The following is a 57,671-nucleotide window of genomic DNA, read 5'->3' on the forward strand; positions in this document are numbered from 1 at the left end:
GTGCCGCGCGAGTCGTTCTTGGCCCGCGACAGCGCCATGTCGGCGTTCTTGAGCAACCGCTCGGATTCATCACCATCGCTCGGCGCCATCGCGATGCCGATCGAGGCACCGATGACCACCGAATGACCGTCGAGCAGATAGGTCTCACCGACAGCGTCGAGCAGCCGGCGCGCCAGCAGCACCACATCCTCGGGACGATTAATACCGGTCTGGATGATGGCGAATTCGTCGGAATTCAGCCGCGCCAGCGCGTCTTCCTCACGCAATGACGACCGCAGCCGCCGCGCCACGCCGCGCAGCAACTTGTCGCCGATACCATGGCCGAGCGTGTCGTTGACGCCCTTGAAGTTGTCGAGGCCGAGAAACAGCACCGCGACCTTCTCGCCGGTGCGCCGCGTATGTGCGAGGACCTCGTCGAGACGCTGGCGCAGCAGGTTGCGATTCGGCAGGCCGGTGAGGCCATCATGATGCGACATGAAAGCCAGCCGCATCTCGGCACGCTTGCGCTCCGTGATATCCATCAGCGCCAGCATCACGGCTGGCTCCTCGTTGTAGACGAGGTGCCGCGAATAGATCGCCAGATCGATCAGCGAGCCGTCGGCCTTGACGTGTTTCCAGGTCCGCGCGGCCTGCTCGTCATTGGCATGATCGCCGACCCAGGGCGGGGCGGCCTCAAAGGCCTGCAACTGGCGGATGGTGAGCTTCTCGAATTCCGGACGCGTGTAGCCGTAATGTTCGATCGCGGCGTCGTTGACGCTGAGGATGCGTTCGTCATCGAGCGCACAGACAATCATCGGCACCGGATTGCTCTCGAACAGCAGGCGGAACGATGCCTCGCGCTGTTTCAGCTCGGTGATGTCGACGCGCAGACCGACGACACCGCCGTCTTCGGTGAGCCGCTCTTCGATCAGGACGACGCGGCCGTCGGCCAGAACCTGTTCGTGACGTTCGCCTGGATGGAACAGTTTGGCGACACGTTCCGCGATCCATTCGTCCTCGCGACCGATGGCTTCAGGATAGTCGCCGCGCTCGACACCGACGCGGATTGTGTCCTGTAGACGCGCACCCGGCACGAACTGATCCGAGCTGCGGTTGTAGATTTCCGCGTACTTCTTGTTCCAGAGGATGTAGCGCCCATCGGAATCGAGAAACACGATGCCTTGCGGCAGGATGTCGATCGCCTCGCGCAGACGCTCATGAGATTTGCGGGCTTCCGCGATCGCCGCCTCGGCCTGGGCACGCTGGCGCACGATCTCGCGGATGGGACCGCTGACAAGCCCCTTTTTGGGCGCCAATTTCGGCTCAGCCGCCATCGCCCGGCTCGGCCGGGTGATCCGAGACGCCAGTCCGGCTTTCGCTTTCTTTTTCGCTTCGGGCCGGAACTTCGGCATCAATGATCCACTCGCAACGCGCGTGTGACAATCTGTGCAAGAAGTGTCTGAAAAAACGGTATCAATGCCCGTTCATAGCAACCGATTACCGTCAGAATTGCGCGCCTGTACACATCCCGTGCCTTCACAACAGGCAAAAGCCGTGGACCTATGGTTACTCATGTCTGGACAGCAGCGGGTCACGCGCGATCATCCCCGCCAAGTGAGAGCCGCAAGCGGCTCGAAACGCTGATAAAACGACTGAACTGGTGGCAACAGTAGGACTGGCAAACCCAGACGCAAAAAAAAGCGCCAGCGTCAGACATGGTTATCCGCGCGTTAAAATCACGCGTCCCGCAGGTCACTCACCTCATCGACAGCTTCAGCTATAGTCGCAAGATGAGCCTTCGTCTGATTCTCAGCCTCATATCCCTGCCGGCCGTCATTGCTTCAACGTCGCTGGCGTTGGCGCAAACCATAGGCAGCGTCGATCCAAAACCGCTGCCGCCGCTAACCAATCCGAACGACCCGACCATCGGCGCCAAGGAATTGTTTGGCCGCAAGGTACTGCCAACGAAATCGCCGGTGCGCGTGGTCGGCTTCTACGCCAAGGGCTGCATCGCAGGCGCCGAAGCCCTGCCGATCAACGGACCGACCTGGCAGGTGATGCGGCTGTCGCGCAATCGCAACTGGGCGCATCCCCAACTGGTCGAGCTGCTGGAGCGGCTGTCGGCTAAGGCCAACAAGAATGCGGGCTGGCCAGGCATCCTCGTCGGCGACATGTCTCAGCCCCGCGGCGGGCCGATGATCACAGGTCATGCCAGTCATCAGGTCGGGCTTGATGCCGATATCTGGCTGACGCCAATGCCGAACCGCCAACTCTCACGTAACGAGCGCGAGGAGATGTCGGCGGTGATGATGGTGCGGCACGACCGGCTCGACATCGATCCGACCACCTGGACACCGACCCATCTGCCGGTGATCCGCGCCGCGGCGATGGAGCCCAGCGTGGAGCGCATCTTCGTCAACGCCGCCATCAAGAAGGCGCTGTGCCGTGAAGCCAAGGGCGACCGCAGCTGGCTGTCGAAGGTGCGGCCGATGTACGGCCACGATTATCATTTCCATGTCCGCATCAAATGCCCGGTGGGCAGTACCGAATGCGAAGCCCAGCCACCGCCGAACGAAAGCGAAGGCTGCAGCGCCGGTGACCTCGCTTACTGGTTCAGCGATGCCGTGCTGCACCCCAAACCGCCGCCGGTTCCGCCCAAGCCGAAGCCACCCATGACGCTGGCAGAAATGCCGGCCGCGTGCCGACAGGTTCTGACGGCACCGTGATCGGCCGACTGGCTATCGCATTGTCGTGAAACCGGGTTAGAACACGCCATCGTTGTGCCGTAAGCCGACGATCAACAACGGGCGCCCCTCCCGAACTCCCTGTCGTATCAGCCGTGGCTGTAGCTGCCCGGCACAATCCTGCGAGATCCAACATGCGCATCAGTGCACGCAACCAGATCAAAGGTACTGTCCTCGAAGTCACCAAGGGCGCGACCACATCCCATGTCCGCGTTGACATCGGCGGCGGCCAGGTCGTGACCTCGTCGATCACCAACGAAGCCGTGGACGATCTGGCGCTCAAGGCCGGCGGCAAATGCATCGTCGTGGTGAAAGCCTCCGACGTCATGATCGCGGTGGATTGATCATGGTTGCGCGTCTGATTGTCGCGCTCGCGCTGCTTGGTTCGGCGCCCGCGCTATTTGGCTCGGCGCCGGCCTCGGCGGCCGAACCGAGCGGCTGTGACAAGTTCAAGTGGCCGATCGACAAGGAGCGCGCCGCACTCACGGCACAGGATCGCCCCAAGATTGTCTCAGGTGCCGAACTCGCAATTCCCGCTGCAGCGACACTCGATCTGAAGACACCCGCCGAGGCGAAGCTGCCGTCGTCACCGGAGCGAAAGCCGAAAGACGGCACATTTGCAGGCTTTGCGCGCTTTCAGAAGGCGCCGAAGGCCGGCACATACACCGTCAGCCTGTCGTCGGCGGCGTGGGTCGACGTGGTCCAGGATGGCGAGATCCTGAAGCCGATGGAATTCAGCGGCGCAACCGACTGCGCCGGCATCCGGAAGACCATCAAGTACGATCTCGCGGCAGGTTCGTTCGTGATCCAGGTCAGCGGCGTGACCGAGAACAGCATCAGCATGGCCGTGCTACCCTCGGAGTGACGATCGGGGGTCTTTACCCCCTTGGCCAGCCTGATATTATTCCCCAGCGATATCCCGGACGATCGTAAGTCCCCGGGATTGCCGGAACGGCGCTTCCGCCTGTCGCATGTCCCACCCAACCAACGCCTGAGTTGCGCGCGCCTTGCGCTGCCCTCACGCATGGAGCGCCACATGAATCGATTTGCCGGACTTTTCGCTGCGTTCTCGATCCTGCTCGGATCGACGTTCACGCCTGCCCAGGCGCAGGACAAAGCCCTGACCGTGTTCGCCGCAGCGTCGATGAAGAACGCGCTGGACGAGCTTGATGCCGCCTACACTGCCAAGACTGGCGTGAAGATCACCGCCAGCTATGCTGCAAGCTCCGCGCTCGCCAAACAGATCGAACAAGGCGCACCGGCCGATGTCTTCGTGTCCGCCGACACCGACTGGATGGACTACGCCATCGGCAAAAAGAACATTAACGTCGCCACGCGCACCGACCTGCTCGGCAACAGCATCGTGCTGATCGCCGCCAAGGACGCCAAGCTCGACAACGTCACCATCGGTCAAGGCTTCGATCTCGCCAAGCTCGCCGGCGACGGCAAGATCGCCACCGGCGATGTGAAGTCGGTCCCGGTCGGCAAATACGCAAAGGCCGCGCTTGAGAAGCTGGGCAGCTGGACCGCCGCCGAGTCGAAATTCGCCATGGCCGAGAGCGTCCGCGCTGCGTTGACATTGGTGTCGCGCGGCGAAGCTCCGCTCGGCATCGTCTATGCGACCGATGCCAAGATCGATCCGGGCGTGAAGATCATCGGCACCTTCCCGTCGGACTCGCATCCGGCAATCATCTATCCGATCGCTGCGACCACAACCGCCAAGAGCGAAGCGGCCGACTATCTGGCCTTTCTGAGGTCGTCGGCCGCAAAGACGGTTCTTGAGAAGTACGGCTTCACGTTCATGGTCAAGCCGACGTCCTGACACGTGTCCGACATCTCCCCTGAAGAATGGACGGCGATCCTGCTTTCAGTCAGGGTCGCCGTGATCGCGACATTGATCTCGACGCCGATTGGAATCGGCGTCGCGTGGCTGCTCGCGCGGCGTGACTTCTGGGGCAAGCCGATCATTGACGCCATAATCTATCTGCCGCTGGTGCTGCCGCCCGTCGTCACCGGCTATTTGCTGCTGCTGCTGCTCGGCAAACGCGGCCTTCTCGGCGCCTGGCTCGCCGAACATCTCGGCATCGTCTTCGCCTTTCGCTGGACGGGTGCCGCGCTCGCATGCGGCGTGATGTCGTTCCCTCTGCTGGTGCGGCCGATCCGGCTCTCGATTGAAGCGGTTGACCGGCGGCTCGAACAGGCGTCGAGCACGCTCGGCGCATCGCCCTGGAAGGTGTTTGCGACCGTGACCCTGCCGCTGGCGCTGCCCGGCGTCCTGGCCGGCATGGTCCTCGGCTTTGCCAAGGCCATCGGCGAATTCGGCGCCACCATTACTTTCGTCTCCAACATTCCCGGCGAGACCCAGACGATTTCCTCCGCTATCTACTCGTTGATCCAGACGCCCGACGGTGACGCAGCAGCCTCACGTCTGGTGATGATCTCCATCGGCATCGCCGTACTGGCGCTTATCGCTTCGGAATGGTTCGCGCGCCGCGCGACGCAACGGCTGCACGGAAACTGATCGTGCTTCGCGTTGACGTCTTCAAACAACTCGGCGAATTTTCAGTCGACGTCGCCTTCACCAGCGAAGGCCGCGTGACGGGCCTGTTCGGCTCCTCGGGTGCGGGCAAGACCTCGCTGGTCAGCATGATCGCGGGCCTTGTACAGCCGGATCGCGGAATCATCGCCGTGGATAGTGACGTGCTCTATGACGGCAGCGCGCGCATCCACGTCCCGCCGCATCGCCGCCGCATCGGTTACGTGTTTCAGGATGCGCGACTGTTTCCGCATCTGAGCGTCGCGCAGAACCTCGACTACGGACGCCGGATGAACCGCCTGACACGCGATCCCGCTGAGGAAACGCGCATTACGGAGATGCTCGATATCGGACACCTGCTCGATCGTCGCCCCGGCGGCCTCTCGGGCGGTGAACGCCAGCGCGTCGCGCTGGGACGTGCGCTGCTATCGCAACCGCGGCTGCTACTGCTCGACGAACCGATGGGTGCGCTCGACGAGGAGCGGAAGGCAGAGATCTTGCCCTATCTCAAGCGGCTGCGCGATGCAGGCGATGTGCCTATGGTCTTCGTCAGTCACGATGCCGACGAGATGCGGCAACTGGCGACGCAGGTCGTGATGCTGAAGCGTGGCCGTGTCGCGGCCTTCGGTGGCACCGAGATCCTGCCGCGTATCATCCCGGCAGCCTGAGCCAATCAGGCGCCGGACAGCGCGGTCCACCCTCGCTTCAGTTTCGCCTTGAGGGCTTGCCCGCGTGTCAGCTTGGGCGGCGCGGGGTCTTCATCTTCGGGCAAACGCAGACCGACCACGTTGACGCGTCCGCCGCCGAGGCTGCGCGCGACGAGATCGATGCTGTCGATCGGCAAGGCGGCACCAACAGTCGGCGCATGATCGAGGTGGATGTCGAAATAATCGGCCAGCGTCAGCGATGCCTGGGCGGGATCGACGGCGATGCCGTAGATCGCTGCAAGATCACCGAGAGTGATTTCACCAGACACCATGAAGTCACCGAGCAGATGCGGGTCCGGCGCTGTACTCGGCGGCATGTCGACAAAGAAGCGATCCAGCGCCTCGGCCTTTTCCGGCGGCGCCAGCAGATAGATGTAATCGCCGGCCGTAACAGGCTCGGCCTCCGCCGGCGTCAGGATGCGCTCATCGCGGATGACCAGCGTCGGCTTCGACCACGACGGAATGAGGTTGCGCTTCAGGTAGAGGCTCTTTGGGCGCACGGCATAACCGACCAGTTGCTGTTCGAGCTGACCTGGCAAATCGAGTTCGATACGGCGCGGCCCCCTGTCGGTGCGCGGCAGAGCGACATGCAGCTTCCGGGCGGCAAAAGCTAGCGTCCATCCCTGGAACAGCAGCGAGATGATCACGACCACGAAAGCGACGTCGAAATACAGCGACGCCTTGGGCAGACCAACCAGCATCGGAATAGAGGCAAGAAAGATGGCGACGGCACCGCGCAGGCCAACCCACGAAACGAACATCTTTTCGCGCCAGTTGAAGCGGAAGGGCTGCAAACACAGGAAGACCGCGACCGGGCGCGCCACGAACATCAGAACCAATGCAACGCCGACCGCCGGAATGATGCTGCGCACCAGCCGCTCCGGCGACACCAGAAGACCGAGCATGACGAACATCACGATCTGCGCCAGCCACGTCGCAGCGTCGAGGAACGTCACCACGGAATTGTGCGCGCGCGTCGGGCGATTGCCGATGATGATGCCGGCAAGATAGACCGCCAGAAAGCCCGAGGCGTGAGCGATCTGAGCCAGCCCGAAGATCACCAAAGCCGCGGTGCAGACGAAGGGCGCATGCAGACCCTGCGGCAGCGCCACGCGATTCATGGCCAGGACAACCAACCGGCCACCGACGACGCCGATCAGGGTGCCCAGCACGGCTTCCTGAACAAATTCCATTGCCACGTGACCGGCAGAGGCGTCCCCCAGCGACAGAAGCTTGACCAGCGTCAGGGTCAAAAAGACGGCGAACGGATCGTTCGTTCCGGACTCAACTTCGAGTGTCGCGCCAACCCTCGGTCTGAGGCGTAGGCCTTGCGCGTGGACCAGCAGAAAAACAGCCGCCGCGTCGGTGGAAGCCACCACTGCGCCGGTCAGCAGCGCCTGGGTCCAGTTCAGGTCGAGGGCATATTTGGCGACCGGCGCAGTGATCAACGCCGTCAACAATACACCAATCGTCGCCAGCACCATCGACGGGGCCAGGACCGCGCGAATAGCCTGAAATCGTGTCTTCAACCCACCGTCGAACAGGATCAGCGCGAGTGCAACCGAGCCGACCACATAGGTTGTATGGACGTCGTCAAACCGCAGCCCGCCGGGGCCCGCTTCGCCGGCCACCATGCCGATAAACAGGAAGAACAGCAGCAAGGGCGCGCCGAAGCGAAGCGCGAGCAGGCTGGACAGGATGCCGGCCATGACCAGAACTGCGCCGAGAAGGATGGCAATGCTGACGGAATCAAGTGACGCCATGAGGCTCCGAGGCCGGAAATACTTGTAAATCCATGCTTATCGTCGTCATCCCGAGACGCCAAACGTTTTCTGCGTGATATCTATTTGCAGGTATATTTCTCGGGAATTGCCCAAGGCAGAAGCTCCACTCAATGGCGCCGACGTGGTGCTTGTGTGAATCTCTGCCCATCCGAATCAAATACGCCGTCCAGCGATGATTCCACACCACACGATACATTCACGAAGACGAGAGCTGCGCGATGCTTGACCTGACCGACACCCACGAATTCGTGCTGGCAACCGCACGATCGTTCGGCGCCGAGGTGACCTCGCCGTGGTTCTATCTGCAGCTCGGACTGATGATGGCCGGCGGCGGCATTGCCTTCGCCATCGGGGCCGCAATCCGCTCGCGGGTCGATATGACCTCGCTGGCGATGGGCTGGCCGGCGCCGCTGCGCATGTTCATGCGTATTCTCGTCGGCAGCGCGGCTACCGCGGCCTTTGCGATCCTGATGACCCTTGACCGTGTGATCATGCTGAGCGTGACATGGCCGAGCCGCAGCTATTTGCTGTCGGTGGCCGCGAAGCTTGCACTCGCGTGGCTGGTGATCCGGCTTGTCACCAGCGTGATCCGTAACGAATTCCTGGTCCGACTGGTGTCGATCTCGGCCTGGCTCGTGGCAGCCCTCAGCATTGTCGGCCAGTTGCAGCCGACCATCACCATGCTGGATGCGAACGGGATCGATCTCGGCGGCCTCCGGCTGACGCCGCTGCTCTTGATCAAGCTCGGCGTCTTGCTCGCGGTAGCGCTGTGGCTGTCCAACATCGCCAGCAATTTTCTCGAAGGCCGCATCAGGCAGTCCCACGATCTGACCCCCTCGATCCAGGTCCTACTGATCAAGCTGGTGCGCCTGCTCTTGATGGTGTTTGCCGTCGCTCTCGTCATGGGTGCGGTCGGTATCAACCTCTCGGCGCTCGCCGTGTTCTCCGGCGCGGTCGGTGTCGGTATCGGTTTCGGCCTGCAGAAGATCGTCGCCAATTTCATCAGCGGCGTGATCCTGCTGGCGGACAAATCGGTGAAGCCCGGCGATCTCGTCACTATCGGCGATAGTTCCGGCCGCATCAGCGCGATGAATACGCGCTACATCTCGGTCGCCGCGGGCGACGGCCGCGAGTTCCTGATCCCCAACGAGGACCTCATTACCCAGAAGGTGGTGAACTGGACCTATACGGACAAGGACACGCTGGTGAAGGTCAATTTCAGCGCCAATTACGATGCGGACCCACGCGTCGTCTGCAAGCTGGCTATCGACGTCGCAACTGCATCGCCACGCGCCAACACGGCCAAGACGCCGAACTGCATCCTCACTGAATTCGCCGAAGCCGGCATGAAATTCTCACTGACCTTCTGGATCGACTCGCCCGATGGCATGGATGCTGTGAAGAGCGAGGTGATGCTGGGCCTGTGGGATGCCTTCAAGCGCGAGGGCATCCGCGTGCCCTATCCGGTCCGCGAGCTGAAGATCCGTGGCGGTGCACTGCCGGTCGAAACGATCGTCGAAGTCGCCTCCGGTCCGGAATAGGGCCCGATGAAGCTTCCGGCCGACCTCGTTCCGGCGACGCTGCTGCGACGCTACAAGCGCTTCCTTGCCGATGTCGAACTCGCCGATGGCAGCGTGATCACCGCCCATGTCGCCAACCCCGGCGCGATGATCGGCCTGCAGGCGGCTGGCGCGCGGGTCTGGCTGTCGAAGTCGCCGAGCAAGACCCGCAAGCTGCCTTTTTCGTGGGAGCTGATCGAAGCCGATTTCGGCAATGGCCCGGAGCTGGTCGGCGTCAACACGATGCACCCCAATGCCATTGTCGCCGAGGCATTGGCCGCCAACGCGATCCCCGAACTCAACGGCTACGACATCATCCGCCGTGAGGTAAAATATGGCGCGGCATCACGGGTGGATTTCCTGCTGGAACACCCACCGCGGCCGCCCTGCTATGTCGAGGTCAAGAACGTCCACATGATGCGCCAGCCCGGACTGGCCGAATTCCCGGATTCCGTCACCGCACGCGGTGCCCGCCATCTCGACGAATTGGCCACTGTGGTCGCTGCAGGTGCACGGGCCATGATGCTGTTCGTGGTCCAGATCGGCTCATCCACGGCTTTTGCGCTGGCGCGGGATATCGACCCGGCCTATGGCCGCGCCTTCGACAAGGCTTGTGCCGCAGGCGTCGAAGCCATCGCCTATACCTGCCAGATCGACCACGGCAGCATCGTTTTGGCCGGCCGAGTGCCGATTCAGCCATGAATATGGCCGGCGTGGGGACCGAGCAATGAGGTCCTGGAGGGGCGGCTTTGGCTTGCGCTGACCGCCCCAGCCATTAAATTGGGGCCTCAAATCATACATTCCCGTCGCATCCTGCCTGGCAAGATCACCTGATGAGCTACGTCGAAGCCTCCGAAACCTCCCAGCGCAAAACCGGCCAGATCAAGCTGCATGGTCCCGCCGCCTTTGCTGGCATGCGCAAGGCCGGCGCTCTGGTGTCGCTCTGCCTCGACGAGCTGACCGATCTGGTGAAGCCGGGTGTGCTGACTTCGGCGATCGACGACTTCGTGCGGGAATTCGCCTTCAGCCATGGCGCCTTTCCGGCCACGCTGATGTATCGCGGCTATCGCTATTCGACCTGCACATCGATCAATCACGTGGTCTGCCACGGTATGCCCGGCGACCGCGCGCTGAAGGAAGGCGACATCGTCAATGTCGACGTCACCTTCATCGTCGAGGGCTGGTATGGCGATTCCAGCCGCATGTATGGCGTCGGCGAACTCGCCCGCAAGGCGGAGCGTCTGGTCGAGGTCACCTATGAATCGCTGATGCGCGGCATCGCCGTGGTCAAGCCCGGCAATACCACCGGCGACATCGGCCATGCGATCCAGAGTTTCGTCGAACCGCAGCAGATGAGCGTGGTGCGCGACTTCTGCGGCCATGGCCTCGGCCGCATGTTCCATGACGAGCCGAACATCATCCATGTCGGCCGGCCCGGCGAAGGCGTGACCTTGCGCCCCGGCATGCTCTTCACGATCGAGCCGATGATCAATCTCGGCAAGCCGCATGTGAAGGTTCTGTCCGACGGTTGGACCGCCGTGACCCGCGACCGATCGCTATCGGCGCAGTTCGAGCACACCGTCGGCGTAACGGCGACCGGCGTCGAGATTTTCACGCTGTCCAAGCGGCATAACGAACAGCCGCCGGCGCCCGCCGCCTAAACTTCAAATCGCCACAGCGTTACAGACACTTTCTGGTTGCAAATGCAGCCGGGCACGGCATGCTCGCGTATAATGTCCATGCGAGCGTTTGCGCCACATGCCCGTCAGCCCCATCGATCCGACTGCGCCGCCGGGTCTTGCCGAAGCGCCGCATTATCATGGCCACCGGGAGCGACTGCGAGAGCGCTTTCGCAGCGTCGGCGCTGATGCACTGAGCGATTACGAATTGCTGGAAATGGTGCTGTTCCGCGCGCTGCCGCGCCGGGATGTGAAGCCGCTGGCGAAATCGCTCATCACCAAATTTGGTTCCTTCGCCGAGACGGTGCATGCGCCGGATACGCGGCTGCGCGAAATCGGCGGCCTCGGCGAAGCCGCGATCACCGAGATCAAGCTGGTCGCTGCCGCCGCCAGCCGCGTCGCCAAAGGTCAGCTGAAGCAGCGCACCGTGCTGTCGTCATGGGCCACGGTGATCGACTATTGCCGCTCGGCCATGGCCTTTGCGGACAAGGAGCAGTTTCGCATCCTCTTCCTCGACAAGCGCAACCAGCTCATTGCTGACGAAGTGCAGCAGGTCGGCACCGTCGATCACACACCGGTCTATCCACGCGAGGTGGTGAAGCGCGCCCTCGAACTATCCGCGACGGCCATCATCATGGTGCATAATCATCCATCCGGCGATCCCACCCCCTCGCAGGCCGATGTGCAGATGACCAAGGCGGTAATCGATGTTGCCGGCCCACTCGGCATCGCAGTGCATGATCACATCATCGTCGGCAAGCACGGCCATGCAAGCTTGAAGGGGCTGAAGTTGATCTAAGGCAACTGGCGCCACCTAGTTCTTGGCGGTTTTCAGGTGTTCTTCTGCTGCGCGAATGCCACCCTTCGCCTTCAGCGTCAACGCAGTTACCTGTGGCTTCCATTCGGAAACCATCTTCTCTGCATTCTTGAGCTCTGGCTCGGACAATGTGGAAGCCATCTCATTCACGTTTTTCTTGGGTGGTATCTGAGAAAGCTTGAAATACGCATACGCCAAGGATGCGTCCCTTGGTGTGCCCTTTCCTGCAAAATACGAACGAGACAAACTAAAGAGGGCGCCCGGATACCCCTGATCGCCTGCCCGCTTCCACCATTTCAACGCTTCTGCCGGATTTTCGCGTCGATCATACAGGTTGGCAACGTCGTGCTGGGCGAGCGAATAACCGGCTTCGGCCGCAACAAGCTTGTACTTCAAAGCTTGATCGGCGTCGGATTCCACGACGCCCGCGCCCTGCCCGTCATAATAACAACCAAGCTTGTAGGCCCCCAGCGGGTCGTTCGACGCAGCCGATTTCTGAAACCACTCGAATGCCTGCCTGCGATCCTGTTGTGTGCCGATGCCATTATTGTACATCATGCCAAGATGGTATTGCGCCTCTGCATCTCCCTTGTTCGCCAATGCGACCATTGCCTTAAAGGTGTCTGCGTCATTTGCGTTGGCAGGCATTGAGAAAAATAAAAGGCACGAAAAAGCCAAGGCGAAAAATTTCATCTCACCCTCCAACCGGGTTTGAACCATTTCATCTTGGTCACGCGCAGCGGAAATAGGTTCGAAGAAGCTGATTCGAACCGGACGGATTGATGCGTAGAGCGCAATCCGGGTAACGACCTCTCCTCGTCGTCCCCGCAAGAGCGGGCGCGGAGCGACCTTCTACTGCCGCAGCAGGATGAGCGGGTCGGCACTATCCGGCACACGGCGCCATTGCGCGTTGTCGTCGGCTTCGAAATGCCAGGTCTCGCCCGATGCCGACATCATCAGCAATTCGCCCCGTTCGAGACGCCACTGCTTGGGATTGAAATTCGCCACCAGGGGGTCGCAGCGCGGCTTCAGGAACACGGCGAAGTTATCCTGGGTCGTCTCTGTATTGGTCAGCGTCAGACCGCAGACCACGCGGCCGCTCCCCCGCACCATCGACCAGTCGCCAATCATCTGGTCCATCGACTTGGTCAGCGAGCGGGCGGCCGCCAGGTTCTGCAGGATATAGACGCCTTCGCCGGTACGAATGCCTTCGAAGATGCCGCTTTCGACTTCGGTGAAATCGATCACCGCTTCGCCCGTCGGATTCTGCAGCCGGACGATATCGAGCCCCTTGATGTTCCAGGCCGTGATGTCCTTGGTGAAGGGCAGCGCCTTCGCGCAATCCGGCTCGAGTTCGAGCTTCAGCCCCTGTGGTGACGTGTCGTTCTTCAGCGTCACCACGCAGGTCTTGCTGCGTTCGGTGGTGGAGAGCTCCCACTGCCCGATCATGTTTTTCCGAAGGGAGGCAGCATCCTGAGCTCGCGCCGGTGCGCCGACGAGCATCGCGCTGGCCACTGCCAGCGCAAAATATCGACGACGACCCGACGCGAGTCTCACGATCAGAGTCCCTTTATCGGTGTTTCCGCAATCGGCGTCGTCGGCGCCTTGCCGGCGAACCAGAGTTTGAGGTTGTCGACCACAAGCTGATCCATCGCGTTGCGCGTCACCACCGACGCCGAGCCGACATGCGGCAGCAGCACGACGTTCTGCATCGACTTCAGCTCGTCCGGTACCTTGGGCTCCTGCGCAAACACGTCGAGACCCGCAGCCAGAATAGTGCCCGACTTGAGCGCCGCAATCAGTGCCGGTTCATCGATCACCGAACCGCGTGCGATATTGATGATGATGCCGCGTGGACCGAGCGCCTGCATGACTTCCGCATTGACGAGATTGGCCGTCGAGGCTCCGCCCGGCGTGATGACGATCAGCGTATCCACCGCCTTCGCCATCTCGATCAGGTTCGGATAGTGCTTGTGCGAGACGCCTGCGGCCGGATTGCGCGAGTGATAGACCACGGGCACCAGCGAGGCGTCGAGACGACGCGCGATGGCCTGACCGATGCGGCCCATACCCACCATACCGACCTTGCGGTCGCGCAGCGAGCCGACCGTGAGCGGATAAGGCTGTGTCAGCCACAGACCCGAACGGACATATTTATCCGCCTTGATGAATTCACGAGCAGTCGCGATGAACAGGCCGAGCGCGGTATCGGCGACTTCCTCGGTCAGCACATCCGGCGTGTTGGTGACGAGGATATTATTCTCGGCGGCATATTTAGCGTCGACGTGATCGTAGCCCACGCCGAACGAGGAGATTATCTCGACCTTGGGATATTTCGCCAGCACGGCGCTGTTGGTCGGCACCAGACCGGTCACGGCAATGCCGCGGATCTTCTCGGCGACACCCGCCGGCAACCGTTCGAGATCGTGCTGGGTTTCATACTTATGCAATACGAACTGATCCGAGAAACCGTTATTGATCAGCGGCTTCGTTGGCCCGTAGATCAGCAGGTCGATTTTATCCGAAGAGATTCCCGTCCCCATTATTTTTCCTTTCGCAGTGCACTCTCATGCCAGCGCCGCAACAATCCGTGGGATACCAGCGCGAGCAGCATATAAATCACAATCCCCGCAACGGACAGCAACAATAACGCGGCGAACATTCGGGGAATATTGAGGCGATAGCTGGATTCCGAAATGCGATAGGCGAGGCCCGAACCCGCGCCGGCCGCCCCCGCCGCGATTTCCGCCGCCACCGCGCCGATCAGCGACAATCCGCCGGCAATGCGCAATCCGCCAAGTATGAATGGCAGCGCCGCCGGAAGCTTCAGATAACGCAGCACCTGCCAGCGCGATGCGCGATAGAGCTGAAACAGCCCCGCCAGATTGCGATCCACCGAATTGAGGCCCAGCGTCGTATTGGCCAGCACCGGGAAGAACGCCACGATCCAGGCGCAGACAACGACGGCCGTCTGCTGCGGCAGATAGATCAGCATCAAGGGCGCGATGGCGATGACGGGTGTCACCTGCAGCACGATGGCATAGGGCAGCAGGGAATATTCCAGCCATTTGGACTGGTTGAACAGTAGCGCCAATGCGATGCCGCCGACGGCCGCGGCGATGAAGCCCTCCAGCGCTGTCAGCAATGTCACGCCAAGTGATTCCGACAGGATCGACCAGTCGGCGACCAGTGTCTGAAAGACGAGCACGGGACCGGGCAACAGATAGGGCGGGATTTCGCCGATCCGGACGACGAGATCCCACAAAACGATTCCTGCGACGAACACGACCACCGGCCAGACGATGCGCTGCCATTGCATATCGCTGCCCGGCACGACCGAGCCGCGATCAACTGCGGGCAATGGCTCCAGCCCTTTCATGCCCGCGCCTTTGAGCCGTTGAATGCCGGATCACTGGCCGCCATCAGCGCTTGCGAAACATCGCGGCAATAGCCGGCATAGGCCACCGATGTGCGGAACGCATCGTCCCGCGGTTCGGTGGATTCGATACGGCATTCGGCGCTGACGCGACCGGGCCGCGAGGTCATCACCACAACGCGCTGCGACAGATAAACCGACTCGAACACCGAATGGGTGACGAAGATGACGGTCTTGCCGAGTTCGCGCCACAACGTCAGCAAGTCGTTGTTGAGCCGGAAGCGCGTGATCTCGTCGAGCGCCGCAAACGGCTCGTCCATCAACAGGATATCCGGCTCGGTCACCAGCGCGCGGGCCAGCGATGCCCGCATCTTCATGCCGCCCGACAATTCACGCGGATAGGCTCCAGCAAAGTCCGCGAGACCGACCTGTGCGAGCACCTCGTTCACGCGCGCGCTCGATTGAGCATCCGGCATATGCGCCAGCTTCAGCGGCAGTCGCACATTCTCGCGGATGGTGCTCCACGGCATCAGCGTCGGCTCCTGGAACACGAAACCGATAGCCTGCCCGCTGCTGTGCGCGGCGACATCCACAGTGCCGGCAGACGGCGCGATCAGGCCTGCGATCAGGCGCAGCGCCGTGGACTTCCCGCAGCCCGATGAGCCCAGAAGCGAGACGAACTCGCCCTTGCGGATATCGAGATCGAGTGGCCCGAGTGCGACGGTGCCGTTGTCATAGACCTTCGTGACACCGCGCAGGCACACGGCGACAGGGGTATCGTTCAAAGGCAAAGCAGGATCGGCCATCTGCCGGCTTACTTCTTCGGCCGCAGGTTGACGCCGACGCCCTTGTTGACGAATTGCAGCGTGTAGCCCTTGCGGTAATCGATATCGCGTTTGACCACGCCTGCACGCGACATCTTGTCAAAGAAGCTGCCGACGCGTGCATCGCTCATCGCACCGATCCCGTCCTTCAGCGTATCGCCGGAATCGACGATGCCGTATTCCTTCATCTTGGCGATAGAATAGGCCAGCAACTCATCGGTCATTTCCGGATTGAGCTTCTTGATGACATCATTGGCGGCTTTGTTGTCGCCATAGAGATAGTTGTACCAGCCAATCATCGAGGCATCGACGAAACGCTGGACAAGGTCTGGCTTCTTGTCGACCCATTCGCGGCGCGTTTCGATCAATGTCGAATAGCCATCGAAACCGTAATCGGCGAGCAGCATCACCGTCGGCTTAAAACCGGCCTGCTTCTCGACCACGAACGGCTCGGACGTGACATAGCCCTGCATCGCGCTGTTCTTGTCGACGATGAAAGGCTGCGCATTGTAGGTGTAAGGCTTGACCCTGGACGCGCTGAAACCGAGTTCAGACCGCATCCATTGGAAATAGCCGGCGACGCCCTCTTTCGAGATCAGCAGCGTCATCGGCTTGAGATCGTCGAGCTTGGTCACCTTGGGATTGGGATGCGCCAGAAAGACCTGCGGGTCCTTCTGGAAGATTGCGGCCACCGAAACCACCGGCACATTATTGGCGACGGCATCGAAGGATTGCAGCGTGTTGGCGCTCATGAAGAAGTCGAGCTTGCCTGAAATCAACAGGATGCGGTTGTTCACATTCGGGCCGCCCGGCACGATGGTGACGTCGAGCCCGTAATTCTTGTAGGTGCCGTCCGCGACCGCCTGGAAGAAGCCGCCATGTTCAGCCTCGGCCACCCAATTGGTTCCGAAACTGACCTTGTCGAGCCTGGTTTCCGCTGCGGCGGGCGCCCGCGCGGCCATCATGGCCAGCACGCCAATGGTTAACGCGCGCAGCAGGGATATCGGGCTCATATTGGACTCCGTCGACCGTTATGGCCCATGATAAGAAGCAATCTGCTGCCAGACTACCCTGCAAAATTGACCAAAGAAACGCATCTCGATGACTGCCAATATGCCGCCCCGCGACTGGACTGCCATTCACTGGCCCGACATCGCCAAGAGCGATCCGGCCTCCTGGATTGCTGTGCTGCCATTGGCCGCGACCGAGCAGCACGGACCGCATCTGCCTCTCGGCACGGACGTCATGATTGCGGAGGCTTATCTTGCAGAGGTCCAGCGCCTGCTGCCCGCCGATATTCCGGCGACGTTCCTGCCGCTTCAACCTGTGGGCATTTCAACCGAGCACCTCGCCTTTCCCGGCACGCTCACATTGCCGACCGAAATCGCATTGCAGACCTGGACCGCGATCGGCGAAAGCGTCGCGCGCGCCGGCGTTCAGAAACTCGTGATCGTCACCAGCCACGGCGGCAACAGCGCAGCGATGACGCTCACGGCGCAGGACCTGCGTGCCGAATACGGCATGCTGGTCGCTACCACCGGATGGAATCGGTTCGGTGCACCGGACGGTCTGTTCACTGACGAAGAGTTACGTCACGGGATTCATGGTGGCGCTGTCGAGACATCAATCATGCTGGCGCGCTACCCGCAGCATGTGCGCAACGACAAGATCGCAAACTTCGCGTCGTCGGCGATCGCGATGGAGAAGAGCTATCGCTGGCTCTCCGCAAGCCGGCCCGCACCATTCGCGTGGCAGGCCGAAGACCTCCATCCCAGCGGCGCGATTGGCGACGCCACGCAGGCATCAGCCGACAAGGGCGAGAAACTGCTGGCACACGGCGCAAAAGCATTCTGCGAATTGCTCGCGGACATGCATCGCTTCGACGTGACAGCGTTTGATCGCGAACCGGATTCCGGCGCGTGAGATGTGGTTAACCGCGGATTGCGCGATTCACGCGACGACATATTCCGCGCGGATGACGACACAATCCTGAAACCAAATAGTTCGACCGGGTCTCGAACCCGATCCGTTTGGGCTCCGACTGATTGGCATGCAGGCCACGATGGCTGCGCTCAAACAGGATGGAGTTATCCCATGTCGATCAAGTCCAAGATTGCTGCTTTCGCTCTCGTTGCTCTCGCCGCTGCCGGCACCATGGCATCGTCCCAGCAGGCTCAGGCCAAGGGCCCGGGCATCGGCTTCGGCATCGCTGCCGGTGTTGTCGGCGCCGCGGTCGTCGGTAGCGCCATTGCCGCCAACAACGGCTACTACGGTTACGGATATCGCTGCGGCTGGGTCCGCCAGTATGACGGCTACGGCAACTATGTCGGCCGCGTCCGGACCTGCAACTACTAATCTCTTGATCGACTGACGTGGATTTGCGTCCGACACGGGCGCCTCATCCACCCCGTGTCGCACCAGACCCGCTCGGTTGTCCCCCCGAGCGGGTCATTTTTTGCAATCGTCGAATGCCTTTCGAGGCGTGCCAGATAGCTGCTGTTATCTAATCGTCACGATCCGCTGCCACTGAAACATGCTTCTCCAGTTGCTTCTTGCTATTGCGAATTAGTTGCAATTATATTCAGGTGGTCAACGGGTTGCTCATTCTGTTTCGTTTTGTCTCATGACGGCCTTCGACACCCCAACGTTATGGGCGAATCGACTATTTTTGTGGAATATCAAACGGTTCGTCGCATGATCAGCGGCGACCTAAAGCGAGAAATGACGGCCGCATGAAGTACCCCGACCGATCGCGAGTATTGTCGTGAAGCGCGTTTTGGCCGGTTTTGCGCTGGGCGCATTGGCGTTCGATGGCTCTGCGATCGCGGCCGACATTTCGCCCGGCATGGCGCTGAAAGCGCCCCGGCTGGTTTACGACTGGACCGGGTTTTATCTCGGCGGTCACATCGGCTATGGCGGCGGCAGCTTTGGTCCCGGCAGCAATGCGCTGCCCGCGCAGGGCGTTTTCCTGCCGCCTTCGCCGACCGGCCTGATCGGCGGCTACCAGATCGGCTACAACAGGCAGCTCAGCAACAACGTCGTGCTGGGCTTCGAGGCCGACGCCACATTCAGCAGTCCGCAAGACGCCGCGCGGTTGATGCCAGCGCCTTTCCATACGACCTTCGATTATTTTGCGACCGCACGCGGCCGTATCGGCTATGCCTTCGGCGCATTGATGCCTTATGTCACCGGTGGCGTGGCGTGGGGGCGCACCAAGCTCAATCTCAATGATGCCGACGGCGACCTCATATCATCGGCGACCCGCACCCATTTCGGCTGGACCGCTGGCGCGGGAGTCGAATTTGCTGTCGGCGGCAACTGGACGGCCAAGGCCGAATACGCCTATCTCGATTTGATGCGGCAGACCTATGACCTCGGCAATGCCGGGCTGCCGAATGTGAGCGTTGATCCGAATATTCACACCGTCAAAGTCGGCTTGAATTATCGGCTGTGGGACACGCCGCCATGGTTGCCGTCAGCACCCATCGCCGGCAAGACTGTGCTGCCGGAATCCACCGACTGGAACGTTCACGCCCAGACCACTTTCATCGCGTCCGCCTATCCGCGGATTCGCTCGCCCTATGAAGGCACCAACAGCCTTCCCGGCGGCGGCCAGGGGCGCGAGACCTTTACGACGACGGCGTTCCTCGGCTGGCGACTGTGGCAGGGCGGTGAGCTCTATCTCAATCCCGAGCTGGCGCAGGGCTTCGGCCTCAACTCCACGCTCGGGCTCGCCGGCTTCCCCAATGGTGAGGCGCAAAAGGGTGGCGCGCCGTTTCCGCGCTTCCGCATGCAGCGCTATTACTTCCGCCAGACGCTTGGCCTCGGCGGCGAACAGGAAGATGTCCCCGACGTCGCCAATCAATTGGCAGGCAAGCGCGACATCGACCGCATCACGCTCACGGTCGGACGCTTCGCAGTGGGTGATTTCTTCGATGGTAATTCCTACGCCAAGGATCCACGCGCCGATTTCATGAACTGGGCGATGTGGTCATCGGCCGCTTACGATTTTCCAGCCGACCTGCCGGGCTTCACCCGCGGCGCCGTCGTTGAATTGAATCGCAAGGACTGGGCGATCCGAGCCGGCCTGTTTCAGGTGCCCGCGCAGCCCAATAACGACGTCCTGACGTTCAAGACCGGCGGCGCGGTCGTCGAATTCGAGGAGCGTCACCAGATCTTCGACCAGCCCGGCAAGCTGCGCGTCGGTGCCTTCATCAATCGCGGCAATACCGGCAGCTATCGCGGCGCACTGGCGATCGAGGCCAATGATCCCACGCTGGATATCAACGACGTGATGTCCTCGATCCGCCGCGCCAGCGACAAATACGGCTTCTACGTCAACGGTGAGCAGCAGGTTGCCACTGACGTTGGCATCTTCGGGCGCGTCAGCTGGAACGATGGCCAGAACGAGATCCTGTCCTTCACCGATATCGACCGCAGCGTCTCTGCCGGCGTCTCTATCAAGGGTAGCCATTGGGGCCGCGCCAATGACACGATCGGCCTTGGCGGCGCGATCAACGGCCTGTCCGCTGCACATCGCGATTTCCTCGCCGCCGGCGGCAACGGATTGCTGATCGGCGACGGACGGCTGAATTACGGCACCGAGCGCATCCTCGAAACCTATTACGCCTATGCCATCGACAAGAACTTCACCCTCACGGCCGACTACCAGCTGATTGCGAACCCTGCCTACAACAAGGATCGCGGACCGGTCTCGATCTTTTCAGGCCGATTGCACGGCGAGTTCTGACGGACACATCCTGCGCCGTTTGTAGCCCGGATGAGCGCAGCGATATCCGGGATCGCCACACGCACGGTCCCGGATATCGCTACGCTCATCCGGGCCACGATATCTAGGCCGAACGTTCCAGAGCTGCTGGCAGGAACGAGCCCGCTTGCGCCATCTCCCATGCATCGCGAAAGCGCTTGTCGCCGGTGCCATCGACCAGCTCGTTATGGCGCAATGCCGGATACATCCGCGTGAAGGACAGGACGTCGGTACTGGAGGCCCGATGCGAGAAATGGATCGGGCGAATATCCTGCGGATGATCGAGCCCGGCTGCCGCAATCAGCTCGGCCAGCGCATGCAACGTCGCCTCGTGATAGTTGTAAACGCGATCGGTCTTCTGCGGCACGGCGAGGGCGCGATTGCGTGTCGGGTCCTGCGTCGTGACGCCGGTCGGGCAACGATCGGTGTGGCAGCTCAGTGACTGGATGCAGCCCAGTGCGAACATGAAGCCGCGCGCCGAATTGCACCAGTCGGCGCCGAGCGCCATCGCGCGGGCGATATCGAAGGCCGTCGCGATCTTGCCGGAGGCACCGATCTTGATGCGGTCACGCGCACCGATGCCGATCAGCGCATTGTGCACGAAGTTGACGCCCTCGCGCATCGGCATGCCCAGATGGTCCATGAATTCCAGCGGCGCCGCGCCGGTGCCACCTTCATTGCCATCAACCACGATGAAATCCGGATAGATGCCGGTCTGCAGCATCGCCTTGCAGATCGCGAGGAATTCCCAGGGATGACCGATGCACAGCTTGAAGCCGGCGGGCTTGCCGCCGGACAGACGACGCATCTTGTCGATGAACTCCATCATCTCGATCGGTGTTGAGAACGCCTTGTGATAGGCCGGCGAGATACAGTCCTCGCCCATGGCAACGCCGCGGATGCGCGATATCTCTTCCGACACTTTTGCCGCCGGCAACACGCCGCCATGACCGGGCTTTGCGCCCTGGCTGATCTTGAGCTCGACCATCTTGATCTGCTCGTTGACGGCAAGCTTCGCGAAGGCGTCGGGATCGAAGTTGCCATCACGCGTGCGACAACCAAAATAGCCTGAGCCGATCTCCCAGATCAGGTCGCCGCCCATTTCCTGGTGATACGGGCTGACGCCGCCCTCGCCTGTGTCATGGGCGAAGTTGCCACGCTTGGCGCCGGCATTCAGCGCCCGGATCGCATTGGGGCTGAGTGCACCAAAGCTCATGGCCGAGACGTTCAGTACCGAGGCCGAATAGGGCTTGAGGCAATCCGGACCGCCGATGGTGATGCGAAATTGCTCAACCGCATGCGGTCGCGGCGCGACCGAATGGTGCATCCACTCATAGCCCTCTTCGTAGACGTTCTTCTGGGTACCGAAGGGACGCTTGTCGAGCACCATCTTGGCGCGCTGATAGACCACCGCACGCGTGTCGCGGCTGAACGGCATGCCATCCTTTTCGCTCTCGAAGAAATACTGCCGCATCTCCGGACGGATTTCTTCGAGCAGGAAGCGGATATGCGCCGAGATCGGATAGTTGCGCAGAACCGCATGGTCCTTTTGCAGCACGTCGTGAATGCCGAGCATGGTCAGGCCGCCGAAGACGATGACCGGGATGACAACGAGAGGGATGACCTTGGGGTCGTGAATGCCAATGCCGACCAGCAGCAAGGTGGCAACGCCGCAGATCGTCAAAACGATGAATCGCGGCGAGAGGGGAAGCATCAACGTTTCCATAAAATCCTGCCTGACATGAATGGCGCTAGCGTTACACAGACCCGATGACGCAAACATCACAAGCGCGTTGCCGCAGAGCATCGCACCCGAGCGCCCAATCTAGCGCGCCACGCTCAATGAATTGTTGCCAAAAGCGAGAGCCTGAAACGACAAAACCCGCACCGAAGCGCGGGTTTTGCAGTGCAGTGCATTTCGATGGTGTCGGGCTGCCTTAGCGCTCGACGAAAGCCTTCTCGATCACGAAATGACCGGGCTTGTTGCCGCTGCCTTCGGTGAAATCGAGCTTCTCAAACATGACCTTCAGGTCTTCGAGCATCGCCGGACTGCCGCACAGCATGACGCGGTCGGTGGCGATGTCGAGCAGGCCCTGGCCGATATCCTTGAAGATCTGGCCGGACTCGATCAGGTCGGTGATGCGGCCGCGATTGCGGAAGGGCTCGCGGGTGACCGTTGGATAATAGGTGAACTTGTCCTTCATCAGCTCCCCGAACAGCTCGTCCTTCTGGAGTCGTTCGACCAGGCGCTCGCCATAGGCCAGCTCCGAGACCTGCCGGCAGCCATGCACCAGCACGACCTGCTCGTACTGCTCATAGACTTCGGGATCCTTGATCAGGCTGGCAAAGGGCGCGAGACCGGTGCCGGTCGACAGCATGAGAAGGCGTTTGCCCGGCAGCAGACTGTCGGTGACCAGCGTGCCCACCGCCTTACGCGCGACCAGGATGGTGTCGCCTTCCTTGATTTTCTGCAGGCGCGAGGTCAGCGGGCCATCCGGCACCTTGATGCTGAAGAATTCCAGCTCTTCCTCGTGGTTCGCGCTGGCCATGGAATAGGCGCGCAGCAGCGGCTTGCCGTCGACCTCAAGGCCGATCATGGCGAACTGGCCGTTCTGGAAGCGGAACGAGGTGTCGCGGGTGGCTTTGAAGCTGAAAAGTGTATCGGTCCAATGCTGGACAGAAAGAACTTTCTCTCTGTGAAAGGCGCTCATGAGATTTGATTTTCCAGTGCGGGCTTTTTTAGAACAAGTCCATTGTTTGCCGCGTCACGATGCCGAGAAACCATTGCGGCTATTGGCTAATTTTGGTTCTCGCAGCTGCGAATGACAATTAGTCAAAGAAGCCATGAAGTGCAATTGCGGACTGAGGGAGGCGGTCGATTAATTTCCAAAGCAGGTTACCCATGCAGCAGCAGCCCATCTGGCCGCGACATTAAATTACCCGATATGGGAGGTTTCGTTCAATTTCTTGCCGGACACCGTTAATGGTATCCGGCTGGATCGCCCGATCCCGATCCGGTAGTTTCCGGCCACCACGTTAAAGTCGTCGCAGGCGGCTTTTCGTTCAATCGTCGGCCTGGTTCTTGATGACATCCCTTCGCGACATTCGGGCCGGAAAGCCCCCATTCTATCCCGACCAGTCGATCTATGCCGAATACGCTTGCCGCCAGTTCGGGCTGGATTTCGCCGACGTCGATGGCGGAACGGGGCTGATCTTCACTGTCGGCCGCAACGGCAGGAGCGCATCCTTCGGCGGCGGACGCGCCTCGTTCTTTCCGCAGAACAATGCCACGGCTGCGACGCTGGCGAATGACAAGTATTTCGCCAATGTGCTGATGGAGCGCGCCGGCGTCCCGACTTTGGGCGGAAAATACTTCTTCCTGCATGAGCGTTATCGCGCCCATCGCCCGCCCGGCCACGAACATGCCGACGCCGTCTGGCATTTTGCCGAACTCGGCGACCGGGCCTTCATCAAACCGCTCATGGGATCGCGCGGCGACTTTGCGGAGATCGTCACGGGCGGCGATGCGCTGATGGCCTATCTCAGGCAGGTTGCGCAGTATTATGACGCGATCCTGATGCAGCGCATCTATACCGGCCAAGAATATCGCGTCTTCATCCTCGACGACGACGTCGTGTATTGCGCGCAGAAGACGGCGCCCTTCGTAACGGGCAACGGCAAGGCGACGCTCAGGCAATTGATCGCCGCGGAGACGTCCACGCTGGACCGCCACGGCATTTCGTCAGCCACCACAGATCCCGACGACACCTCCCTCGATCGCGTGCTGCCATATGGTGAGCGACGCGCGATTCCCGGCCGGATGAACCGCAGCGCAGGCGGTAGCATGAGCTTTGCTGCACCGGGCAACGAGACTGTCGCCTTTGCGATGGCGCTGCAGGCCGCCAAGGCGCTCGGCCTGCGCGCTGGCGCGGTCGACCTGTTTACGGATATCGACGGCGATGCTGCGGCCTTGCGCGTGATCGAGGTCAATGCCAATCCCTCGATCCGCTTTCTCGAAGACAGCGGCCGCGAGGATCTGATCCTGCGCATCTGGCGACATACATTCACGGCGATCGGCCTGCTCGATGTTTAACCTGCCCAAATATGGCGACGGCCTCTGCCTCGCGCGGCTGTCCCTGCTGCTCGATGCGCTGTCCATCGACCGTATCAGGCTGCGCAAACATTCCGTCGTCGTCGCCGGCTCGAACGGCAAAGGCAGCACGGCGGCATTCTGCGCCAGCATCGGCCGCGCCTTCGGCCTGCGGACCGGGCTGTTCACCTCGCCGCATCTCTATCGCTTCAACGAGCGCTTCCAAGTCGACGGCGTACCCGTCGATGACGAGTTGCTGGAAGCCCTCGTGCTGCGTGTCGCCACCGCCATCGCCGATCTCAAGCAGCACACACTGGATGAGGTCTTTGGCGCCTTCGAGGCGCAGTTCGCACTGGCCTGCCTGTATTTCCAGGAGACCGAATGCGAATTCGCCGTGTTCGAAGCGGGCATCGGCGGACGCTACGATCCGGTTCGGCTGGTCGGCGCCGACATCACCTGCGTCACCTCGGTCGATCTCGAACACGTCAACCTGCTCGGCAACTCGCTGGAGCTGATCGCCTGCGACAAGAGCGATGCATGTATCTCGGGCGGCACGGTCGTCTATGGCGAGAACTGCCTGTCCATGCGCGGCAATCTCGCCGAGTACAATCGCAACCGCAACGTCACCGGCCTGCATGTCGGCGACGAGATCACGATCAGCAACGTCTTTGCATCAGCCAAAGCCCAGGCCTTCAACTGCCGGCTGGGCGCATTCGACCTGCGCGCGCTCGAACTGATGCTGGCCGGCGAGTTCCAGCTCAACAATGCCGCCATAGCGGCTGCGCTGTTCATTCTCTGGATGCAGCGCATGCATCCGGATGCGACCACCAGTGCCATCGATCTCGCGGTCCGGACCGGGCTGCGCGACACCAGATGGCCGGGACGGCTCGAGATCATTCAGCGCGATCCCCTGACCGTGATCGATGTCGGCCATACGCCTGATGGCGTGGCACAGGCCCTGAAGAGCCTTCGCACCATCCATGGCGATGACAACTGGTTGCTGGTGCTCGGCGTCTCCGGCGACAAGAATGTCGACGATATCGCCAAACACCTCGCGCCCAATTTCGATACGATCGTCTGTACCCGCGCCTATCACAAGGGCGCCGACGCGCGCGTGGTCGGCGCTGCGGCGCGCAAGGCTCATCCGGCGGCGCGCATTCATGTGGCCAATGCCATGGAAGACGCGGTGCGCCTCAGCCAGCAACTCGCGCGCGCCGTGCCACGCAAGATCTATGTGGCGGGTGGACTGTTTGCGGCGATCGAATATGCCACGGTGCTGCGCGGCGGCAAGGCGCAGGATTTGGTGTTTTTCTGAGATCTCACGCTCGTCATTCCGGGGCGTGGCCGGCACTTGCCGGACGCGCACCCGGAATCTCAACATGAGAGTCTCCGGGCAGCCAAACACATCCGGATTCCGGGTTCGCGCAAGAGCGCGCCCCGGAATGACAGTTTGTGGTCAATTCGTCCCGCCCGCTGAATCGTCCAGCACTTTAAAGCTCTCCTCGAGCTGCGGCGAGATCGACACGCCCATGCGCTCTCCTGTCGGCAGACGCGCAACGAACCATTTGTTGTAGAGCGGGATCAGATCGCGATTCGAGCCGAGCCGCCGGAAGGTACGCTCGACGACGTCGCTGAGCTGCTTCTCGCCTTTGCGGAACATGATGCCGTAGGGATCGTAGGACAGGTAGTCGCCGACGACGCGAAACTTGTCCTGCGACTTGTGCCGCGCGATCAGCCCCGACAGCAGGATATCGTCGGTCGCGAAGGCATCGGCCTTGCCGTCGACCAGCATCTGGTAGCTCTGCTCATGATCGGGCGAGACCACGATGTTGAGGCCGAGATTGAACTTCTTGTCGACCGCGTACATCGCCTGCTCGTTGGTCGTGCCCTTGGTGACGACGATGGTCTTGCCCTTGAAATCGGTCGGCGCGGTACCCGTCGTGGTTTTCGGCACCATCAGCTTGGTGCCGGCAACGAACATCAGCGGCGAGAACGCGACCTGCTTGCGCCGTTCGGCATTGGCTGTGGTCGAGCCACATTCAAGATCGATCTTGCCGTCGATGACGGCAGGGATGCGATCGTCCGACGTGACCTTGACGTATTCGATCTTGAGCTGGGGATCGTCGACCTCAATGCCGATGTCCTCGACGATGGCCTCGCAGAGTTCGAGACTGTAGCCGATCGGGCGGCCGGCCTGATCGAGGAACGAGAACGGCGGCGAGCTTTCGCGATAGCCGAGCTTGACCACATGTGCCTTCTTGATCGCCGCCAGCGTCGGACTAAGCCCTTCCGCAGGCGCTTGCGCCTGCGCGGTCGTCGCCAGCAGCAATGCTGCCAGAATTCCGGTAATCGAACCGGTCAAATCATGGCGCATCTTGCACCTCATCCATGCCCGAGAGCGGGGATTTCTCCGGGAATCATGTTGCCCGGCACGACATCATCGGGGCCGAGTTCATGTTCGGGCGCGAGTTCGCCTTCCCATTTCGCGACCACCGCCGTGGCCAACGAGTTGCCGATCACATTGGTGGCGCTGCGACCCATATCCAAGAACGTATCGATACCCATGATCATCAACAGGCCGGCTTCGGGAATATTGAACTGGCTGAGCGTGGACGCGATCACCACCAAGGATGCGCGCGGCACGCCGGCCACGCCCTTCGAGGTGATCATCAGCGTTGCCAGCATCGCGAGCTGCGTGCCGAGCGACATTTCGATGTGATAGGTCTGCGCGATGAAGATACTGGCGAAGGTGCAGTACATCATCGTGCCGTCGAGATTGAACGAATAGCCCAGCGGCAGCACGAAGCTCGAGATGCGCGACGAGGCGCCGAAGCGGTTGAGGCCTTCCAGCGTCTTCGGATAGGCCGCTTCCGAACTTGCGGTGGAGAACGCGATCATCAGTGGCTCGCGGATCAGCCGCAGCAGATGGCTGTAGCGCGGCCCGATGACAATGAAGCCGACCACCACGAGGATGCCCCACAGAATCGCCAGCGACAGATAGAAGCCACCCATGAAGACGATCAGCTTCCATAGCACGCCGAGGCCGTTCTTCGAGACCGTCGCCATGATCGCCGCCCACACCGCGAGCGGTGCGAACAGCATCACATAGCCGGTCACCTTCAGCATGATGTGACCGAGGTCATCGATCAGTTGCAGCATCGGCTTGGACCGTTCCGGCATCGCACCCATCGCAACTGCGAAGAACACGGCGAAGATGACGATCTGCAAGATCTCGTTCTGCGCCATCGCATCCGCGATGGAGGTCGGGATCAAATGGGTCAGGAACTTCTCGATCGAGAAAGCCGATGTCTGCAGGCCGGTCGACTGGCCGGCGGCCGGCAGCGTCCCCGGGAAATTCGCGCCCGGCTGCAACAGGTTGACCATCACGAGGCCGAGCAACAGCGAGATGAAGGAGGCGCTGACAAACCAGCCCATGGTCTTGGCAAAGATGCGGCCGAGCTTGGAGCCCGAGCCCATATGGGCGATGCCGCCGACCAGCGTGGCGAAAACCAGGGGCGCGATGATCATCTTGATCAGGCGCAGAAACAACATGGCGATCAGATTGACGTCGGCCGCGATCTCGCCGCGGCTATCGGGCAAATAGTTAAAAACCAACGAGCCCATCACGATGCCCAGCGCCATCGCGATCAGAATGTATTGCGTAAACCTGTTCGACATACCGACCCCCGTTACACATTCCCAACTGCGACAGTCTGTCATATTGATCAGGGCGCGCAACAAGCTTCGTCAGCTGCGTACCGTTTCGGTATCATCAGGCGGCAAATAGCCGTTGTGGAATGCCGCGCTGCCGCATAGCGTCAGTACTAACTATAAAAACTGTGCAGTCTGATTGTTTTGTACGCGGTGACTGCAACAAGTTTCGACAGAGGAAAGAACAGGGAGACAACGGCCATGACCGACACCGTCAATCATCAGGTACTGCTCGTCGAAAAGCCCACAGGAAAATTGGGACCCGAGCATTTCAAACTATCAAAGGGCCAGATTCCTGAGCCGAAAGATGGCGAAGCGCTGCTGCGCGTGCGCTACATCTCGCTCGATGCTGCCAATCGCGCATGGATGCATGGCGCGACCTATCGCGCTGCCGTCGAGGCCAATACGGTAATGGCGGGCGGCGGCATTGCCGAAGTCGTGTCGTCGAAATCGCCTGCGCTGAAGCCGGGCGACATCGTGTTCGGCGACACCGGCTGGCAGAATTACGCGGCGGTGCCGGCCAAGCATCTCAACAAGATGCCACGGATGGAACCGATGACGCATCTGCTCAGCGTCTATGGCATCGCCGGACTTACAGCCTATTTCGGCCTGCTGGACGTCGGCAAGCCCAAGGCCGGCGAGACCGTCGTCGTCTCGGCAGCGGCCGGCTCGGTCGGCTCCATCGTCGGCCAGATCGCCAAGATCAAGGGCTGCCGGGTGGTCGGTATCGCCGGCGGCAAGGACAAGTGCGACTGGCTGACCAAAGAACTCGGCTTCGATGCGGCGGTGGACTACAAAGACGGCGCGGTGTTCAAGGCGCTGAAGGCGGCGGCCCCCAATGGCATCGACGTGTATTTCGACAATGTCGGCGGCGAAATTCTCGAGGCTTGTCTCGCACAGATGAATCTCAACGGCCGCATCGCCTGCTGCGGCGCCATCTCGCAATATGACGGCGCGCCCTCGGCGACCGGCCCGCGCGGCGTGCCCGGTCTCATCGTGGTGAAACGCCTGATCATGCAGGGCTTCATCGTGATGGACTATATGAACCAGCGCGAAAAGGCCCTGACGGATCTGCAGTCCTGGGTCGCCGCCGGCAAGCTCAAGGTGCAGGAGGATGTCATCGACGGGCTGGAGAACACGCCGCAGGCACTGATCGGCCTGCTGGCCGGTGAGAACCGCGGCAAGCGGATGGTGAAGGTGTAGAAAGATAGTGTAGCGGAGCTCTTCCTTTTCCCTCCCTCAAGCGGCGAAGCCGCGTAGTGGGGAGGGTGGCACGTTGCGAGCACTTGCGAGCGACGTGACGGGTGGGGTGGCGCAACACGCGAGAGCATCGCTTGTGGCACCCCCACCCCGGCCTATCGGCCGACCCTCCCCACAAGGGGGAGGGATTCCTCTGGTGCCTGCGCGCCATCGCTGATGTGAATGTCAAACAGCCACGGTGCTTCAGACATGCGTCATCGCCCCCATTATTTGCGGCGCGGGGGCGCCGTCGTCTCTCGCATTCCCTGCCCCCCTGTGAGAGGGCGTGCGGAACGCCGGGTGCCCGTTGCACCCTTGGGCCTGATGCGAATGCGGTCTTCCGCAATTTGGAGTGCATCAGGACTTTCGGACGCGCTGGGCGAAGTGCCCGGCGTTCCGCATGCGGTGTTTTTTCGGTTGCTTGCACTTTGCCTCAGCGAACGATCCGATCACCGAATTAAAGTCCCAAGGCGATGGGAAGGGAGCCTCAAGCGAATAGGCCGGACACGTTTTGACTTTGGTCGTCCGTCACACTGTCCAGAGAGTCTTTCCATCCCAAACTCGGCCGTCTCCTTGCCAGTGGCAGTGCTGGCGCAGATTCGTCCTGCCCGAAGACAGACGTCACCCCCAAACCGCGTAACGCCGCATCTCCGGCGTCCACCGCATCCAGCCCCGCGAACGTGACGATCGCGCTCGCCCCTCTCGGTGGGGCCGGACGGAGGGGAATATAAACCTGATGGGGATACTGTCAACGGGTGATAGGAAAAAATGTTTGAGCGCTCCAAACTCGTCATTCCGGGGCGGGACCGGCGCCGAAGGCGACGGGACTGAACCCGGAATCTCAACGTTGGAGTCTCCGTAGAGCAAAACACTCTGGGATTCCGGGCTCGCGTCCGGCAAGTGCCGGCCGCGCCCCGGAATGACGGCGGGGAATAACGAGCTACGAGCCATGCAGATCGCGAGGCGGTCCCTCGTCGCGACATCCTATCCACCTGCCCCACGCTTTTGTATGACCTAGCACTTACTCCCTCCAGCCCATCGAAATCTCGCGAGAAGGAAAATCCATGACTGATGCGGCGACTGACGCGGCCAATGCTGAACTCGAAGCCGCCGGCTGGAGCATCATGGACGATGACGGGTTCATCCATTTCGTCGGCCCGATGTGGCACCGGATCGTCGATGGCATCAACGAATTCGCCATTCTCGGCCAGGACAAGCACCGCAACCGCCGCGGCGTGGTTCAGGGCGGCGCGGTGATGACGCTGGCCGACCGGAGCTGCGGTATGGCGGCGCGCGAGGCTGCGGGGGTTGAGGCGCTCGCCACGGTCCAGATGGATACCTATTTCGTCGATGCCGCGCGGATCGGCGACCTGATGATCTCCCGGCCCAAGGTCGTGCGTGCCACCAAGAGCCTGATCTTCATGAGCACCGAGGTCAGCGTGAACGATCACGTGGTCGCCACGGCGCATGGCGTGTTCAAGACGGTCCGCGACCGCACCGATGCCGGGCGTAAAAACGAATGACCCGACGGCCGCCGCGGATTTCCGTCATCTTCACGGATTTTTTTTCGCATGCGGCGGAACGAAAGCGCGAGCAGCTCGCTTAGCAAGGAGATGCGAACCAAAACAGTTTTTACGCGACCTATATTCGTATTGGATTGATCACGTTTAGACTGACCGACGCTTTCGACCCGAACCATCCCGGCCCTGTGGCCCATGGAACCGGCGATCAAGGTTCAAACCCCATGGCCCAAGACGCTTCCGCAAACGACGCCGCCCTCCCCGCCACCGTCCTGGTCGTCGAGGACGATGTGCTACTGCGCATGTTTGCGGTCGAAATGATCGAGGAAGCCGGCTTCCGGGTGATCGAGGCGGAGGATGCCGACGCTGCGATCCGCGTGCTCGAAGCGCGTAACGATATCCGGATCATCTTTACCGATATCGACATGCCCGGCTCGATGAACGGGCTCAAGCTCGCCCATGCCGTCGCCAATCGCTGGCCGCCCATTCGCATCATCGCGACATCAGGCCACTTCAGAATAGGCGAGCGCGACCTGCCCGATGGCGGCCGCTTCATTGCCAAACCCTATCGCCAGCACCAGATCATCGGCGCCCTGACCGAATTCGCCAATCCCCACAGCGCATTCCGCGGCTGATAAGCCCCGTTCGCACTTGCGCTCACGCTTGACGCCCCCACACCGCCCGGTCACCCTCGGTTGCTAGATACCAGCTATCGGCAGGGGCAGACGATGTGGGCATCACTCCAGAACTTTCTCGATAGTTCCATGTTTGCCCCGCACGGCATTTGTCTGTTGTGGGATCCCGGCCTGATCTGGCTTCACGTCGGCTCGGATGCACTGATCGCCGCGGCCTATTTCTCGATCCCCATCGCGCTCACGATCTTCGTCTGGAAGCGCCGCGATGTGGAGTTCGGCTGGATCTTCTGGGCCTTCGCGCTCTTCATCATGGCCTGCGGCCTGACCCATGTGATGTCGATCTACACGCTGTGGGTTCCGGCCTATGGCGCCGAAGGAATCCTCAAGGCGATCACCGCCATCGCCTCGGTCGTCACCGCAGCGATTCTCTGGCCGCTGCTGCCGCGGCTGCTGGCGATCCCCTCGCCCGCGCAATTGCGCGAGACCGAACTGGCGCTGATCGAAGAAGGCCGGCACCGGCGCGAGGCCGAGGACATGCTGCGCCATACGCAGAAGATGGAAGCGATCGGCCATCTCACCGGCGGCGTCGCCCATGACTTCAACAATCTGCTGACCATCATCATCGGCAATCTCGAAATCGCCGAACACAGCATCTCGACCTGGACGGAATCGTCGCGCGATCGCCTCAGGCGCGTCATTGCCAGCGCAGCCGGCGGCGCGCAGCGCGCCGTGGTGCTGACCCAGCGCCTGCTCGCCTTCGCGCGCAAGCAGCCGCTCGACCCGAAGACCATCAACGTCAATGGATTGCTCCACGGTATGTCGGACTTCTTCCAGCGCACATTGAGCGAGAATATCGATCTCGAAATCGTCGGCGGCGCCGGGCTGTGGCAGGTCGAGGTCGATCCGAGCCAGATGGAAGCCGCCATCCTCAATCTCGTGGTCAATGCACGCGACGCCATGGCCGGCCAAGACCATCTGAAGATCGGCAAGCTGACGATCGAAACCAGCAATGCTTTCATCGACGAGATCTACGCCCTGCAACATTCCGATGTCGTCATCGGACAGTATGTCCTGATCTCGGTGACGGATACCGGCCCGGGCATGCCAAAGGACGTGCAGGAGCGCGCCTTCGACCCGTTCTTCACCACCAAGGAGCCCGGACAGGGCACCGGTCTCGGCCTGAGCCAGGTCTACGGCTTCGTCAAGCAATCCGGCGGCCATGTGAAGATCTATAGCGAGGTCGGCGAAGGCACGACCATCAAGGTCTATCTGCCGCGCAGCAGACAGCATACGGAGCAATCGACCGAAATCGAGAGGCGCATCGTCGGCAGCAAGGGCAATGAAACGGTGATGGTGGTGGAGGACGATCCGGATGTGCGGTCCTACCTGGTCGAGACGCTGGAAGGTCTCAACTATCAGGTCCGCGAAGCCGGCAATGCCGACGCAGCGCTGGCCGATTTTTCCGCCGACCCCGAACCGTTCGACCTGCTGCTGACCGATATTGTGATGCCCGGCATGAACGGGCGACTGCTGGCCGACGAGATGCAGAAGCGGCTGCCGAAGCTGAGAGTACTGTTCATGACCGGCTATTCGCGCAACGCCATCGTGCATCAGGGCCGGCTCGATCCTGGCGTGTCGCTGCTGCAAAAGCCGATCACGCAAGCCGCGCTCGGCGGCAAAGTGCGCGAGATGCTCGACAAGCGGTAAAGGCTAAGGGATGCGCCTGACGGGCACGGCGCCGCGCGTCCGGTCCGCCTGACGCCGCATGTCGCTCAGGGTCGCGGCGGTACGCGACATTTCGTGACTCGCGAGCCAGTGTTCGAAATCCGGCACCGACAGCGCCGGCGAATAGACGAAGCCCTGGATAACGTCGCAGCCGAGTTCCGTGAGAATCCGGCGTTGCCCATCGGTCTCGACGCCCTCGGCGACCACGATCATGTCGAGACTCTGGCCGACGCGTATGATGGCGCGCGTAATCGCCAGCGCGCTCGCCTCGCTTTCAAGACCACGCATGAAGCTGCGATCGATCTTCAACTCACGGATCGGCAGATGCGCGAGACGGCTGAGGCTGGAATAGCCGGTGCCGAAATCATCCATCGACAGCCGTACGCCGGACTTGCGAATTTTCTCCATGGTCTCGATGGCGGTCGAATGCTCGCTCATCACCACGCCTTCGGTGACTTCCAGTATCAGCATGTCCGGCGACAGACCGTTTTCGGCGATCACCTCGCCGACCAGCGTGGCGAGATCGCCATTCTGGAAATTGATCGGCGACAGATTGACCGAGACGCCGGGTACGTCGATGCCATCTTTGCGCCAGGCCGCGACCTGCCGGCATGCCTCGCGCAGCGACCAGGTGCCGATCAGCTCGATCAGCCCGTATTCTTCCGCGAGCGGGATGAATTTCGATGGCGGCACTTCACCGAGTATCGGATCGGACCAGCGGGCCAGCGCCTCGACACCGTAAAGGCGACCATCAGCGCGCACCTGCGGCTGATAGTGAAGCCGCAGCGCACCCTGCACGATGGCATTGCGCAGCGCCGTGCTGAAGGCGAGTCGCTCTTCGCTGAGGCGATTCATTTCCGCGCTGAAGAAGCGATAGGTCGAGCGGCCAGCCTGCTTGGCCTGATACATCGCCGCATCGGCATGTTTGAGCAGACCGTCGATATCACCGGCATTGTCGGGATAGATACTAACGCCGATGCTGGCCGATACCGGCACCAGCTTGGCGCCAAGCTGCATGGGCGGCAACAGCGTCTCGAGCAAGCGGCTGGCGATCAAGGCGGCGCCTTCGACATCGCAATTCGGCAGCACAATGACGAATTCGTCGCCGCCCTGCCGGCTCAGCGTGTCGGCCGGCCGGATCTGCCTGCAGAGTCGTTGCGTGACCGCGACCAGCAACTCGTCGCCAATGGAATGACCGAGCGTGTCGTTGACGTCCTTGAAGTGATCGATATCGAGGAACATCACGGCAATGCGGTCGCGCGGCTTGCTCCTGTCGATCAGCCCCGTCAGGATCTGGCGCAGTTGCGCGCGGTTCGGCAGGCCGGTCAGCGCATCGAAATAGGCCAGACGCGCGATCTCGCTGCGGGCCTCGTGCCGTTCAATGGCCAGTGCGCACAGATGCACACAGGCATCGACGATGGTCTGGTGCCAGCGCGTCGGCCCCCGCGTCTCGCTAAAGTAGAACGCAAAGGCGCCGATCACGCGACCATCCCGCGCCTTGATCGGCGTCGACCAGCAGGCGCGCAAACCGGCTTCCAGTGGCAGGGTATTATAGGGCAGCCACCGCGGATCGGTGGCGATATCGGTGGCCAACACCGCGTGGCCGAGAAAGGCCGCAGCGCCGCAGGACCCGACATCGGGACCGATGGCCAACCCGTCAATGAGGGGCGCGAAGGTTGGCGGAAGACTGGGACCCCCGAGCGGATGGAGCCGGCCTTCCGCGTCCACATGCAGCACCGACGAGACGATATCGGGCGCGATGGCTTCGACGCGGTGGCAGAGATCGCCGATCACATCCACGACCGGCATGTCGTTGGCGAGATTTTCCAGCACATGATGCTGCAGCGAATTGATCTGCTTGCTCTCGGTGATGTCGTCGAGCACCGCGACGAGGTGCTCGACCTCGCCGGCTTCATTGCGACCTGCGTTGACGGTGCTTGAAATCCAGATCTCGTGACCGTCCTTGTCGTAGACTAGGAGATCTTCCTGCCCGTGTCCTTCGGCATCGATTTGCGCGTGAAACCGCTCCAGCGCTTCGTTGTCGGTATACTCTCCGGTCAGCAAATCCCGGGGGTGTTTGCCCATCGCTTCCGCGAGGGTATATCCGAACAGCTCCGTGAAAGCGTCGTTGACATAGACGATGGTCATGTCGCGCTTGGAGACCATCACGACACGGTCAGTCTTTTCGGCAACCAGCGCCATCAGCGCATTTTGCTCGCGGTCACGGACATCGTCCGTCACGTCGCGGATGAAGTTGATGTAGAGCGTCTTGCCGGCATAATCGACGCGCGAGATCGAGAACGCGCCCCAGGCCTCGCTCCCGTCCTTGCGGCTGATCCTGAACTCGCGGCGCCCCTTGACCGCCGTTCGGGGATCCATGGCAGACTTTGCCGCGATCACTTCATCGAGATGTTCGCGCACGTCGAGCGGAACGAGGACACTGATCTGTCGACCGATGACTTCGTCGCGGTGATATCCCCACATCCGCTCGGCCGCGGCATTGAAGTGTCGGATCTGGCTGTCGACACCCGTGATCACGACAGCATCGACCGCCTGCTCGAACGCCGAGAACAGCGCCTTCGCGGCTTCACTGGGCTGGCCAACGGGACTTGTAGGCATGAAACGACCTTCGATCGCGGGAGCCGCGTGAGCACGACGACGGCTGTCTTCGTTACAACGGCAATGTCATTCGCAGGTACGAGTGTATTTGAACTCCAGTAGCTAAGAAGTTTGCTCGATCTCATCTCGAGGGGCCGGAATGCCGGATGTCGTTAACACCACGTTAACGACAGTCGTCGACTTCTCGGGATTACATGGCCGCAAGCGCACCCGGCCGTATGTCCTGTTGCGAAGCTTCGGCCCGGCGCTCGTCGACCAGCGCCGCCCAGCGTTCGGCATGGCGGGCCACCAGCCAGGCTTCGAGATCGAACGCGGACAATGCGGGCGAATACAGGAAACCCTGAATGACGTCACAGCCCAGCCCAGCGAGAATCCTGCGCTGCTCTTCGGTCTCGACGCCTTCGGCCACGACCGTCATATTGAGGCTCTGCCCGACACGCACGACTGCGGTGGCGATCGCCAGAGCGCAGACTTCGGTCTCGATACCGCGCATGAAGCTGCGATCGATCTTCAGCTCGCGCACCGGCAAATGCGCCAGGCGGCTCAAGCTCGAATAACCGGTGCCGAAATCATCCATCGACAATCCGATGCCCGCCGCGCGGATCTGCATCATGATCTCGATCGCGGTCGTGTGTTCGCTCATCACCGCGCCCTCGGTGACTTCGAGCATCAGCCTGTTCGGCGCCAGCCCGTTTTCCGCGATGATGTCGGAAATCAACGCCGGCAATCCCGAATTCAGAAAATTAATCGGCGACAGGTTGACCGAGACGCAAGGCACATCGAGCCCTGCCTTTTGCCACGCCGCAATCTGCCTGCACGCCTCGCGCAGCGACCAGATACCGATCTGCTCGATGAGGCCGCATTCCTCCGCGAGCGGGATGAATTTCGCCGGTGACACATCGCCCAATACGGGATCATGCCAGCGCGCCAGCGCCTCGACGCCGTACAGATCGCCATTGCCGGCGCGTATCTGCGGCTGGTAGTGCAACCGCAGACCGCCTTGTGCAAGCGCGTGGCGCAAAGCGGTGCTGAGACGAAGGCGCTCATCACTCACGCGGTCCATGTCGTTGCTGAAAAACCGATGCGTGGAGCGGCCGGCTTGCTTGGCCTTGTACATTGCCGCATCGGCATATTTCAGCAGGCTATCGAGATCGCGGGCATTGTCCGGAAACATGCTGATGCCGGCGCTGGCGGAAATCGGAACCTGAGTGCCGCCGAGCTGCAACGGAACCGATAGCGCCTCGGTGAGACGGCTCGCAATGCGGGAGGCATCTGCCGCGATACAGTTCGGCATCAGGATGATGAATTCATCGCCGCCCTGACGACTGAGGATATCGCCGGGGCGGATGTGCTGATGAAGCCGCTGTGTGACGGCGACCAGCAAGTCATCGCCGACAGCATGCCCCAGCGTATCGTTGACGTCCTTGAAGTGATCGAGGTCAAGAAATATCAGCGCCATCTGCGCATCTGCGGAGCATTCCGCGACGGCACGCTCCATCAACTGGCGCATATGAGTCCGGTTCGGCAGACCGGTGAGCGCATCGAAATAGGCAAGCCGCGAGATTTCGTTGCGCGCTTCTTCACGCTCGATGGCGACCGCGGCGAGATGAACACAGGCATCGACGATGCCGTGATGCAAGCGGCTGGGTCTGCGACATTCCCTGAAGTAGAATGCGAACGTGCCGATGACGCGCCCATCCTTGGCCTTGATCGGCATCGACCAGCAGGCCTTCAGACCGGCAGCCAGCGGCGCGCTGTTGTAGGGCAGCCATAGAGGATCGTTTTCGATATCGGTGACCAGAACAGGCTGGCCGCGAAAGGCCGCGGTCCCGCAGGACCCGACATCCGGTCCGATGGCAATGCCGTCCAGCGCCTGTGCATAACCCGCCGGAAGGCTTGGTCCCCCCAAAGGACGCAGCAGTCCCGCGGAATCGACATGCAGCACCGAACAGACGACATCGGGCGCGATCTGCTCCACCTTCCGGCAAAGGTTGTCCATCATGTCGCGCAGCGGCTGCTCATCGGCCAGCGCTTCCAGAATGTGATGTTGCAGCGACTGAAGCTGCTTGCTCTCGGTGATATCGGTCATCAATGCGACGAGGTGCTGGATTTTTCCATCCGCATCGTGAATCGCATTCAAGGCAACCGAGACCCAGACCTCGTTGCCCGCTTTGTCGTAAAGAAGAATTTCGTCTTCAGCAGAACCTTCCGTTCTGATCTGCTGGTCCAGATATGCGAGCGTCGCCTGGCTGGTATATGCGCCGACGAGAAATTCCTCGGGGATGAGTCCCGTCGCCTCTTCCAGCGAGTAGCCGAACATGCCGGTGAAGGCGCCGTTGACATAGCAGATGCGGGCATCGCGACCCACAATGAAAATAGCGCGTTTTGTCTTGTCGACCACGAGGGACAGCCGGATCATCTCTTCCCTGCGCTTCACCTCCTCCGTCACATTGCGGACGAAGCCCATATAGGTGACCTCGCCATTCATCTCGACGCGCGACATCGAGAACGATCCCCAGATCTCGCTGCCGTCCTTGCGTTCGATTTTCACCTCGCGGCTATGACCGACGATGCGATTGACACCGGTGGTGCGGTTCGCGGCGATATAGCCGTCATGCTGCGACTTGACAGCCATCGGCACCAGGAAACTGACATTTCGTCCGAGCACTTCGCGGCGCTCATAGCCCCACAGCCGTTCGGCAGCGGCGTTGAAATGGATGACGGCGTTCTTGCTGTCGATCATCACGACAGCATCCATGGCCTGTTCTAATCCCGCGAGCAGCGTCCTAGCGGCATCACTCTGGTCGACATGCACCAACGTCATAAACGCAACTCGCAATTACTTTGCTCAAACCATCGGACCGTCGTTGAAATGGCCCGATCACCGGCTTTCAGCCGAGGTGGTGCAATCGTATGTGCGAGACGTCGCCAAACTGTTTTGCGCGGCGCCTGAGTTTCAGACAGCCGCGAACGTAATTAAGGTTCGGATAAAACCGCGCAGCCTGAGAAGGACACACAATGCGCGACGCAACCTTCGATAGATCGCGCGTCGCTCAAGCGGTATCCTGACGCCGAAGGAGTGCGCGAAAGGACTTAGTGCGCTTCGGCCGCGAGCACGGCTTCGACGCGGATTTCCTCCGTCAACCGTGCTTTCAGGTCGGAAAAGGCCGGCGTGGTCTTGATTGTGTAGTGCCGCGGATGCGGCAAATCGACCGGAATGTCCGCCTTGATACGACCGGGACGTGCAGACATCACCACGGTTCGCGAAGCAAGAAATATCGCCTCTTCGATATCGTGGGTAACGAAGATCACCGTCTTGCGCTCGCGCTCCCAGATGCCGAGCAGCAATTCCTGCATCAAGGCGCGGGTCTGGTTGTCGAGCGCCCCGAACGGCTCGTCGAGCAGCAGGATCTTGGGATCATTGGCGAGCGCGCGAGCGATGGCCGTGCGCTGCTGCATGCCACCGGAGAGTTGCTTCGGGAAATGATTGGCGAAACTGGTGAGGCCCACCTTCTCCAGCCACTGTTTGGCGATGTCATTGCGCTCACGCTGGGACACACCGCGCTCACGCAGACCGAAGGAAATATTCTCCGATACCGTGAGCCAGGGAAACAGCGTGTAGGATTGGAACACCATGCCGCGATCGGCGCCGGGACCGGTGATCGCCTTGCCGTCGAGCAGGATGCGGCCGGTGGTCGGCGTATCCAATCCGGCGACCATGCGCAGCAGCGTGGACTTGCCGCAGCCCGATGGCCCGAGGATCGTGACGAAGTCGTTGTCCGCGACGGACAGATTGGTCGGCTCCAGCGCGCGCGTCGGCGTGCCGCCGCGAACCGCCGGAAAGATCCGCGAGACGTTGTCGATGACGAGCTTGCTCAAATGATGCTCCACGGAAACAAGCGCCGGTTCGCAGCCTTGAACGCATAGTCCGAAATCAAACCGATGATGCCGATGACGATGATGCCGAAGATGATCTGGCCGGTGGCCAGCAGCGCCTGGCTGTCGATGATCATGTGACCGATGCCCGAGGACGAGCCGATCAGTTCGGCGACGATGACATAGGTCCAGGCCCAGCCAAGCACGAGGCGCAGGATCTCCGCGATCTCCGGTGCGGCGGACGGGATGAGAACGCGCTTGAGCACGCCGGCGTCTCGCGCGCCGAGCGTCAGCGATGCCTCGACTAGATCGCGGCGCACGCTGCCGACACTGACAGCGACCATGAGAACGAGCTGAAACACCGAGCCGATGAAAATCACCAGCAGCTTCTGCAATTCACCGATGCCGGCCCACAGGATCAGCAGCGGAATGAAGGCGGACGCGGGAAGATAGCGCGCAAAGGACACGAAGGGTTCGAGAAACGCTTCGATCGGCTTGTAGGCGCCCATCAGGATGCCGATCGGCACCGCGAACAATGCGGCCAGCACGAAGCCGCCGATCACGCGCCAGATGGTCATGCCGATGTCGTGCAGGAAGCCCTGCTTGGTCAGGAGCAGCCAGCCGTCATCCAGCATGGTCAGCGGATTGGCGAGGAAGGTCTTGGAGACGAAGCCGCCAAAGGTCGCATAGGACCATGCCGCCACAAACAGCACGAAGAAGGATATGCCGAGCACGACGCGCGCGGTGGATGAGATGGGGGCGAGTGGTTTCATGACGGTCCCGAGGGGGCAGCTACAAACTCAGTTGTCACACCCGGGCTTGACCCGGGTATCCATCTATATGCCTGAGCCGAAAGATGGATGGCCGGATCAAGCCCGGCCATGACGTCGTGGGGGCCTCCGTGCGCTATCGCACTTACTGAATGAAGCTGGGATCAGCGAGCTTCGACATGTCGGGAAGCTGCTTGATCACGCCGATCTCCAGCAGCAGATCGGCAGCTTCTTTCGAGAAGGCAGCGTGTTCTCCAGCGAAGAATTTCTTGTTCGCTTCCTGATCCTGCCAGCGCAGATACTGCGCGGAGGCGCCGAACTTCTCACCGGACTGCTTCACGTCGGCGCCCATGATCTCATAGGACTTGGCCTGATCGGCCTTGATCATGGCGACGGCTTCGAAATAGCTCTTGGCCAGCGCCTTCACCGCATCGCCGTTGTCCGCTATGAACTTCGGCGTGCAGCCGAAAGTGTCCATGATCATCGGATAGTCGAGCGTGGTGGCAATGATCTTGCCGGCTTCCGGCTTCTCGCGCACCGCCGAGAGATAGGGCTCATAGGTCATGGCCGCATCGTTCTGGCCGGCGATGAAAGCCTGCGCTGCCGGACCCGGCTCCATGTTGACGACGGAGACGTCCTTCACGCTAAGACCGTTCTTCTTCAGGAACCAGGCGAGCGTGAAATAGGGCGCGGTGCCGGGAGCGGAAGCGGCAACGGTCTTGCCCTTCAGATCCTTGATCGATGCGGTACCGGCGCGCACAGCCATGCCGTCGGCGCCATAGGACTTGTCGAGCTGGAACAGCTGCGTGGTGGCGACGCCATTGGCATTCCACACCACCCAGGTCTCGACCGTGGTGGCGGCACACTGCACGTCGCCCGACGCGATGGCGAGATGGCGGCTCGCCTGCGGCACCTTCTTGATGGTGACGTCGAGACCGTTCTTGGCGAAGATGCCGGCTTCCTTCGCCAGCGTCAGCGGCGCAAAACCGGTCCAGCCTGAAATAGCAATGGTGACCTTGGTCTGCGCCGCAGCCGGGGTCGCAACGAGAGCCGCGAGCATGGCGGCGACGGAAACTCCAATCAACTTCATAACGCACTCTCCTCAGCCAGATTTAGAATGATACTGCATGGCAACATGGCGGATTGCCAGAGTCAATTTCCGCAGACGCCCTGCGGCAGATGATTCATGTCGTCCTCACGATCGCAGCCCCGTCGGCGTGAAGCGTGCGGTGAGCTGATACAGATCGTTCGGATAGGTGACGCGCACCGATGTGATGATCTTGTTCTTGCGCCAGGTGCGGCGCTCGACCACGAGGCAGGCGGCCGGCTTCTTCAGCGTCAATGCTTTCAGCGCGACATCGTCGGCGAGAGATGCCGTGATCCGATGCTCCGCCTCATTCCACGGTACGTGACCGAGCAGCCAGCTACCGGGCGGCACGCGCGTGAAGTCGACCTCGGATGCAGGCGGCACCACGTCGAGATTGATCAGGCGCTCTTCCAGAGCGAACGGACGCCCCTTGGCGATGTGCCGACAGCTCAGCACTAGTACGTCGCAGCTCTTATCGATGCCGAGACGTTCGAGATCGTCCTTGGTCGCCTTGCGCCGTTTGCGCGTGAGCAACTCGTAAGCATAGGCCTCGCCGCGCTTGGCGATCTCGGCCTGGATATCCGGAATATGCAGCACCGCCGACTGCACCAGCGGCTTGGCGACAAAACTGCCGACGCGGCGCTTGCGCTCGATGACACCGGCGGCCGCGAGACCTGACAGCACCTTGTTCACGGTCATCCGCGAGCAATTATAGCTCTCGACCAGTTCATGTTCGAACGGGATGCGATAGCCGGGCGGCCAGCGGCCGGACAGAATCTTCTCTTCGAGATCGGCACGGATGCGCTGATACAGCGCCTGCGGCGCGGCCTGCGCTTTTCCATTCGCCAGTTTTGACACGCGCGCTGTCGCCATCAGAGTGTCGCCAGCCGTTGCACGACGCGCCGATAGCGTTCGGTGATGGATGCGCGCTTGATGTGGCGCCCCCTGTCGACGACCTGCTTGCCGCCGACGAAGACGTCGGAGATCGCCGATTTTCCTGCGACGAAGGTCGCGGCATCGAGCCAGCGGTCGCCGGTGACGGCACAGAGATCGGGATGCGCGGTGTCCAGCACGACGATATCCGCACGCTTGCCAACCGCAAGTGCACCGATATTGCGGCCCGAGGCCTGCGCGCCGCCGACAAGCGCATGTTCATAGAGCGCACGGCCGGTGGATTCACCTTCATGCCGCGCCACCGCATTGCGGACGCGGTAGGCGAGACGCTGGCTGTATTCGAGCTGCTTGAGTTCGCCGGGCGCCGTGATCTCGATGTTGGAATCGCTACCAACGCCGAACACGCCGCCGGCATCGATGAAGCGCGGACCTTCAAAAATGCCGTCGCCGAGGCTGGCTTCGGTGAGCGGGCACAGGCCGATGACGGCCCCTGCTTTCGCGACACCGGCGGTTTCTTCATCCGTCATGTGCGTCGCATGGATCAGCACCCAGCGCCTGTCGACTGGCATGTGATCCAGCAGCCATGCCACCGGCCGCTGGCCGGACCATGCGATACAGTCGTCGACTTCTTTGGTCTGTTCGGCGACGTGAATGTGGATCGGTCCATCCGGCACCGCCTTGAGGACGTCATTTAGTGTGTCTGGCGTAATCGCGCGCAGCGAATGCGGTGCAATGCCGATAGCGGCGTCATCGAGATGCGCGATGGCAGCGCGCGACTTCTCCAGCAGCGCCAGAAAGCGCGCGGAGTCGTTGATGAAACGGCGCTGGCCGTGAATAGCCGTGGCACCGCCGAAGCCACTGAAATTATAGAAGGACGGCAGCAGCGTCAGGCCGATACCGGTCTCGCCGGCCGCTGCCGCGATGCGCGTCCCCATCTCCGCGAGATCGCTATAGAACGCGCCGGTCTCGTCGTGATGCAGATAGTGAAACTCGGCGACCGAGGTGAAACCGCCTTCCAGCATCTCGGCATAGGTGAAAGCCGCGATGGCCTCGACGTCATCCGGCGTCAGCGTATCGATGAAACGATACATCAACTGCCGCCAGGTCCAGAAACTGTCCTGCGTGGCGCCGCGGATTTCAGTGAGGCCGGCCATGCCGCGCTGGAACGCATGGCTGTGCAGATTGGGTAGTCCGGGCAGCGCCACGCCGCTGATGATTTCGGCATCAGCGCTGCTCGAATTCGCGGCAACGGCCGTGATGACGCCATTCTCGATTGAGACAACGACGTCGCCCGCCCAGCCTGACGGCAGCAGCGCGTGCGCGAAGAACAGCCTTTTTGCAGCACGTTGCGTGCCCATAGCGATTGCCTGTTGCATTCAAAAGACGCTCGACAATAAGCGAGGCCGCTGATTATGTATAGACATACGACGTCCCGAATTTACGGCAGTCCGTCATGACCTTCGATACCATCTGGACCAATGCACGCCTTGCGACCATGGCGGCCGGCACGCCCGGCCTCGGCATCGTGGAAGATGGGTGCATCGCAGCAAAGGACGGCCGGATCGCTTTCGCCGGATCGGCGTCAGACCTGCCGTCGGATGCCGACGCCAAGGCACGGATCGATTGCGAGGGTCGCTGGATCACGCCGGGACTGGTCGATTGCCATACCCATCTGATCTATGGCGGTAACCGCGCGAGTGAATTCGCGATGCGGCTCGAGGGCGCGAGCTATGAGGACATTTCGCGCGCTGGCGGCGGCATCGCATCGAGCATGAAGGCCACGCGCGCGGCCAGCGAAGCGCAGCTCGTCGCCAGCGGATTGAAGCGGCTCGATCATCTGCTCGCCGAAGGCGTCACCACCATCGAGATCAAGTCGGGCTATGGCCTCGACAAGGATACTGAAATTCGCTGCCTTACAGCGGCACGCCAGCTCGCGAAGGAGCGCGACGTATCAGTCGTTACCTCATTCCTTGGCGCACATGCGATGCCGCCGGAAGCCAATGGCGACAAGGACGCCTATATCGACACAGTCATCGCCGAAATGCTGCCGGCGATCGCCGAACTGAAACTCGCCGACGCCGTCGACGCATTCTGCGAGGGCATCGCCTTCTCGCCGGAGCAGACGGCGCGGGTGTTCGACGCCGCCAAGAAACTCGGCCTGCCCGTCAAGCTGCATGCGGACCAGCTGTCCAACCTGCACGGCGCCAAACTCGCCGCCGACTACAACGCACTGTCCGCGGATCATCTCGAACACACCGATGAAGACGGCGTGATCGCGCTGACCAAGGCCGGCACCGTCGCCGTGGTATTGCCGGGCGCTTACTACACGCTGCGCGAAACCCAGGCGCCGCCGATCGCGCTGTTCCGCAAGCATGGCACCCATCTGGCGCTGGCGACCGACAGCAATCCGGGCACCTCGCCGCTGACCTCGCTGCTGCTGACCATGAATATGGGCGCGACGCTGTTTCGCATGACGGTCGACGAATGCCTGCTCGGCGTGGCGCGCGAGGGCGCACGCGCACTCGGCAAACTCAAGGATGTCGGCACGCTGGAAGCCGGCAAAGCCTGCGACCTCGCCATCTGGGACATCGAACACCCCGCCGAGCTGGTTTACCGCGTCGGCTTCAATCCGCTTCACGCGCGCGTCTGGCACGGCCAATCGCACGCGACCGTTTCCAAGTAAGGATCGACATCATGGACCGCAGCAAGAACAGCCGCATCGTGCGTAGCCCGCGCGGCACCGAATTGTCCGCCAAGGACTGGCTCACCGAAGCGCCGCTGCGCATGCTGATGAACAATCTCGATCCGGAAGTGGCGGAAAACCCGAACGAGCTGGTGGTCTATGGCGGCATCGGCCGCGCCGCGCGGAACTGGGAAGCCTTCGACCAGATCGCCAAATCGCTGCGTGAGCTCAACGCCGACGAAACGCTGCTGGTCCAATCCGGGAAGCCGGTCGGCGTGTTCAAGACGCACGCAGATGCGCCGCGCGTGCTGATCGCCAATTCGAATCTCGTGCCGCGCTGGGCCACCTGGGAGCATTTCAACGAGCTCGATCGCAAGGGCTTGATGATGTACGGTCAGATGACGGCGGGCTCGTGGATCTATATCGGCTCGCAAGGCATCGTGCAGGGCACCTACGAGACCTTCGTGGAGGCGGGCCGCCAGCATTACAATGGCGACCTGTCCGGCCGCTGGATCCTCACCGCCGGTCTTGGCGGCATGGGCGGTGCGCAGACGCTGGCGGCCACCATGGCCGGCGCGTCCTGCCTCGCGGTCGAGTGCCAGCCGAGCCGCATCGAGATGCGCTTGAAGAGCCGTTACCTCGACGTGCAGGCGAAAGACCTCGACGACGCCCTGGCGATCATCGAGAAGGCCAACAAGGAGAAGAAGCCGATCTCCGTCGGCGTGCTCGGCAATGCGGCTGACATCTTCCCCGAACTGGTGCGCCGCGGCGTCAGGCCGGACATCGTCACCGACCAGACCTCGGCGCATGATCCGGTCAATGGCTATCTGCCGAAGGGCTGGACGCTCTCGGAGTGGGAAGCCAAGCGCGCCACCGATCCGCAAGCCGTCGAGAAGGCCTCGCGCAAATCGATGAGCGAACACGTCCGCGCAATGCTCGACTTCCACAAGATGGGCGTACCGACGGTCGACTACGGCAACAACATCCGCCAGATGGCCAAGGAAGAAGGCGTCGACAACGCGTTCGACTTCCCGGGCTTCGTGCCAGCCTATATCCGCCCGCTGTTCTGCCGCGGCATCGGCCCGTTCCGCTGGGCGGCGTTGTCCGGCGATCCCGAAGATATCTACAAGACCGACGCCAAGGTGAAGGAGATCCTGGGACACAACAAGGCGCTGGTGAACTGGCTCGACATGGCGCGCGAGCGCATCCAGTTCCAGGGCCTGCCGGCACGCATCTGCTGGGTCGGCCTCGGCGATCGCCATCGCCTCGGCCTCGCCTTCAACGAGATGGTGGCCTCGGGTGAACTCAAGGCGCCGATCGTGATCGGCCGCGACCATCTTGATTCCGGCTCTGTCGCAAGCCCGAACCGCGAGACCGAAGCGATGAAGGACGGCTCCGACGCCGTGTCCGACTGGCCGCTGCTCAATGCGCTGCTCAACTGCGCATCTGGCGCAACCTGGGTGTCGCTGCATCACGGCGGCGGCGTCGGCATGGGCTTCTCGCAACATTCCGGCATGGTCATCGTCGCCGACGGCACGCCAGAAGCCGCCAAACGCCTCGAACGCGTGCTGTGGAACGATCCGGCGACCGGCGTGATGCGTCACGCGGATGCCGGTTATGAAGAAGCCATCGCCTGCGCCGAGGAACATGACCTCAATCTGCCGTCGCTGCACGCCAGGGGCTGAGTGCGGCGCATGCAGATCCTGCGCGCCGCGAACTACAAGGTGATGCCCTGGAAAAACGGGCTGGGATCAACGACGGAGATCGCGATCTTCCCGGCGGATGCAAAACTGGACGATTTCGACTGGCGCGTCAGTATGGCGCAGGTGACGAGCGACGGACCGTTCTCGTCATTTTCCGGGATTGATCGCACACTTCTGGTCATCGACGGCGCCGGCATCGAACTCAGTGTCGACGGATATGCCTCTGAGCGGATTGATCGCGACACGATCCATTCCTTCCCGGGCGATCAGAAAACGTCAGCGATACTGATCGACGGTTCCATCACAGATTTGAATGTGATGAGCAGGCGCGGAATCGTCTCACAGCATGTGCGGCGCATCAACGTCATGAAACGTCAGGATTTTATAGTTTCTACACAAACGTTTCTGTTCGTTGAGCATGGCACTGCGACCATACGGTCGACATCGACCGTCGACAGCCTATCGGCGCATGATGCGCTGCTTGTGGAACAAGGATCGGCACCTGTCACGATTGAGTCCGATGCGACCGCGCGCGTTGTCATCATCGAATTCAGCAGGCAGTCGTCACAGCACCGACGATTTTGATGACGTCATCAATTTCGGAAATGCCATCCAAATCAAATATATAACCAAGAGTGATTACGCATATATGATTGGTACAGAATCGCGACACCGCTCAGTCTGATTCATGGCTCAATTGCGAGGCTGGATATTCAAATGCACAAGCGGCATCTCAATATTCCGATTGAAATTGTTCGTACTGTCGTTGCCATTTCAGAAACAGGTAGTTTGACCAAGGCTGCGGAACAATTGGGATTGAGTCAGCCCGCAGTGAGTTCGCAAATCAAACGTCTCGAACAACTTGTTGGCGGGTCGCTGTTCATCAAAACGCCGAACGGAAGTTGTCCGACCGACCTCGGCAAGCTGGTGCTTGCGCAGGCCCGCAAGATCATCGAGGCCAACGATCAGGTGCTCGCACTCGGCGGAAGCGACAGTCTTGGCGGTCGGCTTCGTCTGGGCCTGAGCGTTGTCATGGCGCAGCGCTTCGTGGCCCAGCAGAACCCAAGAAATCTCGATGACATACATATCTATGCCGGAATGTCCGCTGAGATCGTGACAGCGCTGATCGACGGCCATGTCGACATCGGGTGTTTTTTCCAGCGGGGAGAAATCAGTAGCGATCTCGCTCCGCTTGTTGTTGATGAATACGAGGATCGGCTGGCATGGGTTCGCGCGAAATCATTCGTGCTCAGTCCCGGCGCGCCTATCCCGGTCATCACCTGGACCAATGACGACTGGATGCTTCATGCGCTCACACGACATGGCCTTTCCTATCGCATTGCCTTCAGCAGTCAGGATTACAGCGCAAAGAAGGCCGCCGTCGAAGCCGGCATCGGACTGACGGCTGTTCCCAGCCGGATCATTCCGCCGGGACTGGTTTGGGCCAAGGACTATTACTTGCCGGAGCTTCCGACCATCAAAGCGCTGCTCTGCATTCGCCCGGGCCTGACCTCGCCGCGTGTCATGGAAATCAAGGATCAGCTCTCGGAGATGTTCCTGCACCCCGCACTGTCCAAGGAAAACGACAAAGTTGCCTAGCGAAGCTGCATATTTCAGAGAGCAGGCCGAGCGCTGCGAAAAGCTGGCGCGGGAGATCGATGACCCCGTGGTTCGCGAGCGGCTGCTGAACCTGGCCACCGAATATGCTCGCCGCGCGGAAAGGAAACCCGTGCAGCCGCGAGCCCGGCTATCGCCGCGACCGGAGCGCCGCTGAGCGAATACGCGCTACGTTGCTGGCACTACTACGTCTCTGACCTGATGCTCGAACCCGGCGCGACGGACAATGGGGCGCGCGCCAACGCCGAGCGGCGGTGATGGATGAGGTTGTCGATGCGCTGCGCTGCCGAGACCAGCGTCGCGATTTCCAGTGCGTCTTCGTCATTACGCATGGTCTTCGCCAGCTGCGCGGTGAGAAGGTCGTCGACCTCCTGTTCGATCGCACATAGTTCCGCATCGTCGGGCGCCGCCCGGATCCGGCGCGGCAATGTATAGAATGCGTTGAGTGTCGCCTCCCGGTGATCGGGCGGGCGAATGCCGAGGAATCGCCAGGCGGCGGCGAGTATCGAGGCCAGAGCGCCAAGGAGCATGGGCGCGAGATAGATGTCATCGCCGTATTTATCCATGAAGCTCTGCTCGGTGCCGTTATAGTAAGCGGCGGCGCCGGGATGGACGGGGATAAAGGCATCGGGATCGGTGTCGGCAGCGGCGATACCGGCCAGTTGCGGTTGCCCGGCGATCAGATCGCGGCGCGCCGCGACCACCATTTCGGTCAGACGCGCGATCAGGCCGGAATGGAGCTTCTTGTTCGCGACCAGATAGTAACTGACCCGAAGCGTCGTCACGTCATCATCCGGGACGGGCGGCGCACCGCGGAGCGACCCTTTCGGAATGTCGAAGCTTTCGTAGGCGCCGTTGGCATCGGCAATGGCGCCAGCGGCGTCGATCGGGATCAACACCGGCGCGCCGGTTTTGAACAGACCTCGCACCTGAGACAAGTACTTCTCGGTCAACGGGATCACCACCAGCAGGGCGCCGACTTCTTTGCCTTCCACCGCGCGCCGGGTATCGCTGATCTCAAGATTCTTGAATGTGACCCTCGCGCTCGTCAGGTCATATTGTTTGGTCAGCGCATCAACCAGCTTGCGATTGACCTCACCGCCCACCACACCGACGGTGCGGCCGCGCAGGCCCTCGACACTGGAGATCTTCGAGCCGGGCGGCGCGATCAGCATGACCACCGCCTTGGCCATGACGGCAACGGCGCGCGCCTCGGAGAGATCGCCGACATCGGCCCGAACCACAGCGAGATCGACCTTGCCGGAGGAGAATGCCTTGCCGGCATCGACGGCATTGCCGAAGGTCTGGAAATCTAGTCGGATCGGCGACTTCTTATTGGCGAAATGGCTGGCGATGATTGCGGCCGTCTTGCCGGCTTCGCCATCGATCGACCCGACTGCCAGCTTGAGCACGGTCGGACGCTCGATATAGCGCCAGGTCAGAAGGCCGCCGCCCAGCAGCAGACCGAAGATGCCGGCCAGCAGAAGCACCCTGCCCCAGAATGGCAAAGCAATCGATCGCACGTTCATGTTCGGTCCTGCGCGGCCACAAGAATGGGCTGACGACATTGCCCGCAATCACCTTGCTCACACGTTGATTGGAAGTCCATCGGTACGGACGACAGATAAAGTCCACCGACCGGACCGGATCCACGAGCAGCGGCATCGGACCGGTAAAGATCCAGCAGCGGGTGTTGGAGAGCAATCGGTTGGGGGCAGCCGCATGTGCCACGCCGGCCCAGTGCCGTCCCCGCAATAGCCGGGACGACAGAAACGGTGCCGGAGCGCCTTTTTATAATCATTCTAATAGCATACGCGCGTTTGTCTTGACCTTGTCAGGACGCTGCTCGACAAGGTCGGGCATGACCGTCCACCAGACTGCATCCGAAACATCCACACACGAATTGCGCCTCGGCAATGCGCCGCGCGGATTCATCGGGACCATCGTGGCGTTGCAGCCCGATATTGCAGGCGGCGCCAAAAGCGGCCACGAGCTCGAACGGCATCTGCTGGAAATGGGCTTCACCGAAGGTGCGCGCGTCGAGATCCTGCATCAGGGCGCCATCCAGCGCGATCCGATCGCGGTGCGCGTCGACAATATTACGATCGCCGTCCGCCGGCGCGAAGCCATGGCAGTTGTTGTGAAATGACCAATACAGACGTGACCACCGAGCGCTTTCATCTCGCGCTGGTGGGAGCCCCCAACAGCGGCAAGACATCGCTCTTCAACGCACTCACCGGCAGCCGCCAGAAGGTGGCCAACTATGCGGGCGTCACCGTCGAGCGCAAGGCAGGCGCCTTCGTGACGCCGGCCGGCCGTCAGGTGACGCTGCTCGATCTGCCCGGCACCTATTCGCTGCGCGGCCGCAGCCCGGACGAAGAGATCACCCGCGACGTCGTGCTCGGCAAGCGCCCCGGCGAAGCTGCGCCCGATCTGGTCCTGTGCATCGCCGACGCCACCAATCTGCGCCTCACGCTGCGGCTGATCCTGGAACTCAAGCGCACCGGTCGCCCGCTGCTGGTGGTGCTCAACATGTTCGACATCGCGCAGCGCCGCGGCGTCAGCATCGATGTCGACGCGATGTCCGCGGCATTGGGTGTGCCTGTGATCACCTCCATCGCGGTGAAGAAGGCCGGTGTCGAGCAACTGCGTCACCGCACCGACGAATTCGCCGCCAACATGCCGACAGTCACTGCCGGCGACGGCTGGACGCCGCTCGGCCTGTCCGAGATGAAAGCGCTGCAGCGCGAGGCTGACCGCATCATCCGCGAAACCGTCAAGATGCCGACCAAGCCGGACACGCTGACCACGCGCGTCGATGCCATAGTGCTGCATCCGGTCGCCGGTCTCGCGATCCTCGCGCTCATTCTGTTCGTGATGTTCCAGGCGGTGTTCTCCTGGGCGCAGCCGCTGATGGAGCTGCTGTCGGATTCATTCGGCGCCCTGGGCACGCTGGTGGCACAGGTGCTGCCTGAAGGAATCTTGCAGAGCTTCCTGCAGAACGGGTTGATCGCCGGCGTCGGCAGCGTGCTCGTGTTCCTGCCGCAGATCATCATCATCTTCCTGTTCATCCTGCTGCTGGAAGATTTCGGCTACATGGCGCGCGCGGCTTTCCTGATGGACCGCATCATGGGCGGCGCAGGCCTCCATGGCCGCGCGTTCATCCCGCTGCTGTCGAGCTTTGCCTGCGCGATCCCCGGCATCATGGCGACGCGGGTGATCGACAATCGCCGCGACCGCCTCACCACCATTCTGATCGCGCCGCTGATGACCTGCTCGGCGCGCATCCCGGTCTATACGCTGATCATCTCCGCCTTCATTCCGGCCGAGACCGTCTGGGGCTGGGTCAACCTGCAGGGTCTGGTGATGTTCGGGCTTTACGTCGCCGGCATCGGCAGCGCGCTGGCGGTATCCTTCGTCATCAAGTTCTTCATGTGGCGCGACTACCAGCCGGCGCCGTTCATGCTGGAATTGCCGGACTACAAGCTGCCGCGCCTCAAGAGCATTGCCATTGGCGTCTATACCCGCGCCAAAATGTTCCTGCAGCGCGCCGGCACCACCATCCTGTCGATGATGATCCTGATCTGGTTCCTCGCCTCGTTCCCGCAGGCGCCCGCCGGCGCCGAAGGTCCGGCGATCAATTACAGCCTCGCCGCGATGATCGGAAAATTCCTGGAGCCGTTCTTCGCACCGCTCGGCTTCAACTGGCAGATCGCCGTGGCGCTGATCCCCGGCATGGCGGCGCGCGAAGTCGCGGTCGGTGCGCTCGGCACCGTCTATGCGATCGAAGGCGGCAAGGAAGCGGCAGACGCGATCGGCCAGGCGCTGGCCAGCAAATGGAGCCTTGCGACGGCCCTGTCGTTCCTGGCCTGGTTCATCTTCGCCCCGCAATGCGCCTCGACGCTGGCCGTGATCCGCCGCGAGACCGGCAGCACCAAGTGGATGGTGGTGACGTTCCTCTACATGTTCGCCCTGGCCTATGTGGCGAGCCTGATTACCTACACCGTCGCGAAGGCCGCCGGGCTGGGGTAGCCCGGCTAGCGTGGCATCCCTCGCGCCGACACCGTGATTTGAATTTCATCCTGTGCCGCTGCATCACCATCGGTAACGCAGCGTCGCGATCACATCGCGCCGCATGCCGTAATAGCAGCCGGAATCCTGACACAGCCGCACATAGGTTTTGTCGAACAGGTTGCTGGCATTGAGCTGGAACTTGAAGCCCTTGAATTGCGGTCCAAGTCCGGCAAGGTCATAGTGAAGCGCCGCATCGAATAGCGTGACGCCGGGAACGTTATAGGTGTTCATGCTGTCGCCCGCCGTTTCCCCGAAATAGCGGACGCCGGCCGCCAGACCGAAGCCATCGAGGACGCCGCTGCGGAAGGTGTAATCAGCCCATAGCGATGCCGCATTGCGCGGGACACCGATTGGCCGTTTGCCGAGGGTATCAGGCTCCGAATTCGTATTGACCAGGTCGAGATAAGTATAGGCGCCGAGCAACGTCCGGCTGCGATCGACCTGCACCTTGCCTTCGATCTCGATCCCCCGCGATCGGATCTCACCGGCCTGAACCCGATTTCTGTTATCGTTCGGATCCTGCATCACAACGTTCTGCTGCTTCAGGTCGAAAGCTGCGAAAGTCAGGAGCATCTTGTCATCGGGTTGATACTTGACACCGAACTCCTTCTGCTGACCGGTCGTCGGCTTGAACGGATTCAGGGTCCTGTTCGAGGCCCCAATGATCGGCTGGAACGACTCCGTGTATTGGATGTATGGCGCCACGCCGTTGTCGAACTTGTACAGCAAAGCACCGCGCTTGGTGGTCGCTTCATCCGATGTCGAGGTGGTGCCGAACGTCGTGCCGTCGAAGGTCGAGGCCGTACGCGACTCGGCCCGATCGAGCCGGACTCCCAATAGCGCGACCCAGCGGTCGAACTTGATCTGATCCTGCAGATAAACGCCGACCTGATCGAAGGTCTGCCTGCTGGCGCCATCGAAATCCAGCGCCGGAACAGTTATGCCGTAGACTGGGTTCAGCGCGTTGATCGATCCGACATCGGCGAGATAGCCGTTGGAGACCCGATTGGTGCCGGTCTGGTAGTCTACCCCGAACAGCGTCACGTGCTGGAACGGCCCGGTCGCGAACTTTGCCTCGGCTTGATTGTCGATCGCAAAGGTACGCAGTGTTTCCGCCGCAGAAAACGCATCGCGGCCTATGCTGGTAATGTTCGTCTGGTTGGACTGGGGATAGACCGCCTGTGTATAGGTGCTGTTATCGGTATAGCGAAGATTTTGCCGCACCGTCCAAACGTTATCGAAACGATGTTCGAACAGGTAACCAATCGAACTATATTCGCGCTTGAATATATTATAATTCGGATCGCCCAGGTAGAAGCTGGTCGGAATCCGACCATTGACGGTCGAGAACAACGTTCCCACGCCATTCGGCAGTAGCTGATTGTAGAAGCCCGCTTTCGGGTCCCGTTGATAGGTCCCCTGGAAGGTGATCGTGGTATCGTTTGTCGGCCGCCACGTCAGCGACGGCGCGATCGAGACGCGCTGATAGTCGCCGTGGCCGACCTGGCTGCCGACGTCGTAGCCAGAAGCGGTGAGGCGATAGAGAAATTCCTTGTTTTTATCGAGTGGCCCGCTGACATCGATGCCGCTCTGGACGCGGCCGTAACTGCCGGTCGAAACGAACATCTCCTGATACGGCTCTGTGGTCGGCCGCTTGCTGACCATATTGACCACACCGCCCGGAGAGGCCTGACCGTAGAGCACCGACGCAGGCCCGTGCAGCACTTCCATCCGCTCGAGATTGAAAGGATCGACCAGCGTGTAGGCGAAGGTGCCCGACGCCACCCGCAACGAGTCCAGATACTGATCGGCGAGAAAGCCCCTGACATAAACCTGATCGAAGCGGCCGTCGGCACCGTTCCGCTCGCCGACCACCCCGGACGTATAGCGCGTGGCCTGCGACACGCTCTGTGCGGCCTGTGCCTGAATCTGATCCTGCGTGACAACGGAAATTGCCTGCGGCGTTTCAATCAATGGCGTGTCGGTTTTTGTACCCGTCCCGCTACGGGTCGCGACGTAGCCGTCCACATGTCCCCAAGCAGTTTCGGACCTGGGATTGACCGAACCTGGCGCAACGGTTTGCTGTGACCGGCGGGCTGCAACGCGACGGTCACCCCGCGCGCCTGATGTGCTGCGTTTGACTTGAGGGCGCCGTGTCGCTTGCTGCTGCGGCGCGTCGACCGTCACTGCGGGAAGTGTCGACTGCGCACGAACAACAGTCGTAAAATCGAGCGACATGACAAACGCGCTCGCCGCACCGAGCCATGCGGCATGCTTCCAGTTCTTTGATTTTATGATCACGAATTGCCCCAGCGATTCAGCAAGCCAAAGCAGCCCGCCTTACAGCTTTTTCGTGACCCAAAGAGAGAATGGCAACACGCCAACTGCTAGAATAGGTCGAAGTCGGCGAACCCGGCAATGACTGCAGGACAAATCGCAAAACAAAAGAAGCAAGCACGCGTCGATACTTCACCACCGCCTTGCTGCGCGATCGGCGGATTACGGCTTCGCCTAATCCGCCCTACTCTCTAATACCCCGCAGCCAGGCCATCCTTGCGCGGGTCCGAGCCGGCAACATAGCCGCCATCGATTTTACGCACGAGCTGCGCACCGCCGAAACCGAAGGCGGAGTCCGGCGGTTCGCGCTCGATGACATGGCCACGGCTGGCGAGATCGGCCGCGACATCGTCCGGGACAGCCGTCTCGATCGCGACTTTCAAGCCGGCGACATAGCGCCAACGCGGCGCATCCGCCGCGGTCTGCGGATCCTGCCCCCAGAGCTGCATGCGCAGCATCATCTGCAGATGGCCCTGTGCCTGCATCGGGCCGCCCATCAGGCCGAAGGCCATCAGCGGCTCTTTGCCCTGCATGACGAAGCCCGGGATGATGGTCTGGAACGGACGCTTGCGCGGACCGACCTGATTGGGATGCCCCTCGGTCAGGACGAAACCGAAGCCGCGATTCTGCAGGCTGATGCCGGTGCCCGGCACGACGACGCCGGAGCCGAAGCCCGAATAATTCGACTGGATATAGGACACCATCATGCCACTGGCGTCGCCAGTCGACAGACACACGGTGCCGCCGGTCTTCGGCGCGCCGGCGCCAAAATCCTGCGCGCGGCTGCGGTCGATCAACTTCGCGCGCGAGGCCAGATAGGTCGGGTTAAGCAGATGCGCGACGGTGACATCGCGCATGTAATCGAGATCGGCCGCGTAGGCGTAGACATCGGCGAAAGCGAGCTTCGTGGCTTCGATCTGCAGATGGAACGCGTCACCGCTGTCGAGTTCGAGACCCTCGGTGCCGTATGCCCGCATGATTCCCAGCGCCATCAGCGCCGCGATGCCCTGCCCGTTCGGCGGGATTTCGTGCAGCGAAGCGCTGCCGAAATCCTGATGGATGGTGCCGCACCAGTCATTACGATGCTCGGCCATATCCGTGGCAGTGAGAACGGCGCCATGTTCGCGCGCGAAGGCTGCGATGCGCTCGGCGAGTTCGCCGCGATAGAATGCTTCGCCTTTGGTCTCGGCGATCAACTTCAGCGAATAGGCGTGGCCCGGTGCCTTGAAGAGTTCACCCGCCGCCGGCGCACGACCATTCGGCATGAAGGCCTCGGCGAAGCCTGGCTGGTTCTTCAATTCCTCCGCGCCGCGGCGCCACAGCTCGGCAATCACCGGCGAGACGTTGAAGCCGTTCTCCGCATAGGAGATCGCGGGCCCGAACAGGTCTGCGAAGGGCAGCTTGCCGAACCGTTCGGACAGATCGACCCAGGCCGACACAGCGCCGGGCACGGTGACGCTCTCCCACCCGCGGTGCGGGAAGGTCTTGTGATTTGCAAATCGCTCAGGGGTCCATCCCGCCGGCGACCGGCCAGAGGCGTTGAGGCCATGCAGCTCCTTGCCATCCCAGAGGATGCAATAGGCGTCCGATCCGATGCCGTTGCCGGTCGGCTCGACCACGGTCAGCGTGATAGCGGCCGCGAGCGCCGCATCCAGCGCATTGCCGCCGCGCTCCAGCATGCGCAAACCCGCCTGTGTCGCCAGCGGCTGCGACGCCGCCACCACATTGCGGGCCATGACCGGCGAGCGGCGGGAGGCATAGAGGCCATCGTGTCGGTATTGCATGAGTTCAAGCTCTCTTCGGGACGTTGCAGATCAACGCGTCTTCTTATCGACATTTGCACGTGCCGAACAGACAGGTTGGATATGCCAAATAGACAGGCGGGTCTGCTCACCTCTCGATCTTGCACCGCCTGGTCGCTTGCGCTTACGGTTCCTCGCATTTTGTCGATCGCGAGAGGATCAGCATTGGCCATCACCGTCATCCGCAACGCGGACTATGTCGTCGCCTGGGACGCCGCAAAGAGCAGCCACACCTATGTCACCGGCGGCGATGTCGCTTTCGACGACGGCCAGATCGTGTTTGCCGGCCGCGACTATCAGGGCGACGCGGTCGAGACCATCGACGGCCGCGGCTTCATGGTGATGCCGGGCCTCGTCGATATCCACTCGCATCCGTCCAGCGAGCCGCTCAACAAGGGCTTTCTCGACGAAATCGGCTCGCCCGGCCTGTATAATTCGTCGCTGTACGAATACATGCCGATCCTGCGCCCCGATCCCGAAGGCGTGCCGGACTGCGTGCGCGTCGCCTATTCGGAA

Annotated in this window: 48 protein-coding genes (2 of these 48 cut by a window edge); 26 read left to right on the forward strand and 22 right to left on the reverse strand. The window is 61.5% G+C overall.

Translation table 11 applies throughout. From position 1 onward, the window contains the following. Window positions 1-1,391, reverse strand: the 5' portion of a protein-coding gene (locus AB8A33_RS24260) for a putative bifunctional diguanylate cyclase/phosphodiesterase (protein ID WP_439095075.1). Its footprint begins 844 nt before the window's first position; only the first 1,391 of its 2,235 coding nucleotides appear in the window; its start codon is at window positions 1,389-1,391; its stop codon lies beyond the left edge, outside the window. A gap of 378 nt (window positions 1,392-1,769) precedes the next feature. On the opposite strand from AB8A33_RS24260, the gene mepA reads away from it, so the two are divergent. From mepA to modC, 6 genes are all read left to right on the forward strand, one after another. Continuing rightward, entirely contained in the window at window positions 1,770-2,705 is a 936-nt protein-coding gene (gene mepA / locus AB8A33_RS24265) for a penicillin-insensitive murein endopeptidase (protein ID WP_315840394.1), read from the forward strand. A 152-nt stretch (window positions 2,706-2,857) separates the two neighbouring features. Next, window positions 2,858-3,067, forward strand: a complete 210-nt coding sequence (locus AB8A33_RS24270) for a TOBE domain-containing protein (protein WP_089262895.1) — start codon at window positions 2,858-2,860, stop codon at window positions 3,065-3,067. Window positions 3,068-3,069: 2 nt separating this feature from the next. After that, the gene (locus AB8A33_RS24275) at window positions 3,070-3,588 is read left to right on the forward strand and encodes a hypothetical protein (RefSeq protein ID WP_439095076.1); all 519 of its coding nucleotides are present in this window, start codon (window positions 3,070-3,072) and stop codon (window positions 3,586-3,588) included. A gap of 171 nt (window positions 3,589-3,759) precedes the next feature. Continuing rightward, window positions 3,760-4,545 (forward strand): molybdate ABC transporter substrate-binding protein, encoded by a 786-nt coding sequence (modA, locus tag AB8A33_RS24280; protein WP_439095077.1) that lies wholly within the window; start codon window positions 3,760-3,762, stop codon window positions 4,543-4,545. A 3-nt stretch (window positions 4,546-4,548) separates the two neighbouring features. Then, window positions 4,549-5,244 (forward strand): molybdate ABC transporter permease subunit, encoded by a 696-nt coding sequence (gene modB / locus AB8A33_RS24285; protein ID WP_068733848.1) that lies wholly within the window; start codon window positions 4,549-4,551, stop codon window positions 5,242-5,244. A gap of 2 nt (window positions 5,245-5,246) precedes the next feature. Then, complete coding sequence (gene modC, locus AB8A33_RS24290; RefSeq protein ID WP_068733910.1) at window positions 5,247-5,927, forward strand: molybdenum ABC transporter ATP-binding protein; 681 nt, start codon at window positions 5,247-5,249, stop codon at window positions 5,925-5,927. A 5-nt stretch (window positions 5,928-5,932) separates the two neighbouring features. Here modC and AB8A33_RS24295 read toward each other — a convergent pair whose 3' ends face one another. After that, window positions 5,933-7,729 (reverse strand): potassium/proton antiporter, encoded by a 1,797-nt coding sequence (locus AB8A33_RS24295; RefSeq protein WP_439095078.1) that lies wholly within the window; start codon window positions 7,727-7,729, stop codon window positions 5,933-5,935. A 239-nt stretch (window positions 7,730-7,968) separates the two neighbouring features. Here AB8A33_RS24295 and AB8A33_RS24300 point away from each other — a divergent pair, with 239 nt between their 5' ends. From AB8A33_RS24300 to radC, 4 genes are all read left to right on the forward strand, one after another. After that, window positions 7,969-9,291, forward strand: coding sequence for a mechanosensitive ion channel family protein (locus tag AB8A33_RS24300; RefSeq protein ID WP_184513124.1), 1,323 nt, complete (start codon window positions 7,969-7,971; stop codon window positions 9,289-9,291). A gap of 6 nt (window positions 9,292-9,297) precedes the next feature. Beyond that, entirely contained in the window at window positions 9,298-10,011 is a 714-nt protein-coding gene (sfsA, locus tag AB8A33_RS24305; protein ID WP_439095079.1) for a DNA/RNA nuclease SfsA, read from the forward strand. Window positions 10,012-10,142: 131 nt separating this feature from the next. Continuing rightward, the gene (map, locus tag AB8A33_RS24310; protein ID WP_439095080.1) at window positions 10,143-10,970 is read left to right on the forward strand and encodes a type I methionyl aminopeptidase; all 828 of its coding nucleotides are present in this window, start codon (window positions 10,143-10,145) and stop codon (window positions 10,968-10,970) included. A gap of 97 nt (window positions 10,971-11,067) precedes the next feature. Further along, complete coding sequence (radC, locus tag AB8A33_RS24315; RefSeq protein ID WP_439095081.1) at window positions 11,068-11,787, forward strand: RadC family protein; 720 nt, start codon at window positions 11,068-11,070, stop codon at window positions 11,785-11,787. 15 nt (window positions 11,788-11,802) lie between these two features. Here radC and AB8A33_RS24320 read toward each other — a convergent pair whose 3' ends face one another. From AB8A33_RS24320 to AB8A33_RS24345, 6 genes are all read right to left on the reverse strand, one after another. Beyond that, a complete protein-coding gene (locus tag AB8A33_RS24320; protein ID WP_439095082.1) occupies window positions 11,803-12,498 on the reverse strand; it encodes a tetratricopeptide repeat protein in 696 nt (231 codons plus the stop codon). 159 nt (window positions 12,499-12,657) lie between these two features. Continuing rightward, complete coding sequence (locus tag AB8A33_RS24325; protein WP_439096037.1) at window positions 12,658-13,308, reverse strand: AprI/Inh family metalloprotease inhibitor; 651 nt, start codon at window positions 13,306-13,308, stop codon at window positions 12,658-12,660. A 56-nt stretch (window positions 13,309-13,364) separates the two neighbouring features. Beyond that, window positions 13,365-14,348: a 2-hydroxyacid dehydrogenase gene (locus AB8A33_RS24330; RefSeq protein ID WP_439095083.1), complete on the reverse strand. Its 984-nt coding sequence runs from the start codon at window positions 14,346-14,348 to the stop codon at window positions 13,365-13,367. Beyond that, window positions 14,348-15,184 (reverse strand): ABC transporter permease, encoded by an 837-nt coding sequence (locus AB8A33_RS24335; RefSeq protein ID WP_439095084.1) that lies wholly within the window; start codon window positions 15,182-15,184, stop codon window positions 14,348-14,350. The genes AB8A33_RS24330 and AB8A33_RS24335 overlap by 1 nt, the downstream gene beginning before the upstream one ends. Further along, window positions 15,181-15,987 carry an ABC transporter ATP-binding protein gene (locus AB8A33_RS24340; RefSeq protein ID WP_439095085.1) on the reverse strand — a complete coding sequence of 269 codons (807 nt, stop codon included), beginning with the start codon at window positions 15,985-15,987 and terminating at the stop codon, window positions 15,181-15,183. Before AB8A33_RS24340 ends, AB8A33_RS24335 begins: the two co-directional genes overlap by 4 nt. 8 nt (window positions 15,988-15,995) lie before the next feature. Continuing rightward, the gene (locus tag AB8A33_RS24345; protein WP_439095086.1) at window positions 15,996-17,018 is read right to left on the reverse strand and encodes an ABC transporter substrate-binding protein; all 1,023 of its coding nucleotides are present in this window, start codon (window positions 17,016-17,018) and stop codon (window positions 15,996-15,998) included. Window positions 17,019-17,106: 88 nt separating this feature from the next. Here AB8A33_RS24345 and AB8A33_RS24350 point away from each other — a divergent pair, with 88 nt between their 5' ends. The 3 genes from AB8A33_RS24350 (at window position 17,107) to AB8A33_RS24360 (ending at window position 20,755) form a co-directional block, all read left to right on the forward strand. Continuing rightward, a complete protein-coding gene (locus tag AB8A33_RS24350) occupies window positions 17,107-17,928 on the forward strand; it encodes a creatininase family protein (protein WP_439095087.1) in 822 nt (273 codons plus the stop codon). 171 nt (window positions 17,929-18,099) lie between these two features. Continuing rightward, window positions 18,100-18,360 carry a hypothetical protein gene (locus AB8A33_RS24355; RefSeq protein ID WP_439095088.1) on the forward strand — a complete coding sequence of 87 codons (261 nt, stop codon included), beginning with the start codon at window positions 18,100-18,102 and terminating at the stop codon, window positions 18,358-18,360. 409 nt (window positions 18,361-18,769) lie between these two features. Continuing rightward, window positions 18,770-20,755: a carbohydrate porin gene (locus tag AB8A33_RS24360; RefSeq protein ID WP_439095089.1), complete on the forward strand. Its 1,986-nt coding sequence runs from the start codon at window positions 18,770-18,772 to the stop codon at window positions 20,753-20,755. 103 nt (window positions 20,756-20,858) lie between these two features. On the opposite strand, the gene AB8A33_RS24365 is transcribed toward AB8A33_RS24360, so the two are convergent. Beyond that, on the reverse strand, window positions 20,859-22,499 hold the full coding sequence (locus AB8A33_RS24365; protein WP_439095090.1) for an FMN-binding glutamate synthase family protein: 1,641 nt from the start codon (window positions 22,497-22,499) through the stop codon (window positions 20,859-20,861). A gap of 211 nt (window positions 22,500-22,710) precedes the next feature. Then, a complete protein-coding gene (locus tag AB8A33_RS24370; RefSeq protein WP_439095091.1) occupies window positions 22,711-23,484 on the reverse strand; it encodes a ferredoxin--NADP reductase in 774 nt (257 codons plus the stop codon). Between the two features lie 374 nt (window positions 23,485-23,858). On the opposite strand from AB8A33_RS24370, the gene AB8A33_RS24375 reads away from it, so the two are divergent. Together AB8A33_RS24375 and AB8A33_RS24380 are read left to right on the forward strand one after the other, a co-directional pair. Beyond that, window positions 23,859-24,866, forward strand: coding sequence for a hypothetical protein (locus AB8A33_RS24375; protein WP_439095092.1), 1,008 nt, complete (start codon window positions 23,859-23,861; stop codon window positions 24,864-24,866). Further along, the gene (locus AB8A33_RS24380) at window positions 24,859-26,178 is read left to right on the forward strand and encodes a bifunctional folylpolyglutamate synthase/dihydrofolate synthase (RefSeq protein ID WP_439095093.1); all 1,320 of its coding nucleotides are present in this window, start codon (window positions 24,859-24,861) and stop codon (window positions 26,176-26,178) included. The genes AB8A33_RS24375 and AB8A33_RS24380 overlap by 8 nt, the downstream gene beginning before the upstream one ends. Window positions 26,179-26,319: 141 nt before the next feature. Here the strand turns inward: AB8A33_RS24380 and AB8A33_RS24385 are convergent, their stop codons facing one another. Next, window positions 26,320-27,237: an amino acid ABC transporter substrate-binding protein gene (locus AB8A33_RS24385; protein ID WP_439095094.1), complete on the reverse strand. Its 918-nt coding sequence runs from the start codon at window positions 27,235-27,237 to the stop codon at window positions 26,320-26,322. A gap of 8 nt (window positions 27,238-27,245) precedes the next feature. Next, complete coding sequence (locus AB8A33_RS24390; RefSeq protein WP_439095096.1) at window positions 27,246-28,541, reverse strand: dicarboxylate/amino acid:cation symporter; 1,296 nt, start codon at window positions 28,539-28,541, stop codon at window positions 27,246-27,248. 234 nt (window positions 28,542-28,775) lie between these two features. Here AB8A33_RS24390 and AB8A33_RS24395 point away from each other — a divergent pair, with 234 nt between their 5' ends. From AB8A33_RS24395 to AB8A33_RS24410, 4 genes are all read left to right on the forward strand, one after another. Further along, complete coding sequence (locus AB8A33_RS24395) at window positions 28,776-29,777, forward strand: NADP-dependent oxidoreductase (RefSeq protein ID WP_439095097.1); 1,002 nt, start codon at window positions 28,776-28,778, stop codon at window positions 29,775-29,777. Between the two features lie 1,100 nt (window positions 29,778-30,877). Further along, a complete protein-coding gene (locus AB8A33_RS24400) occupies window positions 30,878-31,336 on the forward strand; it encodes a PaaI family thioesterase (protein WP_439095099.1) in 459 nt (152 codons plus the stop codon). Window positions 31,337-31,557: 221 nt separating this feature from the next. Beyond that, window positions 31,558-31,968 carry a response regulator gene (locus AB8A33_RS24405; RefSeq protein ID WP_439095100.1) on the forward strand — a complete coding sequence of 137 codons (411 nt, stop codon included), beginning with the start codon at window positions 31,558-31,560 and terminating at the stop codon, window positions 31,966-31,968. Between the two features lie 129 nt (window positions 31,969-32,097). After that, window positions 32,098-33,675 (forward strand): ATP-binding protein, encoded by a 1,578-nt coding sequence (locus AB8A33_RS24410; RefSeq protein WP_439095102.1) that lies wholly within the window; start codon window positions 32,098-32,100, stop codon window positions 33,673-33,675. Between the two features lie 3 nt (window positions 33,676-33,678). On the opposite strand, the gene AB8A33_RS24415 is transcribed toward AB8A33_RS24410, so the two are convergent. The 7 genes from AB8A33_RS24415 to AB8A33_RS24445 form a co-directional block, all read right to left on the reverse strand. After that, window positions 33,679-36,312 (reverse strand): EAL domain-containing protein, encoded by a 2,634-nt coding sequence (locus AB8A33_RS24415; RefSeq protein ID WP_439095103.1) that lies wholly within the window; start codon window positions 36,310-36,312, stop codon window positions 33,679-33,681. Window positions 36,313-36,502: 190 nt separating this feature from the next. After that, a complete protein-coding gene (locus AB8A33_RS24420) occupies window positions 36,503-39,136 on the reverse strand; it encodes an EAL domain-containing protein (protein ID WP_439095105.1) in 2,634 nt (877 codons plus the stop codon). A gap of 269 nt (window positions 39,137-39,405) precedes the next feature. Continuing rightward, entirely contained in the window at window positions 39,406-40,191 is a 786-nt protein-coding gene (locus AB8A33_RS24425; RefSeq protein WP_092140076.1) for an ABC transporter ATP-binding protein, read from the reverse strand. Continuing rightward, window positions 40,188-40,961 carry an ABC transporter permease gene (locus tag AB8A33_RS24430; RefSeq protein ID WP_439095106.1) on the reverse strand — a complete coding sequence of 258 codons (774 nt, stop codon included), beginning with the start codon at window positions 40,959-40,961 and terminating at the stop codon, window positions 40,188-40,190. Before AB8A33_RS24430 ends, AB8A33_RS24425 begins: the two co-directional genes overlap by 4 nt. 142 nt (window positions 40,962-41,103) lie before the next feature. After that, on the reverse strand, window positions 41,104-42,048 hold the full coding sequence (locus AB8A33_RS24435) for an ABC transporter substrate-binding protein (RefSeq protein ID WP_439095108.1): 945 nt from the start codon (window positions 42,046-42,048) through the stop codon (window positions 41,104-41,106). 105 nt (window positions 42,049-42,153) lie between these two features. Beyond that, entirely contained in the window at window positions 42,154-42,918 is a 765-nt protein-coding gene (gene hutC / locus AB8A33_RS24440) for a histidine utilization repressor (RefSeq protein WP_439095109.1), read from the reverse strand. Further along, window positions 42,918-44,297 (reverse strand): formimidoylglutamate deiminase, encoded by a 1,380-nt coding sequence (locus tag AB8A33_RS24445; RefSeq protein ID WP_439095111.1) that lies wholly within the window; start codon window positions 44,295-44,297, stop codon window positions 42,918-42,920. The genes hutC and AB8A33_RS24445 overlap by 1 nt, the downstream gene beginning before the upstream one ends. A 95-nt stretch (window positions 44,298-44,392) precedes the next feature. Between AB8A33_RS24445 and hutI the strand changes: the two genes are divergently transcribed. From hutI to AB8A33_RS24465, 4 genes are all read left to right on the forward strand, one after another. Then, window positions 44,393-45,622, forward strand: a complete 1,230-nt coding sequence (gene hutI, locus AB8A33_RS24450) for an imidazolonepropionase (RefSeq protein ID WP_439095112.1) — start codon at window positions 44,393-44,395, stop codon at window positions 45,620-45,622. A gap of 11 nt (window positions 45,623-45,633) precedes the next feature. Further along, entirely contained in the window at window positions 45,634-47,307 is a 1,674-nt protein-coding gene (gene hutU, locus AB8A33_RS24455; RefSeq protein ID WP_439095114.1) for a urocanate hydratase, read from the forward strand. Between the two features lie 9 nt (window positions 47,308-47,316). Then, the gene (locus AB8A33_RS24460) at window positions 47,317-47,910 is read left to right on the forward strand and encodes a HutD/Ves family protein (RefSeq protein ID WP_439095115.1); all 594 of its coding nucleotides are present in this window, start codon (window positions 47,317-47,319) and stop codon (window positions 47,908-47,910) included. Between the two features lie 132 nt (window positions 47,911-48,042). Continuing rightward, on the forward strand, window positions 48,043-48,924 hold the full coding sequence (locus AB8A33_RS24465; protein ID WP_439095116.1) for a LysR family transcriptional regulator: 882 nt from the start codon (window positions 48,043-48,045) through the stop codon (window positions 48,922-48,924). A gap of 203 nt (window positions 48,925-49,127) precedes the next feature. Here the strand turns inward: AB8A33_RS24465 and AB8A33_RS24470 are convergent, their stop codons facing one another. Further along, complete coding sequence (locus AB8A33_RS24470; protein ID WP_439095118.1) at window positions 49,128-50,471, reverse strand: TAXI family TRAP transporter solute-binding subunit; 1,344 nt, start codon at window positions 50,469-50,471, stop codon at window positions 49,128-49,130. 332 nt (window positions 50,472-50,803) lie between these two features. Between AB8A33_RS24470 and AB8A33_RS24475 the strand changes: the two genes are divergently transcribed. Both AB8A33_RS24475 and feoB read left to right on the forward strand, forming a co-directional pair. Beyond that, window positions 50,804-51,091 (forward strand): FeoA family protein, encoded by a 288-nt coding sequence (locus tag AB8A33_RS24475; protein ID WP_439095120.1) that lies wholly within the window; start codon window positions 50,804-50,806, stop codon window positions 51,089-51,091. Further along, the gene (gene feoB / locus AB8A33_RS24480) at window positions 51,088-52,974 is read left to right on the forward strand and encodes a ferrous iron transporter B (protein WP_439095122.1); all 1,887 of its coding nucleotides are present in this window, start codon (window positions 51,088-51,090) and stop codon (window positions 52,972-52,974) included. Before AB8A33_RS24475 ends, feoB begins: the two co-directional genes overlap by 4 nt. A 63-nt stretch (window positions 52,975-53,037) precedes the next feature. On the opposite strand, the gene AB8A33_RS24485 is transcribed toward feoB, so the two are convergent. After that, window positions 53,038-54,990 carry a TonB-dependent siderophore receptor gene (locus AB8A33_RS24485; protein WP_439095123.1) on the reverse strand — a complete coding sequence of 651 codons (1,953 nt, stop codon included), beginning with the start codon at window positions 54,988-54,990 and terminating at the stop codon, window positions 53,038-53,040. A 554-nt stretch (window positions 54,991-55,544) separates the two neighbouring features. After that, window positions 55,545-57,137: a gamma-glutamyltransferase family protein gene (locus AB8A33_RS24490; protein ID WP_439095125.1), complete on the reverse strand. Its 1,593-nt coding sequence runs from the start codon at window positions 57,135-57,137 to the stop codon at window positions 55,545-55,547. Window positions 57,138-57,320: 183 nt separating this feature from the next. Between AB8A33_RS24490 and AB8A33_RS24495 the strand changes: the two genes are divergently transcribed. Beyond that, window positions 57,321-57,671, forward strand: the 5' portion of a protein-coding gene (locus AB8A33_RS24495) for an amidohydrolase family protein (RefSeq protein WP_439095126.1). Its footprint extends 1,098 nt past the window's final position; 351 of the gene's 1,449 nt are visible here — the first part of the coding sequence; its start codon is at window positions 57,321-57,323; its stop codon lies off the right edge, out of view.

The sequence above is a fragment of the Tardiphaga sp. 813_E8_N1_3 genome, from assembly GCF_051811025.1.
Lineage (GTDB): Bacteria > Pseudomonadota > Alphaproteobacteria > Rhizobiales > Xanthobacteraceae > Tardiphaga.

Excerpts from the sequence above, each read along its gene's own strand:
- AB8A33_RS24465 (WP_439095116.1), top strand. The coding sequence starts at position 48,043 with ATGCACAAGCGGCATCTCAATATTCCGATTGAAATTGTTCGTACTGTC.
- AB8A33_RS24345 (WP_439095086.1), bottom strand. The coding sequence starts at position 17,018 with ATGAGCCCGATATCCCTGCTGCGCGCGTTAACCATTGGCGTGCTGGCC.
- AB8A33_RS24475 (WP_439095120.1), top strand. The coding sequence starts at position 50,804 with ATGACCGTCCACCAGACTGCATCCGAAACATCCACACACGAATTGCGC.
- feoB (WP_439095122.1), top strand. The coding sequence starts at position 51,088 with ATGACCAATACAGACGTGACCACCGAGCGCTTTCATCTCGCGCTGGTG.
- AB8A33_RS24390 (WP_439095096.1), bottom strand. The coding sequence starts at position 28,541 with ATGTCGAACAGGTTTACGCAATACATTCTGATCGCGATGGCGCTGGGC.
- AB8A33_RS24405 (WP_439095100.1), top strand. The coding sequence starts at position 31,558 with ATGGCCCAAGACGCTTCCGCAAACGACGCCGCCCTCCCCGCCACCGTC.
- AB8A33_RS24320 (WP_439095082.1), bottom strand. The coding sequence starts at position 12,498 with ATGAAATTTTTCGCCTTGGCTTTTTCGTGCCTTTTATTTTTCTCAATG.
- AB8A33_RS24370 (WP_439095091.1), bottom strand. The coding sequence starts at position 23,484 with ATGAGCGCCTTTCACAGAGAGAAAGTTCTTTCTGTCCAGCATTGGACC.
- AB8A33_RS24445 (WP_439095111.1), bottom strand. The coding sequence starts at position 44,297 with ATGGGCACGCAACGTGCTGCAAAAAGGCTGTTCTTCGCGCACGCGCTG.
- AB8A33_RS24275 (WP_439095076.1), top strand. The coding sequence starts at position 3,070 with ATGGTTGCGCGTCTGATTGTCGCGCTCGCGCTGCTTGGTTCGGCGCCC.
- AB8A33_RS24460 (WP_439095115.1), top strand. The coding sequence starts at position 47,317 with ATGCAGATCCTGCGCGCCGCGAACTACAAGGTGATGCCCTGGAAAAAC.
- AB8A33_RS24435 (WP_439095108.1), bottom strand. The coding sequence starts at position 42,048 with ATGAAGTTGATTGGAGTTTCCGTCGCCGCCATGCTCGCGGCTCTCGTT.
- radC (WP_439095081.1), top strand. The coding sequence starts at position 11,068 with ATGCCCGTCAGCCCCATCGATCCGACTGCGCCGCCGGGTCTTGCCGAA.
- AB8A33_RS24490 (WP_439095125.1), bottom strand. The coding sequence starts at position 57,137 with ATGCAATACCGACACGATGGCCTCTATGCCTCCCGCCGCTCGCCGGTC.
- AB8A33_RS24430 (WP_439095106.1), bottom strand. The coding sequence starts at position 40,961 with ATGAAACCACTCGCCCCCATCTCATCCACCGCGCGCGTCGTGCTCGGC.
- hutU (WP_439095114.1), top strand. The coding sequence starts at position 45,634 with ATGGACCGCAGCAAGAACAGCCGCATCGTGCGTAGCCCGCGCGGCACC.
- AB8A33_RS24355 (WP_439095088.1), top strand. The coding sequence starts at position 18,100 with ATGTCGATCAAGTCCAAGATTGCTGCTTTCGCTCTCGTTGCTCTCGCC.
- map (WP_439095080.1), top strand. The coding sequence starts at position 10,143 with ATGAGCTACGTCGAAGCCTCCGAAACCTCCCAGCGCAAAACCGGCCAG.
- AB8A33_RS24270 (WP_089262895.1), top strand. The coding sequence starts at position 2,858 with ATGCGCATCAGTGCACGCAACCAGATCAAAGGTACTGTCCTCGAAGTC.
- hutC (WP_439095109.1), bottom strand. The coding sequence starts at position 42,918 with ATGGCGACAGCGCGCGTGTCAAAACTGGCGAATGGAAAAGCGCAGGCC.
- AB8A33_RS24295 (WP_439095078.1), bottom strand. The coding sequence starts at position 7,729 with ATGGCGTCACTTGATTCCGTCAGCATTGCCATCCTTCTCGGCGCAGTT.
- AB8A33_RS24385 (WP_439095094.1), bottom strand. The coding sequence starts at position 27,237 with ATGCGCCATGATTTGACCGGTTCGATTACCGGAATTCTGGCAGCATTG.
- AB8A33_RS24395 (WP_439095097.1), top strand. The coding sequence starts at position 28,776 with ATGACCGACACCGTCAATCATCAGGTACTGCTCGTCGAAAAGCCCACA.
- AB8A33_RS24330 (WP_439095083.1), bottom strand. The coding sequence starts at position 14,348 with ATGGGGACGGGAATCTCTTCGGATAAAATCGACCTGCTGATCTACGGG.
- hutI (WP_439095112.1), top strand. The coding sequence starts at position 44,393 with ATGACCTTCGATACCATCTGGACCAATGCACGCCTTGCGACCATGGCG.
- AB8A33_RS24300 (WP_184513124.1), top strand. The coding sequence starts at position 7,969 with ATGCTTGACCTGACCGACACCCACGAATTCGTGCTGGCAACCGCACGA.
- AB8A33_RS24335 (WP_439095084.1), bottom strand. The coding sequence starts at position 15,184 with ATGAAAGGGCTGGAGCCATTGCCCGCAGTTGATCGCGGCTCGGTCGTG.
- AB8A33_RS24350 (WP_439095087.1), top strand. The coding sequence starts at position 17,107 with ATGACTGCCAATATGCCGCCCCGCGACTGGACTGCCATTCACTGGCCC.
- AB8A33_RS24325 (WP_439096037.1), bottom strand. The coding sequence starts at position 13,308 with ATGCTCGTCGGCGCACCGGCGCGAGCTCAGGATGCTGCCTCCCTTCGG.
- AB8A33_RS24375 (WP_439095092.1), top strand. The coding sequence starts at position 23,859 with ATGACATCCCTTCGCGACATTCGGGCCGGAAAGCCCCCATTCTATCCC.
- modA (WP_439095077.1), top strand. The coding sequence starts at position 3,760 with ATGAATCGATTTGCCGGACTTTTCGCTGCGTTCTCGATCCTGCTCGGA.
- AB8A33_RS24420 (WP_439095105.1), bottom strand. The coding sequence starts at position 39,136 with ATGACGTTGGTGCATGTCGACCAGAGTGATGCCGCTAGGACGCTGCTC.
- AB8A33_RS24340 (WP_439095085.1), bottom strand. The coding sequence starts at position 15,987 with ATGGCCGATCCTGCTTTGCCTTTGAACGATACCCCTGTCGCCGTGTGC.
- AB8A33_RS24470 (WP_439095118.1), bottom strand. The coding sequence starts at position 50,471 with ATGAACGTGCGATCGATTGCTTTGCCATTCTGGGGCAGGGTGCTTCTG.
- AB8A33_RS24400 (WP_439095099.1), top strand. The coding sequence starts at position 30,878 with ATGACTGATGCGGCGACTGACGCGGCCAATGCTGAACTCGAAGCCGCC.
- AB8A33_RS24380 (WP_439095093.1), top strand. The coding sequence starts at position 24,859 with ATGTTTAACCTGCCCAAATATGGCGACGGCCTCTGCCTCGCGCGGCTG.
- AB8A33_RS24365 (WP_439095090.1), bottom strand. The coding sequence starts at position 22,499 with ATGGAAACGTTGATGCTTCCCCTCTCGCCGCGATTCATCGTTTTGACG.
- AB8A33_RS24415 (WP_439095103.1), bottom strand. The coding sequence starts at position 36,312 with ATGCCTACAAGTCCCGTTGGCCAGCCCAGTGAAGCCGCGAAGGCGCTG.
- AB8A33_RS24410 (WP_439095102.1), top strand. The coding sequence starts at position 32,098 with ATGTTTGCCCCGCACGGCATTTGTCTGTTGTGGGATCCCGGCCTGATC.
- sfsA (WP_439095079.1), top strand. The coding sequence starts at position 9,298 with ATGAAGCTTCCGGCCGACCTCGTTCCGGCGACGCTGCTGCGACGCTAC.
- mepA (WP_315840394.1), top strand. The coding sequence starts at position 1,770 with ATGAGCCTTCGTCTGATTCTCAGCCTCATATCCCTGCCGGCCGTCATT.